Origin of the sequence: Adhaeretor mobilis (genome assembly GCF_007741515.1) — a bacterium.
In the GTDB taxonomy this organism is placed as follows: Bacteria; Planctomycetota; Planctomycetia; order Pirellulales; family Lacipirellulaceae; genus Adhaeretor; species Adhaeretor mobilis.
In genome coordinates, this window is the sequence record NZ_CP036263.1 from 2,624,213 (window position 1) to 2,681,883 (window position 57,671).

The 57,671-nt window shown below is 55.9% G+C and carries 51 protein-coding genes and 1 tRNA gene (2 of these 52 running past the window's edge); 26 read left to right on the forward strand and 26 right to left on the reverse strand.

What is annotated here, in order from left to right:
- On the reverse strand, window positions 1–2,030 hold the 5' portion of the coding sequence (locus tag HG15A2_RS10325) for a beta strand repeat-containing protein (RefSeq protein ID WP_145060151.1). 1,435 nt of this gene lie to the left of the window's left edge; only the first 2,030 of its 3,465 coding nucleotides appear in the window; its start codon is at window positions 2,028–2,030; its stop codon lies beyond the left edge, outside the window.
- A 303-nt stretch (window positions 2,031–2,333) separates the two neighbouring features.
- Between HG15A2_RS10325 and HG15A2_RS10330 the strand changes: the two genes are divergently transcribed.
- Window positions 2,334–3,035, forward strand: coding sequence for an OmpH family outer membrane protein (locus HG15A2_RS10330; RefSeq protein WP_145060152.1), 702 nt, complete (start codon window positions 2,334–2,336; stop codon window positions 3,033–3,035).
- A 7-nt stretch (window positions 3,036–3,042) separates the two neighbouring features.
- On the opposite strand, the gene HG15A2_RS10335 is transcribed toward HG15A2_RS10330, so the two are convergent.
- Both HG15A2_RS10335 and HG15A2_RS10340 read right to left on the reverse strand, forming a co-directional pair.
- Window positions 3,043–3,915, reverse strand: a complete 873-nt coding sequence (locus tag HG15A2_RS10335; protein WP_145060153.1) for a peptidylprolyl isomerase — start codon at window positions 3,913–3,915, stop codon at window positions 3,043–3,045.
- Between the two features lie 379 nt (window positions 3,916–4,294).
- Window positions 4,295–5,122: a hypothetical protein gene (locus HG15A2_RS10340; RefSeq protein WP_145060155.1), complete on the reverse strand. Its 828-nt coding sequence runs from the start codon at window positions 5,120–5,122 to the stop codon at window positions 4,295–4,297.
- Window positions 5,123–5,830: 708 nt separating this feature from the next.
- Here HG15A2_RS10340 and HG15A2_RS10345 point away from each other — a divergent pair.
- Window positions 5,831–7,882 carry a TolC family protein gene (locus HG15A2_RS10345; RefSeq protein ID WP_218932471.1) on the forward strand — a complete coding sequence of 684 codons (2,052 nt, stop codon included), beginning with the start codon at window positions 5,831–5,833 and terminating at the stop codon, window positions 7,880–7,882.
- Window positions 7,883–7,896: 14 nt separating this feature from the next.
- On the opposite strand, the gene HG15A2_RS10350 is transcribed toward HG15A2_RS10345, so the two are convergent.
- The 3 genes from HG15A2_RS10350 to HG15A2_RS23925 all read right to left on the reverse strand — a co-directional run bounded on the left by HG15A2_RS10350 (window position 7,897) and on the right by HG15A2_RS23925 (window position 11,739).
- The gene (locus HG15A2_RS10350) at window positions 7,897–10,389 is read right to left on the reverse strand and encodes an efflux RND transporter periplasmic adaptor subunit (protein WP_145060158.1); all 2,493 of its coding nucleotides are present in this window, start codon (window positions 10,387–10,389) and stop codon (window positions 7,897–7,899) included.
- 17 nt (window positions 10,390–10,406) lie between these two features.
- Entirely contained in the window at window positions 10,407–10,871 is a 465-nt protein-coding gene (locus HG15A2_RS10355) for a hypothetical protein (protein WP_145060159.1), read from the reverse strand.
- A gap of 130 nt (window positions 10,872–11,001) precedes the next feature.
- Window positions 11,002–11,739: a hypothetical protein gene (locus HG15A2_RS23925; protein WP_218932472.1), complete on the reverse strand. Its 738-nt coding sequence runs from the start codon at window positions 11,737–11,739 to the stop codon at window positions 11,002–11,004.
- 433 nt (window positions 11,740–12,172) lie between these two features.
- On the opposite strand from HG15A2_RS23925, the gene HG15A2_RS10365 reads away from it, so the two are divergent.
- Window positions 12,173–12,706: a PEP-CTERM sorting domain-containing protein gene (locus tag HG15A2_RS10365; RefSeq protein ID WP_218932473.1), complete on the forward strand. Its 534-nt coding sequence runs from the start codon at window positions 12,173–12,175 to the stop codon at window positions 12,704–12,706.
- 95 nt (window positions 12,707–12,801) lie between these two features.
- On the opposite strand, the gene HG15A2_RS10370 is transcribed toward HG15A2_RS10365, so the two are convergent.
- Window positions 12,802–12,890, reverse strand: a tRNA-Ser gene (locus tag HG15A2_RS10370).
- A gap of 102 nt (window positions 12,891–12,992) precedes the next feature.
- Here HG15A2_RS10370 and HG15A2_RS10375 point away from each other — a divergent pair.
- A complete protein-coding gene (locus HG15A2_RS10375) occupies window positions 12,993–13,265 on the forward strand; it encodes a DUF6800 family protein (RefSeq protein WP_145060163.1) in 273 nt (90 codons plus the stop codon).
- A 24-nt stretch (window positions 13,266–13,289) separates the two neighbouring features.
- Here the strand turns inward: HG15A2_RS10375 and clpB are convergent, their stop codons facing one another.
- The 5 genes from clpB to dnaK form a co-directional block, all read right to left on the reverse strand.
- Complete coding sequence (gene clpB, locus HG15A2_RS10380) at window positions 13,290–15,932, reverse strand: ATP-dependent chaperone ClpB (protein WP_145060165.1); 2,643 nt, start codon at window positions 15,930–15,932, stop codon at window positions 13,290–13,292.
- A 118-nt stretch (window positions 15,933–16,050) separates the two neighbouring features.
- Entirely contained in the window at window positions 16,051–16,605 is a 555-nt protein-coding gene (locus HG15A2_RS10385) for a hypothetical protein (RefSeq protein ID WP_145060166.1), read from the reverse strand.
- A 19-nt stretch (window positions 16,606–16,624) separates the two neighbouring features.
- Window positions 16,625–16,882, reverse strand: a complete 258-nt coding sequence (locus tag HG15A2_RS10390) for a hypothetical protein (RefSeq protein WP_145060168.1) — start codon at window positions 16,880–16,882, stop codon at window positions 16,625–16,627.
- A complete protein-coding gene (locus HG15A2_RS10395; RefSeq protein WP_145060170.1) occupies window positions 16,879–17,133 on the reverse strand; it encodes a hypothetical protein in 255 nt (84 codons plus the stop codon). The genes HG15A2_RS10390 and HG15A2_RS10395 overlap by 4 nt, the downstream gene beginning before the upstream one ends.
- 71 nt (window positions 17,134–17,204) lie before the next feature.
- Window positions 17,205–19,115, reverse strand: a complete 1,911-nt coding sequence (gene dnaK, locus HG15A2_RS10400; protein ID WP_145060172.1) for a molecular chaperone DnaK — start codon at window positions 19,113–19,115, stop codon at window positions 17,205–17,207.
- A 515-nt stretch (window positions 19,116–19,630) separates the two neighbouring features.
- Between dnaK and pheA the strand changes: the two genes are divergently transcribed.
- The 10 genes from pheA (at window position 19,631) to HG15A2_RS10450 (ending at window position 26,783) form a co-directional block, all read left to right on the forward strand.
- Entirely contained in the window at window positions 19,631–20,716 is a 1,086-nt protein-coding gene (gene pheA, locus HG15A2_RS10405; protein WP_145060173.1) for a prephenate dehydratase, read from the forward strand.
- Between the two features lie 53 nt (window positions 20,717–20,769).
- Complete coding sequence (locus HG15A2_RS10410; RefSeq protein ID WP_145060174.1) at window positions 20,770–21,030, forward strand: hypothetical protein; 261 nt, start codon at window positions 20,770–20,772, stop codon at window positions 21,028–21,030.
- A gap of 48 nt (window positions 21,031–21,078) precedes the next feature.
- A complete protein-coding gene (aroF, locus tag HG15A2_RS10415) occupies window positions 21,079–22,131 on the forward strand; it encodes a 3-deoxy-7-phosphoheptulonate synthase (protein ID WP_145060176.1) in 1,053 nt (350 codons plus the stop codon).
- A gap of 100 nt (window positions 22,132–22,231) precedes the next feature.
- On the forward strand, window positions 22,232–23,002 hold the full coding sequence (gene tpiA, locus HG15A2_RS10420) for a triose-phosphate isomerase (RefSeq protein ID WP_145060177.1): 771 nt from the start codon (window positions 22,232–22,234) through the stop codon (window positions 23,000–23,002).
- A gap of 134 nt (window positions 23,003–23,136) precedes the next feature.
- Window positions 23,137–23,577, forward strand: a complete 441-nt coding sequence (secG, locus tag HG15A2_RS10425) for a preprotein translocase subunit SecG (protein ID WP_246117933.1) — start codon at window positions 23,137–23,139, stop codon at window positions 23,575–23,577.
- 29 nt (window positions 23,578–23,606) lie between these two features.
- Window positions 23,607–24,494, forward strand: a complete 888-nt coding sequence (locus HG15A2_RS10430; protein WP_145060179.1) for a YicC/YloC family endoribonuclease — start codon at window positions 23,607–23,609, stop codon at window positions 24,492–24,494.
- Window positions 24,495–24,584: 90 nt separating this feature from the next.
- Window positions 24,585–25,178, forward strand: a complete 594-nt coding sequence (gene gmk, locus HG15A2_RS10435) for a guanylate kinase (RefSeq protein WP_145060180.1) — start codon at window positions 24,585–24,587, stop codon at window positions 25,176–25,178.
- Between the two features lies 1 nt (window position 25,179).
- Window positions 25,180–25,443 (forward strand): DNA-directed RNA polymerase subunit omega, encoded by a 264-nt coding sequence (locus tag HG15A2_RS10440; protein WP_145060182.1) that lies wholly within the window; start codon window positions 25,180–25,182, stop codon window positions 25,441–25,443.
- A 22-nt stretch (window positions 25,444–25,465) separates the two neighbouring features.
- On the forward strand, window positions 25,466–26,014 hold the full coding sequence (locus HG15A2_RS10445) for a flavoprotein (protein WP_145060183.1): 549 nt from the start codon (window positions 25,466–25,468) through the stop codon (window positions 26,012–26,014).
- A gap of 136 nt (window positions 26,015–26,150) precedes the next feature.
- Complete coding sequence (locus HG15A2_RS10450; protein WP_145060185.1) at window positions 26,151–26,783, forward strand: phosphopantothenoylcysteine decarboxylase domain-containing protein; 633 nt, start codon at window positions 26,151–26,153, stop codon at window positions 26,781–26,783.
- A 41-nt stretch (window positions 26,784–26,824) separates the two neighbouring features.
- Here the strand turns inward: HG15A2_RS10450 and HG15A2_RS10455 are convergent, their stop codons facing one another.
- Window positions 26,825–27,052: a DUF2934 domain-containing protein gene (locus HG15A2_RS10455; protein ID WP_145060186.1), complete on the reverse strand. Its 228-nt coding sequence runs from the start codon at window positions 27,050–27,052 to the stop codon at window positions 26,825–26,827.
- A gap of 294 nt (window positions 27,053–27,346) precedes the next feature.
- Between HG15A2_RS10455 and argC the strand changes: the two genes are divergently transcribed.
- The 3 genes from argC to HG15A2_RS10470 all read left to right on the forward strand — a co-directional run bounded on the left by argC (window position 27,347) and on the right by HG15A2_RS10470 (window position 30,810).
- Window positions 27,347–28,372, forward strand: coding sequence for an N-acetyl-gamma-glutamyl-phosphate reductase (argC, locus tag HG15A2_RS10460; protein WP_145060188.1), 1,026 nt, complete (start codon window positions 27,347–27,349; stop codon window positions 28,370–28,372).
- Between the two features lie 102 nt (window positions 28,373–28,474).
- Window positions 28,475–29,683: a bifunctional glutamate N-acetyltransferase/amino-acid acetyltransferase ArgJ gene (argJ, locus tag HG15A2_RS10465; protein WP_218932474.1), complete on the forward strand. Its 1,209-nt coding sequence runs from the start codon at window positions 28,475–28,477 to the stop codon at window positions 29,681–29,683.
- Window positions 29,684–29,796: 113 nt separating this feature from the next.
- Entirely contained in the window at window positions 29,797–30,810 is a 1,014-nt protein-coding gene (locus HG15A2_RS10470; RefSeq protein ID WP_145060189.1) for a potassium channel family protein, read from the forward strand.
- Window positions 30,811–31,783: 973 nt separating this feature from the next.
- On the opposite strand, the gene cbiE is transcribed toward HG15A2_RS10470, so the two are convergent.
- Window positions 31,784–33,028 (reverse strand): precorrin-6y C5,15-methyltransferase (decarboxylating) subunit CbiE, encoded by a 1,245-nt coding sequence (cbiE, locus tag HG15A2_RS10475; protein ID WP_145060191.1) that lies wholly within the window; start codon window positions 33,026–33,028, stop codon window positions 31,784–31,786.
- Between the two features lie 131 nt (window positions 33,029–33,159).
- Window positions 33,160–35,220: a glycogen debranching protein GlgX gene (gene glgX / locus HG15A2_RS10480; protein WP_145064008.1), complete on the reverse strand. Its 2,061-nt coding sequence runs from the start codon at window positions 35,218–35,220 to the stop codon at window positions 33,160–33,162.
- A 560-nt stretch (window positions 35,221–35,780) separates the two neighbouring features.
- Between glgX and purM the strand changes: the two genes are divergently transcribed.
- A complete protein-coding gene (purM, locus tag HG15A2_RS10485; RefSeq protein ID WP_145060192.1) occupies window positions 35,781–36,845 on the forward strand; it encodes a phosphoribosylformylglycinamidine cyclo-ligase in 1,065 nt (354 codons plus the stop codon).
- 66 nt (window positions 36,846–36,911) lie between these two features.
- Here the strand turns inward: purM and HG15A2_RS10490 are convergent, their stop codons facing one another.
- Window positions 36,912–38,870, reverse strand: a complete 1,959-nt coding sequence (locus HG15A2_RS10490) for a protein-disulfide reductase DsbD family protein (RefSeq protein WP_218932475.1) — start codon at window positions 38,868–38,870, stop codon at window positions 36,912–36,914.
- Between the two features lie 231 nt (window positions 38,871–39,101).
- Entirely contained in the window at window positions 39,102–40,148 is a 1,047-nt protein-coding gene (locus tag HG15A2_RS10495) for a phosphotransferase enzyme family protein (RefSeq protein ID WP_218932476.1), read from the reverse strand.
- Window positions 40,149–40,403: 255 nt separating this feature from the next.
- On the opposite strand from HG15A2_RS10495, the gene HG15A2_RS10500 reads away from it, so the two are divergent.
- Both HG15A2_RS10500 and HG15A2_RS10505 read left to right on the forward strand, forming a co-directional pair.
- Entirely contained in the window at window positions 40,404–40,751 is a 348-nt protein-coding gene (locus tag HG15A2_RS10500; RefSeq protein ID WP_145060196.1) for a P-II family nitrogen regulator, read from the forward strand.
- Window positions 40,752–40,753: 2 nt separating this feature from the next.
- Entirely contained in the window at window positions 40,754–41,125 is a 372-nt protein-coding gene (locus HG15A2_RS10505; RefSeq protein WP_218932477.1) for a response regulator, read from the forward strand.
- 13 nt (window positions 41,126–41,138) lie between these two features.
- Here the strand turns inward: HG15A2_RS10505 and HG15A2_RS10510 are convergent, their stop codons facing one another.
- The 8 genes from HG15A2_RS10510 to groL (HG15A2_RS10545) all read right to left on the reverse strand — a co-directional run bounded on the left by HG15A2_RS10510 (window position 41,139) and on the right by groL (HG15A2_RS10545) (window position 49,131).
- Window positions 41,139–42,236 (reverse strand): hypothetical protein, encoded by a 1,098-nt coding sequence (locus HG15A2_RS10510; protein ID WP_145060197.1) that lies wholly within the window; start codon window positions 42,234–42,236, stop codon window positions 41,139–41,141.
- Window positions 42,233–42,445 carry a DNA gyrase inhibitor YacG gene (locus tag HG15A2_RS10515; RefSeq protein WP_145060198.1) on the reverse strand — a complete coding sequence of 71 codons (213 nt, stop codon included), beginning with the start codon at window positions 42,443–42,445 and terminating at the stop codon, window positions 42,233–42,235. Before HG15A2_RS10515 ends, HG15A2_RS10510 begins: the two co-directional genes overlap by 4 nt.
- 198 nt (window positions 42,446–42,643) lie before the next feature.
- On the reverse strand, window positions 42,644–42,940 hold the full coding sequence (locus HG15A2_RS10520) for an FmdB family zinc ribbon protein (RefSeq protein WP_145060199.1): 297 nt from the start codon (window positions 42,938–42,940) through the stop codon (window positions 42,644–42,646).
- 82 nt (window positions 42,941–43,022) lie between these two features.
- Window positions 43,023–43,583, reverse strand: coding sequence for a nucleotide exchange factor GrpE (gene grpE / locus HG15A2_RS10525; RefSeq protein WP_145060201.1), 561 nt, complete (start codon window positions 43,581–43,583; stop codon window positions 43,023–43,025).
- Window positions 43,584–43,718: 135 nt separating this feature from the next.
- Entirely contained in the window at window positions 43,719–44,873 is a 1,155-nt protein-coding gene (gene dnaJ, locus HG15A2_RS10530) for a molecular chaperone DnaJ (RefSeq protein ID WP_145060202.1), read from the reverse strand.
- Between the two features lie 334 nt (window positions 44,874–45,207).
- Window positions 45,208–46,827, reverse strand: a complete 1,620-nt coding sequence (gene groL / locus HG15A2_RS10535; protein ID WP_145060204.1) for a chaperonin GroEL — start codon at window positions 46,825–46,827, stop codon at window positions 45,208–45,210.
- Window positions 46,828–46,948: 121 nt separating this feature from the next.
- A complete protein-coding gene (gene groES, locus HG15A2_RS10540; protein WP_145060205.1) occupies window positions 46,949–47,248 on the reverse strand; it encodes a co-chaperone GroES in 300 nt (99 codons plus the stop codon).
- Between the two features lie 164 nt (window positions 47,249–47,412).
- Window positions 47,413–49,131 (reverse strand): chaperonin GroEL, encoded by a 1,719-nt coding sequence (groL, locus tag HG15A2_RS10545; protein WP_246117934.1) that lies wholly within the window; start codon window positions 49,129–49,131, stop codon window positions 47,413–47,415.
- 83 nt (window positions 49,132–49,214) lie between these two features.
- Here groL (HG15A2_RS10545) and HG15A2_RS23930 point away from each other — a divergent pair, with 83 nt between their 5' ends.
- From HG15A2_RS23930 to HG15A2_RS10555, 3 genes are all read left to right on the forward strand, one after another.
- Window positions 49,215–49,352, forward strand: a complete 138-nt coding sequence (locus tag HG15A2_RS23930) for a hypothetical protein (protein WP_218932478.1) — start codon at window positions 49,215–49,217, stop codon at window positions 49,350–49,352.
- 317 nt (window positions 49,353–49,669) lie between these two features.
- Window positions 49,670–49,849, forward strand: a complete 180-nt coding sequence (locus tag HG15A2_RS10550) for a hypothetical protein (protein ID WP_145060206.1) — start codon at window positions 49,670–49,672, stop codon at window positions 49,847–49,849.
- 316 nt (window positions 49,850–50,165) lie between these two features.
- Window positions 50,166–51,653, forward strand: coding sequence for an HD-GYP domain-containing protein (locus tag HG15A2_RS10555; RefSeq protein ID WP_218932479.1), 1,488 nt, complete (start codon window positions 50,166–50,168; stop codon window positions 51,651–51,653).
- Window positions 51,654–51,696: 43 nt separating this feature from the next.
- Here HG15A2_RS10555 and HG15A2_RS10560 read toward each other — a convergent pair whose 3' ends face one another.
- A complete protein-coding gene (locus HG15A2_RS10560) occupies window positions 51,697–52,140 on the reverse strand; it encodes a hypothetical protein (protein ID WP_145060209.1) in 444 nt (147 codons plus the stop codon).
- 460 nt (window positions 52,141–52,600) lie between these two features.
- Between HG15A2_RS10560 and HG15A2_RS10565 the strand changes: the two genes are divergently transcribed.
- The 3 genes from HG15A2_RS10565 to HG15A2_RS10575 all read left to right on the forward strand — a co-directional run.
- Window positions 52,601–54,412, forward strand: coding sequence for a hypothetical protein (locus tag HG15A2_RS10565; protein WP_145060210.1), 1,812 nt, complete (start codon window positions 52,601–52,603; stop codon window positions 54,410–54,412).
- A 108-nt stretch (window positions 54,413–54,520) separates the two neighbouring features.
- Entirely contained in the window at window positions 54,521–55,756 is a 1,236-nt protein-coding gene (locus tag HG15A2_RS10570; protein WP_145060211.1) for a metallophosphoesterase family protein, read from the forward strand.
- Between the two features lie 180 nt (window positions 55,757–55,936).
- Window positions 55,937–57,671 carry the 5' end (the start) of an ATP-binding protein gene (locus tag HG15A2_RS10575; protein ID WP_145060213.1) on the forward strand. 1,748 nt of this gene lie beyond the right edge of the window, so only the first 1,735 of its 3,483 coding nucleotides appear in the window; the start codon lies at window positions 55,937–55,939; its stop codon lies off the right edge, out of view.

Below are 57,671 nucleotides of genomic sequence, written 5' to 3' on the forward strand. Positions count from 1 at the left end.
AGCGTGCCTGTATGATTGCCGGAAACGGCTAGCGCCGTGGCGGCATTGCTCTGATTTACTATGCCGGTGTAGCTCAACGAGCCCTCGCCACCGTCGATGTTGATCGCCGTACCGGTGGGGTCGGTGATCGTCGCATTACTGACCGTTAGGGTGCCGTCGGTGCCATTGAGGAAGTCGATTCCTGCATCGCCGCCAGTAAGTTCAACAGCCCCGCTAAGGTTATAGATGCCGTCCGCATTGTCGAACTGCAGTCCAGTACCGTTTTGTGCATCAACAATCAGATCGCCGGCTGCTGCGTCGAAAGGAAGCTGCATATTTACGGTACCGGTGTGCTCGCCATCAACGAAAATGGCAGCTGTGTCCGTCGCGGCTGCTCCTTGCACGATTTGGCCAGCAATATTAACTGTGGAATCGCCGCCGCTTACTTTCAAGCCTGCTTCGCCCGCGGCATCACCAGCATCGGTGATGGTTACGTCAATCAGGGTATGTGTCGCATTCGATCCGACAACTTCCACACCGTGACTACCCGTGTCGGAGATCGCCACGTTCCCAACGTTGAGCGTTCCTGTTCCCGTTGCTGTGGAGCGAATGCCCACGTCGCCACCGGTGATGTCAAAGTTATTGACCTCGATACTTGTGGCATCAGCCAAAGCAGCGGTCCCAATTTGCACGCCGGCGATGGTCGCTCCATCGATGACAGGAACGGAACCCGAGCGGGCACCTACAGCCGTCTCGGGTAGCTCAACCGTATCGAAATCCAGCGACTGGATCGTATGGACGACGTCGCCCCCTTCACCCAGGAAGCGTTGCTCCGTTTGCAACACGGCTGACTCGCCATTAAAGGTGCTGCCCGAGTGGACGAGTACGATGTCGTTCTCGTTGGAATTGGCGAACACATCGTCGAGGCTGGTGAGTGGATTCTCGAAGGTACCATCTCCAGGGGCGGTGGCTGTGCTATCGACGTGAACCACACGAGCTATGTCACCATCCTCGTCAGTAAGAGTAGAGGTGTTTGTTAGGAAGGTTCGTTGTTGTGTGGCGACGTACATCGGACGATAGACTGGCTCGCGCATGCGGTCGTTGATGTTGTGCACGCACTGTGTTGGTCGCGAACTGACGCGGCCTGGTGTCCACACGACTTGGAAGGTAGCCAGTGTTCCAAATTCGTCGTCATCGCTCACGCCGAAGTCGAGCAGCAGATCATCGTAGGCGTAGCCGCGGGCACCCAGTTTGTAGCCGCCGGTGCTCACGTTGTTTCCGTCGAGTGCGTAACCCCCGCCATAGCCCCAAAGGTTCATGTCGGGCACGCGCAGAGCGATTTCGCCGGTTACGTTGGAGAGAGAAACGTCGCCGCGAGTTCGCTCTAGCCTCTGAATGTTGTTGCCGGTGTAAAAGAACTCTCCGACATCAGCCGGGCCACTTACCTTCATGCTCTCGCCAGGGAGGTTCGCGTTGAATCGAAGGTCAACTAGGTCGCCGAGCGATTCTAGGCTGACGCCACCCTGGTTGAAAAAGTTATCGAGCACCGTTTGTTGGCCGTCGTACCAGCCGCTCACGCCGAAGATGCGGGTCGCGTTGGAAAACGGATCTGCGTATCGCCAGCGGTAACCGCCGCCAAGATTTAGGCTAAACTCGCCGCCATTGGATTCACGGAACTGCCCATCGAAGAAGTAGACGCCCAATTCGTTGGGAACGGCATAGCGTCCACCGATGGCGGTTTCGCCATCTTCCTGTCCGTAGGCACGTGTACTGTGCCAGATGCGCAATGGGGTCGTTCCCAGGTTGATTCTTCCTGCCCGACTCGTCGAGTAGGGAACGCCAGACTGAACGTCGCCCCCTTGGCCGCTGGCGTCTTGAACGAAAAATGCTCCGACGCCTACCGCTAGCAGTACGGCAAGGCTCGGTCCACAGAGCGCTCTGCCAATCGCTGTCAGTGTTTGAAATCGATGGGTCGACACTTGGTAGCTCGCTCGTAGGTCGTTGGCCGGTAAGGAGACAGTCGTGCCCTTGTAGGGATCAATAGCTGTCAATTCAGCGGCTGAAAATTCTGCGCAATGGGCAAGGTTTAACAGGCTCCAGCTATCGGTATCGGTAGCTCGATGGCCCTGCCTTGAGAATTCTGCCCGTAAAATCGCTAAAAGCTGCCCAGTTTAACATGCCCTCTCGACTGCACGGCCAATCGACCTTTCGTGCCGCGGACACGGCCCATACACTCCGCTCAGACTGGAGCAAGACTCGATTCCTGTCATTTCGACCGAGCAACTGCGATCGAGAAATCCAGTTTCAATCTGAGTTGAAACCCATGCAGTAGACCACCAAGAGACTATCCACCCATGCCAAGAAGAACCACTGATTTCGACACAGCTCTAGCACTGCTGCTGGGCATTGGGCTCGCAATCACTACCGGCTGTGGTCAGCAGGCAGCCGAAGAGCCGGTCGCTGCGAGCAGCTCTCTCCAGGTTGGCAACGTAGCCGTCATCGACCTGGATCGCGTGGCACAGCTCTTGGGGCAAGATAAGCGAATCACACAGACGTTAACCGCCCAGCAGACGAAGCTGCAAAAGCAACTAAGCGAGCTCGCCTCAACGTATCGCCGGCAGATTACACAACAGCAACAGGTCCAACGCCAACAGGCGACGAGCGCTGAGAACCCCAAGCAGGGAACAATCTCACAAGGGGCAGCCGAACAGGGGGCAATTCAGTTGGCCAGCTTTCAGCAACAAGCAAACGCTCAGCTCAACAAAGCTCGCCAGCAGGTGACTCGTGATTTAGCCACCCAGCGGAGCCAGCTGATCACGGAGTTTCGCAATCAGATCAAGCCTTACGCCAGAGAGGCGGCACGCGAACGTGGGCTCTCGGTAATCCTCACCCACAACGATAGCGTGATCTACGACTATGTCGCTTCGGTCGACATCACTCAGGATGTGGTCGATATGATCCTCCGCCAACAGCAAACTGCTCGGGCAGCGACACCCGCATCGACTCAGCAGGCCACAGTACAGCAGACCACTTACCAACAGACCACGATTCGGTAAACCCAACTCAGTGGTACGCCCGACGCCTGCGCACCCCTGCCAAGCCAGCGCCTGCTAGTAGAGCGAGGCAAAAGGCGGTCGGTTCAGGGATACCCGAGACAGCTGCCGAGCTGCTTGAGGAAGAACTTAATGCCGAAGCGGCGGCGCTGCTCGAAGCCAAGTTCTCAATACCCAACGCTCGTTGGATTGGCCCAACAAACGAGAAGTCTTCGTCTGCTTCCACGATTGTGACGTCTTGGACAACGACGAAGCGAGTTTCATCAACAACGGGGACGTCGATGAATGCAAGGTTTCCAGGACTACCAAGTGCAGTGCTCAAATCAATTTGCTCCAGGTCTGTGATGGCGTCGAGCGAATCGATAGATTGGATTTCAGCAAATGGCAGGAATTCAATAAAGTTTTCTTCGTTGACGAAAAATCTATCCAGAGAATCAGAGTTGTCACTCAAGTTGATAAAGAAACTGCTGGTGCCACTGTTGGTTGAGTTACTCAAGGCGAGGCTAATGGTGCCGATGGTATTGCTAAGTTCTGACGTATCAAAGTCGACAGTACCGTTGTTGTCGGAATCTACGACTACTTGGGGGCCACTCTCAATTGACTGAAAGGGCCGAGACGTTGTATCGGAACTCCCCGGAAATGCTGAGAACCCGCCCATCTGAATCACAAAGTCCTCGGGAGCGCGGTTGATGGCCGAGTAATGGTAACGCCCCAGGCCTACGTAGCCCAGGAAGTTATCAACATGACCCTGCAAGTTAGGGTTGTCCGTCGGGTTCAGTACGATGTTGAAGCTGCCGACGTTGGTATCAAACCGCAACGTCTGCGCAGTGGCAGGAGCAGTGATAAGAGCAAAGGCGAGGGCAAGCAGAGTCGTTTTACGCATCGAGTAATTTTCCTAAACCAATAGCTAGACGAGTTGATCGATCATCAAGGGGACCGTTTCTCCATGATAATTGGAGACCGCCAGATCCGCACGCAAACGGCAGGTTAATTGGCCCCTCAGGCAGGAAATCGCAATGGGGAGGTCCGCTAGCGAGCATTGTAACGACCCGCAACGCGAAGAATCCGCGCCATCGTTACCAGCGGACTGTTGAGAGTGGACGGACCGGGCGGGCACCCACAGTGCAGGGATCTGGAGCAGCATCCTAAGAGAAAAACGCCGAGCCCAGAGAATCAACTAGTACATTTGATTCGGAGAGTAGATAGACAGCTCCCAATCGAACGGGTGCAAGGGTGCGCAAAGCGTTTAGCGCAAGCGGCAGTCAGATTTGATCGCTCGGCAGCGGCGAGACTAGTTCCCCTCCGAGGGTAGCTCGACGCTTGCGAACATGGTTTGCGCCAAGCACTCCGCAGATCAGGCCGCCAAAGAGGAATGCGGAAGGTTCGGGGACAGCGGTGATGTAACTCTCCGGTGACCCAGCAAATGTGAAATCCTCTTGCCCAATATTTGTAGCCCCAAATCCACTCCCATACCCTTCGTTGGAAGCAAAGCCAAGACTGTTCGATTCACCAAAGGGGTTAAGATACGTACCTACGAAGTCAATCTGTGCCCCACTGCTAGGAGTCAAACCAAGGTCGGCGACGTTGAAAGAGAAGGTAAACGACGCATCAGTCGGTGTGGTGGGGTTACCTACACCAGCAATAAATCCGAGGCCATTATTGCCAACGCTGCCAGTTGGAGAAATGGACCACAAGCCTCCAAAGCTCGCATTAATTGCAATGGCATGGGTTGCCTCGAAACTTAGTGGGAACGTCAATGTTTTCCCAGTACTTGACTCCATGTACGTAATAGAGGAGCGATTGGCATCTGCTCGATCATTTACTTGGGTTCCTATTGTGTTGCGCCCCGAAGCCCCGGTATCCAAATACAGCACAAAATTGTCGCTGAAATTGCCAGCACCCTTTGTGAAATCGACCGTAATTGTCGTTCCGTCGTCGGTCCAATTCATCGTTGAACCGCCGACCGCACCGCCGAATCCGCTGGTCCCCGACCCAGTGTACAAGACTGCCTTCGCGTAGTTGGAAGACCAGATACAGAAAACAACAGCAAGAATGCATTTGCTAGTCAATGAAGTACGAATAGATAGCATTGCTCACCTCAACCCAATCTCAAAAAAGTTCAATGACTGAAAGAGATCTTCAATAGCACCCCGATTGCTGACCTGACGGTGCGGTTGTAGATGCCCTACTTACCCATAGTTAGGCGCAAGCAACTAGATATTGGTATCCAAAAACGCGTAGAAACTTACATTCTTCCCGTGAATCTGGCTGGCACTTAGGGCGCACTTGACGTAAGTGCCACGAATTCAATGGCTTATGTCTGCAGGGGACCGTTCAGCGGCTGACTGAGATATCACATCAATATTACGTCTCGCAGGCCCCGGCGGATTTCCGCAAGTCGCTAGTTTTGGGGAAACGTGGGCCCGAGGACACGTGCCGACGGAGGAGCAATGGCCGTCGCACGTTCTAGGCGGCACCACTTGCGAGCGGCCCAAGGGCCATTCTTGACGGGCTTGGAATCGTCCTAGCCGAAGCAGAAATGCCGGGAGGGTCACCTAGAAGGTACGCGCGAGAGCCGTGCTATCACTGCGGTCGTGCCATTTCGGTCGGCGTTACGCTCCGCCTAACCTGACAGGTTCAAACAACCGATAACCTTTCGCATGGGGGGAATAATCTGCAATAACTGTCTTAGGCTATGCCTTGGGTGGAGCGTCGCATGGTGCGTCGTCACGTCCTTGGGCTGCCGCGCGCCCTCAACGATCGCATTCTCTGAACCGGGAATTCGTAGTTCTCAACAAGTGCTACCTAGCTTGCCGCAGGTTGAACTTTGCAGCTATGTGTCAGAGGGGCACTCTCGAGCCTCTGCGAATGAGTCGTCACCCTTCAAGGGACCTGCGCTGGCCAATGGCGATACTCTCTCAATCGACGAAGCTTTGCGATTTGCATTGGAATACTCCGACATCGCCCGTTCGTTAGATGGAGATGAGGTGGTCCTCGAACAGGCCACCGGCTACGACGCTCCCATTTCCAGCGAAACTGTCCGGCAAGCTCTGGCGGCTTTCGACACCAGCCTTGATACGAGTTTTTCGTGGAATCGCTTTGAAGGTCCCCCGAATTCGTTTTTTGGTCCGGGGATCGACCGCGAAGATCGGCGCGATGAAGCAACCTTTGCCACGGGGCTCTCTAAACTCTGGCAGCGCGGCACCCAGACACGCGTTGGGTACAACCCATCACCCGGGTATCTCTTCTTTCCTGGCGGCTCAACGGGGTTCAATCCAACGCATGTTTCAGCCTTTGAAGTTGAGGTTCGCCAGCCTTTGCTCCAAGGGGGAGGGTTGGAAGTCAATCGAGCTCCGATACTCGTTGCGCAGCTTCAAACAGACCAATCTGCGTGGGAGTTTAAGGAAGCACTCCTGGAGATGGTGCAGAGTGTGGAGAAAGCTTACTGGGAATTGTATGCTGCCCGTGTGGCTCGGAGAGTCTTGGAAGAGCAGTCGCCGATGATCGAAGAAGTCGTGCGTGTCGAAGAAGCCAACATGGCAGCTGATCGCTCGGTGAAGGCGGACGTGGCCAAGGCTCGCACACAACTCTATCGACTCCGGCAACGCAAGGTCGGGGCGGATCGAGTCATTCGAGAAAAAGAGATCCAGCTTGGGAGCCTGATCGGGCTCAGCGCTCATCGACGCGTGTCGCTCGAACTAACTACGCAGCCACCGACCGCGCCCATGCTCTTTGATAAATACGCATCGATCGAGCGCGCGATCAATAATCAACCGCTCTTAGTTCAGCGGAGAATTCGGACGCGAATCCGCGAACTAGAGATTAGAGTTGCGAGCAATCAGTACTTACCTAAACTCGATCTGCAAGCACTCTATCGAGCCAACGGTCTGGAAGACGACCTGGGCAACGCCTTAGAAATGATGGTGGAGCAAGATTTTTACGACTGGCAATTTGGGGCGGCCTTCTCTGTGCCGCTGGGACGAAATGGCCCGCGCGCTAGGCTGCGCGAAGCAGAATTGCAGCTTGCGAGAGAGCAGGCCCAACTTCGCGAACAAGTTCGCCTCACGGTTTTTGAGATCACCGAGATCCATACTCGCATCGAAGCTCTGTATGCTGAGTACCGCGTCGCCAAGGAGCGTGAGAATCAAGCGAAGCAATGGCTGGAGGGGGCTCAGATTCGTTACAAGAACCCTCCTCCCGCAGGTAGAACCGTGAACTGGATGGTAATCGCCTTGAACGACTTGCTGCTAGCGCTACAGGGATCTTCCGATGCTGCTGAAGAGGCGGCCGTGTTGCTAGCCGAATACAATACGGAACTCGCACGCCTCCAGCAGGTTGAAGGCAACCTGCTGGGCAAGTACAACGTGTGCCTGCTGGACGAGCCGCTAACTAACCAAGTCAAAGAGCAGTTGCCTGCAATAGCCATCCCCAAGCAGCAGCCGGCGGAAGAGCTGCCCAAGAACGAGAAGGTCGATAACGGAGGTTCGGGCAGAAACGCATTCATGGCCGTGTCGCCAGAAGTTGCGCTAGATGCCAGACTTGGGCCTTGGTGGCTTCCTGCCCAAGTTGAGCCGATCCTGGAACCAGCGCCGGCCGAGCTAGAGCTCTTGCCTCAGCTCAAGCCGCCGCAAGCCAATGCTAGAATCAAGGGCGTCAGTCCCGTCAAGAATGGCGAGCAAGTTGGCTGGACCGTACTTCCGCCACTGGTGAGCGCTTCGCCGGTTGTACCCACACCGAAAGTTCCTAAGGCCGGTGTGGTCGACAATCCGTACGTTACTTCCAGCATCAGCACAGCAGTACTTCCAAGTCAGGGCGGGGAAGCGAGCTCCCCAGAACCGCCGCGGCATTAAGCGTTCGCATTAATTTACCACCACCAAAACTCAGTTCTTAGATAGCGCCTTGCACGATCAAGTGTAATTCCGCCTACCGATCTTTCTTTGCCATAGATGCGCGCGTAGCCGGTCATCCCCGACAATAGTTGCGCATCCTCCTGATTGAGTTTGCAGTACACGACAACTTTGCCTGGTACGACTGCATTGGGCACGGTAGGTGCGCCGGACGCCGTGGGAGCGGTTGATAATTTTGCGGCAGGAGCGGTTCGCAGCACTTCCGTTTTGAAAGTTCGCATGGGCATGCTGCGTGCGCGTAGCTCGACGAGTTGCCCTGGCTCTACTTTCAAGACATCCGACTCAGAAATGGCGATCTCTGTCGCCAGATCAGTAAGATCCTCGACGACACACACAACGGTTCCGGTAGGAACGTGCTTACCGTTGAGCTCGTGCATGTGTGGTGTGGTCACAATGCCGTCGACAGGGCTCCGCAGCACGACCCGGCTTTTCAAATGCTGGAGATACTTTAGTTCCTCATTCAATCTTGCCAGACGGGCACTCTCTGCTTCCGCCTCTTCGGGGCGACCTCCCGCTTCTAGCAAGGTCAGCTTCGATCGCTCGTCAGCAAGCTCTTTTTCACGCCGGGCTAGTTCCGATTCAGCCTCTATCGTACCTTTTGCTTCGCGCGAGCGCAGCTTTGCTTGAGCGAAATCGTGTTTCAATGTCGAGATCCTCAATTTTGTCTTTTCGCTGAGTAGCTGTTCTCCCGAGAGAGCCTCCTGCATGTGGAGCTTTTCTGAATGGGAGAGTGATAGCTCGCCAAACTCCACCTCTGCTTCATGCTGAAGGATCTCGTGTTCGATCTGTATGATCTCTTCTTCATACGCCCTTTGCGCGCTATTGAGATCTTGGTTTCCTAGCTTCACCCAATTCACGACGCGTTCTACACGCGACCTCTGCTCAGCGACTTCTTCTGGGCGGGGCCCGACTTGAAGGCGGCGTAGGTTGGCCTTCGACTCACGAATCTCTGCATGCTTCTTCGTGAGGTTCATTTCGAGATCGGGGATTTCAATGTGTGCGATGACGGCACCCGCTTCCACGCGGCTACCTTCAGAGACAACGATGTTTTTCAAGAACCCCGCTTCCAGGGCATTAATCTCAATTCGCGTTGAGGGCCTAACTGCAAAATTCCCGGATACTCGATCTTGCAGTGGAACTAAGCAGGTAACGGCTGGAATTCCTAAGATCGCGAGCAACCAGACCAGGGCTCTTCCTCTTCGTTTCTTCAACATCTTAGTGAACTCCCCTGCGGAAAAACCGCGCAATAGATTCTTACCAATGACCAATGGCATCAACACAGCAAAAACAATCCCTACCAAACCCAATCCCGCGCTCCCTAGGCTTTGCAGCTGTAGCAACCCGTACACCATGCCCCACAGGATCGTGGCGATAAACAACCAACTTGCCATTCCGTAGTAGAACAAGAATCGTCCCTGCGTCTCCGGCTTCGGGCGTCGTGCGCCCCACAGCAGGTAGCGAACCGTTTGCACAAACCTCTTGCGACCACGGTCGAACAAATTGGGCAAGCGAGTCGCGTCGCTGAGCAGGTAGTACCCATCTAGCTTAATCAACGGATTGAAGTTTAAGAAACAACGTCCTCCACAAATCGTCGCTGCCATCCACGCAAAGTAGTTGAGAGAACTCTCTGGAGCGGAAACACGCCACAACAGGGTGGCTAGAGCCCAAATGACTAGGTCGCAGTACGCGCCCGCTGCCCCTACCCAAAGTCGCTTTCGTCGCTCGCGAAATAGCCAAGCGTCAGACACGTTGCAGTAGAAACAGGGCATAAAAAAGAGTGCCAAGAACCCAATCTCATGGACTTCACCGCCGTAGTGTTTACACGTAAGCCCATGGGCGAACTCGTGGATTAACGTGACCAGGAAAATGAGACCCCACACCAGCGCGATCGTCTTCCAAGTAATTGCCTCCGGAAATGCACTGATCCAATGGGCGCGATTCGCATAGGCGACTGCGGTAGCAAAGACAATAAGCCCTAGTGTCAGGACCACAAAACTGCGAGTCCAGATAAAACGCAGCTTCGGCTCTAGCCAATTTAAGATCTGGTCGGGATCTAAGAAAGGGATTCGCCAGTTCAGCCAGGTTTGTTTTTTAGCCGAATGTTTGCGCTTGTTGGGCTTCGAGCTCGGTTTGCCATTTGGCTTGAGCTCCGGCGACAAGTCGGGGCCGTCTAGCAAGCCGCGCCGCGAAGCAAGATCGACAAAGTCTTGCAAATCTTTTTCGGATAGAGGGGCTTCAAACCGTGCCTCGAATGAGGAGCGGATCTTGATGTGGTCGCTGTGACCGTCTAGTTGCGAGAAGAGATAGTGTTCTTCTTCACCAACGTGAAAGAACTTTCCCGAATCCAAGTCTTTGACGACATAGGTACCCGGCATTGAGTCTTCACGGATGATCAGCCCAGGGCTTAAGCGAGGAAGATCTGGCGGTAGCTCGATTGTCGGCGACGACATGGCGACATCTCACAAGTCTATTCGTCTTCGTTGACCTTCGTGAAGGATTTAACAGGCTTGCGAATGAGAATGTCTTTGCTTTCCTGTTCAGTCAGCACGTAGGCGAAGTAGGGCTTTTCAAGTTGCAGGCAACGCGCGGCGCGGTGATTGCCGTCGATCAGGACATGGGCATGTATATCATCGCCATCGTCAGCCTTTGCAAACACGTGTGCGATGATGCCCGGTTTCGTCGGATCGACGTGCGTAACATGCACATCGTCAATCCAGCTGTTTTTCACGCTAAGACGTACGCTTTCGTCCTCGACCTCTGTCGGCTCGCGCCCATCCTGGACCAGTTCCATCGCCCGCTGGACGTCGAAGATATAGTTCTTGCCCCAGTATTTGTAGGTTGCCCCGCCTCTTTCTTTGCGACGACAACACTTGGGTAGTTTGTCTTTTTTTTTCGTCTTCTTCTTAGAAGTAGATTCTGTCGTCTTCGACATTGCCTGAGCCTCAGTAGGAAAAGTCTTAAATCAAAAACAATCAAAAAACCAGCACAGGGATCACATGGATCCCTGTGCCGGGTGCTGTTAAGCAAACGGTAGCATTGATGGACTTAGACTAAGCCTGAGCTTAGTGTTTGCCACCTCTGCCACCTCTGCCGCCACGCCGACCGCCAGAGCCACCGCTCTTACCGCCGGAGCCGCCACTCTTGCCACCGCTTCCGCCGCTCTTACCGCCGGAGCCACCACTCTTTCCGCCGCTACCGCCGCTCTTACCGCCGGAGCCGCCACTCTTGCCACCGCTACCGCCGCTCTTACCGCCGGAGCCGCCACTCTTGCCACCGCTTCCGCCGCTCTTACCGCCGGAGCCACCACTCTTTCCGCCGCTACCGCCGCTCTTACCGCCGGAGCCGCCACCGCTACCGCCGCTCTTACCGCCGGAGCCGCCACTCTTGCCACCGCTACCGCCGCTCTTACCGCCGGAGCCACCACTCTTGCCACCGCTACCGCCGCTCTTGCCGCCGGAGCCACCACTCTTGCCACCGCTTCCGCCGCTCTTACCGCCGGAGCCGCCACTCTTTCCGCCGCTACCGCCGCTCTTACCGCCGGAGCCGCCACTCTTGCCACCGCTACCGCCGCTCTTGCCGCCGGAGCCACCACTCTTGCCACCGCTACCGCCGCTCTTACCGCCGGAGCCGCTCTTGCCACCGGAGCCGCTCTTGCCACCGGAGCCGCCGCTACCGCTGCCGCCTTTGCCGCCACTACCACTGCCGCCTTTGCCACCACTGCCGCTACCGCCGCCTTGGTGTCCACCCCATTTACTTGGAGCGATTCGCTCTTCCAAGCGAGTGATTTTGAATCTTCCCATTGCAGTTACTCCTGTGTTGAAGGACCCCTGTTTCCACTACATTGCGGAAACCTCCCAGGGTGCCATTCTCCGCACTCCCAAACGCCACAACAAGGAGATTGTGCGGAAATAGTCTATATTACCTACGCTTTGCAAAGCATCCAAAGATTGATTCGATTGACCGATCCTATTTTTCGTGTCGTATGGATTAGTCTTGAGCCCAAGGCTACGAGTGGGCAATCGTTATCTACCTTCCACCAAACGATTTAAGGCGACCTGCGGGTAGTTCACTTTCGATATTCCGCTCTCAGTCCCGCGGCATTCTGCGAGCCACTTGTACGGTAGGAACAAGGCAAGAGGTTTCAGTAACCGAATCGCTCGGAGCTGCCGCTTGCCTACTGTGAAGCTAGATGTGCGGGAAACACTCGGTTGCTGCATTTGGTGGCCTTGCACCTTGAGCACGAGCCAAAACCCTGTTGAGTTTCGGGACGGGGCAATCATCAGCCCTGGCAATTCGCCGGGAGTTCTATCCTTGGGGAGCTCAACAACTCTAGGTAGCGACTCGGTGTACCAATGGGAGATCAACGACGCACTTGGTGCAGCTGGCGAAAGTCTTGGCTGGGATCTATTGCAAGTAGCGGGCGATCTAGTCTTCGAGTCGACCGAGCAAGAGCCGTTTCATTTGAACGTGATTAGTCTGGATGACAATGGAGATGAGGGTGCAATCGAAAACTTCGACCCGACCCAAAATTACGAGTGGCTCATCGCATCGGCAGCTTCGATATCGGGTTTCGATCCCACTGCTACTCGGATAGATACCACAAAATTCTCGGCGGAGAGTTCACTTCCCTATCAAGAGAGGCTATCCCTGCGAGTTGAAGGTGGAGACTTGATTCTGGTCTACCAAGTACCGGAGCCCTCTTCCTGGTTTCTGATCGGCATAGGGCTGAGCGGGTGGATATTTCGCCGCAAATACAACTGCGAATAGCAAGGTTGTATCAACCACAAATTGGGGAAACCCACGTAGTGGCCAGTGATACATTCTGCTTGGCGATCGCCTCACACAGAAAACAGTAGAAAAAGCGGACGGAGAGGGATTTGAACCCCCGGTACTCTTGCGAGCACGCCGGTTTTCAAAACCGGTGCGTTAAACCAGACTCCGCCATCCGTCCGACGAATGTGACCAAGAAGTGTGATCTGATGAACGACTCTACGTTTGTAGGGCGTGAGTGTCAATTGCTTAGCTAATAGTATCTTCCAAGCGAGCTTCTGCGTTGACGTTTGCCGCCGCCGGCGTTAATAATGGCGAATTGCGAAATCATCGCCCACCCTTCACAGAGTCTATGGAGTCCCCGATGCCAGGTAGCGAACGCCAACGAGAATTACGCCGTCGCCGCAAACGCCGCGAGCAGTTGGATAAGATGAAAGCCAAGCTTCCTAAGGCGACCGCCAGTGAGAAGATCGAAATCACTCGCAAGCTCCGCGAAATGACCCCCGGTGCCGATACGCTCATCGAGAGTTGGGAATTGGCTGAAACTGAGCGGTAAGACGCAGGGGCCGCGCAGCGGACCCTACGCGGCTTTGAAGGTGAATTCTGTGCCGTTGTGATCGACTACTACGGTCGCGCCTTCGGGGAATTCGCCTCGTAGGAGTTCCGTGGCCAGTGGGTTCTGGATTGCTTGCTGGATGACGCGTTTCACTGGGCGAGCACCATAGGCGGGGTCGTAACCATCGGCGGCGATCTGGGTTCTTGCTGCATCGGTCACCTCTAGGGCTAAGCCACGAGCGGCGAGCAGTTTTTCCAAGTTGGCGAGTTGCAGGTCCACAATCTTCGCGACTTGTTCGCGCTTCAATGGCTCGAACACAATCGTTTCGTCGATGCGATTGAGGAACTCCGGTAAGAATCGCTCTTTCAGGGATTCTTGCAGCGACTCGCGAAGTTCTTCTTCACTACCACCTTCGGTGGCGATCTGCTGAATCAGCTGGCTGCCCACGTTCGAAGTCATCACGATGATCGTGTTCGTGAAGTTCACCGTGTGCCCGTGGTTGTCGGTCAGACGACCATCGTCAAGCACTTGCAGCAGGATGTTGAACACATCGCGATGGGCCTTCTCGATCTCGTCGAGCAAGATCACCGCGTAAGGCCGACGGCGCACCGCTTCGGTCAGCTTGCCACCTTCCTCGTAGCCCACGTAGCCGGGAGGCGCACCGATCAGGCGGCTTACAGTGTGCTTTTCCATGAACTCGCTCATGTCGATGCGCACCATGGCGTTCTCGTCGTCGAACATGGTCTCCGCGAGTGCCTTGCACAGCTCGGTCTTGCCGACGCCGGTTGGACCACAGAATAGGAACGAGCCAATCGGTCGCTGCGGGTCTTGCAGTCCGCTACGACTGCGGCGCACGGCGTTCGCCACGGCTTCGACGGCTTCATTCTGGCCTACAACCCGCTGATGCAGACGCTCTTCGAGCACTAGCAGTTTCGCGCGCTCAGTCTCGACCATTCGAGAAACCGGCACGCCGGTCCAGGCGCTGACGACCTCCGCAATTTCATCGGGGCCAACTTCCTGGCGAAGCAAGCGCTTCTTGTCCTCGTCTTCTGTGGGATCCTCGGCCTGACGTTCTTCCTGTCCCTCAAGCTGCGTCTGCAGTTGCTTGCGGCGCGAATCGAGATCGTACAGCGATTGGTACAACTCTTCGCCGATCATCTCGCCGAGTGACTGTTTTTCCTTGAGCGTCGCGGCCAGCTGCTCGTATTCATGCTCGACTTGCTGCAACTGCTCGCGCACCTGATGCACGTCGCCCATGCCGAGCTTCTCGCTCTCCCACTGCTCGCGCAGGTCGGCCAATTCGCGTTTCAGCTCCGCCATTTCCTCTTCGATATCGGTGAGCCGCTGTTGTGCATGCTCCTCGGTTTCCTCAGCCAATTGACGAGCGGCTAATTCGAGCTGCATGAGCCGACGTTGGACTTGGTCGATTTCTTCGGGAACGCTTTCGAGTTCCATAGCCAGGCGACTAGTCGCTTCGTCCATCAAGTCGATTGCTTTGTCAGGCAAGAAGCGGTCAGCGATGTAACGGTCTGAAAGCTCAGCTGCTGCGACGAGCGCACTGTCCTTAATCTTCACGCCTTTGTGATGCGCTTCGTAGCGACCTTTGAGCCCCCGCAGAATGGCGATGGTATCTTCGACCGTAGGCTCGCCCACGAAAACGGGTTGGAAGCGCCGCTCGAGGGCTGCGTCCTTTTCAATGTACTTGCGATACTCGTCCAGTGTCGTAGCGCCGATGCAGCGTAGCTCGCCACGCGCAAGGGCCGGCTTTAAGAGATTTGCCGCGTCGTTGCCACCTTCGGCGGCGCCCGCGCCGACTACGGTGTGCAGTTCGTCGATGAACAGGATGACTTGGCCTTGGGAATCCTCGACCTCGCGCAGGACCGCTTTCAAGCGATCTTCGAACTCGCCGCGGAACTTCGCCCCAGCGATCAGTGCACCCATGTCGAGCGTGACGACCCGCTTGTTTTTCAAGCTCTGTGGCACGTCGCTGTGAACAATTCGCAGCGCAAGCCCCTCGGCAATGGCTGTCTTTCCTACGCCCGGGTCGCCGATGAGCACTGGGTTGTTCTTGCGCCTTCGGGAAAGCACCTGAATAACGCGACGGATTTCCTGGTCACGACCAATCACCGGGTCCAGCTTGCCTTGCTCGGCCCGCTCCACGAGATCGATGCCGTACTTTTCGAGCGCCTGGAATTTGTCTTCAGGGTTTTGGTCAGTCACGCGAGCACTACCTCGCACCTTTTGCATCGCGGCGAGCAGGTCAGCCTCGGTAACTGCGTTGAGTTTAAGCGTGTCTTGCGTCTTCGATTTCGTCGTGGTGAGTGCCAGGAGCAGGTGCTCGGTCGAGACGAACTCATCCTGCATCGTCTCAGCAGTCTTCTGAGCCGCTTCGAGCACCTTATTCAAATCGCTGGACAGTCCGGGTGGAGAACCGCCGCTGGCTTTGGGTAAGTGTTTTAGCTCTGCATCGACCATAGAGCGTAGTTGCGACTGGTTGATGCCCGTCGCCTCTAGCAATGGTCGCACAACGCCTTCGCCCTCATCCAACAACCCGGCCAGAAGGTGCAGCGGCTCAATCTGGGGATTCCCCGCCTCAGCGGCGCGTTCTTGCGAGCGTTGCACCGCCTCTTGGGCTTTTTGGGTCAATTTTTCGAATCGGAATGGCATAGTAATTCTGTGGGCAGTAGGCAGGGCGCGGTTGGCAGTGAATTTCCTGAGCCGAGGAGCGTTAGCTCTCGGGTAGAATTGGTAGGAGTTAAGACAGCAGGAGGCAAAGAACTGGCGTTTACCGTGCTAACAGGAGGACTTCTGCACCAATCTTGCTCGCCCAATGCGTCATGATCCGAGCCTTTTTGAATGGCACTTCAATCTCGACAGGGCAGCTCAGTGGTTCTTTCCCCAGGAACTGTACTATGAACTCAGCGCCCTGAGTGTTGTCAGGCAGTGATCCAATTCGCAGTTTCGTATTCGTGAACTCGGAGCTGTCTAGCAGTGTTGCATAGAGTTCGCTTAGATACTCTGGCTTAGCGTTCTCGATCACTTCGTCCGGGATAAATACAGAGACAATATTACAACAAATCAATTCGAACTGGCCTAGTAACGCATCCGCTTCGCTGAGGCCATGCTGCAGTACGAAAGGGCTAGCGTTCCCCAAGTTCTCTTTGGCAATCCAATGTGATCCTTGGCAGATACGCTCCACAGCCCGCTGGGCTCGCTCTGACTCAGCATCGTTGCATTCGAGGACGACTAGCGAAAACTCAGCGATATCTGAGGGGGCTAACTTGTTAGGAGGTTCCTTGCTGAGCAGAGATTTCGTTTCCGTGTCGAGCCAAGAACTCATAGTTTTCCCCTTATCTCAGCTACTCGATCCTCACCACGCTGAGAATTGTCACCATGCGATCCGCGATGCTCGGCTTGTAGAAATATCGTAGCGGAGGCGCTTCGTACATCCACAGGTTGCCACCGAGGTTGGCTGACTGCGTAAACGGATCGTCGGCTAACTGGCTCTCGACGTGATCCGAGGCTGCTGAGACGGCATCACGATCAGTGGCATCCATCCATAGGGATGCCAAGTCATCGGTTGCTTCATCCAGGCTGACCACGGTGAAGTTCTTCATGTACCGTATTTGGCTTTCAATTCCTGAACGACTTCTGAAAACAATCGAGTCGATCCGGTAGAAGCCATCCGACGACGTGCCTCGGCGATGATCTCATCCTCTTCTTTTTCACCATCTGAGGCAGCCTTGGCAAAGCGCGCAAACCTAACCATGATCTTTCCATCGTCATCAGCGATGGCGATCTCTTCGGTTTTTTTCGTCGCCTCAGCAATCAGCTTCATCTGATCGCTGTTCAAGTTAATTTGAACCATAGCAGTCTCTCCATTGGGGAAGCGTATGCCACTATTCTAAGGGCTGAGGCCGATATCTCCAAATATCGCCACTAGCTCTTCACCTCAAACTCCGCATCAATCGCGTCGTCGTCGGACGTGTCGGAGCTAGCCGTTTCGTCGGGTGATGGGGCACCCTCCGCCTCGGCCGTGTCGCCGGTGTTCTTGTACAACGCTTCGCTCATAGCGTGGCTGGCTTGTTCCAGTTCGCTGATGGCCGTTTTGATGGCGGCCGGGTCTTCGCCCTTGGCGGCTTCGCGGACTTTGCCGATCGCCGCTTCCAGGGCGGTCTTGTCGTCGTCCTTGAGGTTGTCACCTTGCTCTTTGATCAGCTTTTCAAGCTGGTAAGCACGGCTTTCGCCTTCGTTGCGGGCTTCGACAAGTTCGCGTTTCTTCTTGTCTTCCTCGGCATGGGCAGCGCCATCCTCTTGCATGGCTTTGATCTCTTCCTCGCTGAGGCCAGAAGATTGCTCGATCTTGACGGTTTGCTCCGTGCCAGTGCCAAGATCCTTGGCCGAGACATTGAGGATACCGTTTGCATCGACATCGAACTTCACCTCGATCTGCGGCACGCCACGTGGTGCTGGTGGGATACCCTCCAGGTTGAACTGGCCGAGGAGCCGGTTGTCCGCGCACATTTCGCGTTCGCCTTGGAACACACGTACTGTGACAGCCGTTTGGTTGTCGTCGGCCGTGCTGAAGACTTGCTTCCGCTCGGTTGGGATCGTGGTGTTCTTCTCGACCAGCTTGGTCATAACACCGCCGAGGGTTTCAATGCCCAGCGACAGCGGGGAAACGTCCAGTAGTAGGATGTCCTGCACTTCGCCCGAAAGTACGCCGCCCTGAATCGCAGCACCGATGGCCACCACTTCGTCCGGATTGACGCCCTTGTGGGGATCTTTGCCGAAGACATCCTTCACTAGCTCCTGCACGGCAGGAATGCGTGTGGAACCACCCACGAGAACGACTTCGTCGATCTCCTTAGGGTCCATCTTCGCGTCTTTGAGGGCCTGGATCACAGGGCCGCGGGTACGCTCAACTAAGTCATCCACCAATTTCTCGAATTGAATGCGAGAAATGTTCATCTGCAAATGCTTCGGCCCACTGGCGTCGGCAGTGATGAACGGTAGGTTCAGGTCAGTCGACTGAGCGGAGCTAAGCTCCTTTTTGGCCTTCTCGCAGGCTTCCTGCAAACGCTGTAGCGCCATCTGGTCGGAACGCAGGTCAATGCCTTGCTCCTTCTTGAACTCGTCGGCCACGTAGTTGATGAGCGCTTCGTCGAAGTCGTCGCCACCGAGGTGCGTATCGCCATTGGTACTGATGACACGGAACACGCCATCAGCAACTTCTAAAATCGACACGTCGAACGTACCGCCACCGAGGTCGAACACGCAGATTTGTTCCTGCGTTTTCTTGTCGAGACCGTAAGCGAGCGAAGCAGCGGTGGGCTCGTTGATGATGCGAGCCACTTCGAGGCCGGCGATCTGGCCAGCGTCTTTGGTGGCTTGGCGCTGAGCGTCGTTAAAGTAGGCGGGCACGGTAATGACCGCCTTGTTCACTTTGTGGCCCAGGTAGGCTTCGGCCGATTCTTTGAGCTTACGCAGCGTCTTTGCGGAAATTTCTGACGGCGTGTATTCCTTGTCATCGACGCCGACCTTCACGTAATCCTCAGGTCCTCCCACGACTTTGTACGGGACCATCTTTTCTTCGGAGGCGACCTCGTTGTGACGGCGGCCCATGAATCGCTTTACGGAGTAAACCGTGCGGGCCGGGTTGGTGACAGCCTGACGGCGGGCCGGTTCGCCTACGAGAACTTCGTCCTTATCGGTGAACGCAACAACGCTCGGGGTGAGGCGATTGCCCTCAGGGTTAGGGATGACCTTCGCTTCTTTGCCTTCCATCACGGCAACCACACTGTTGGTGGTTCCGAGGTCGATACCAATGATTTTTTCGCCAGCGGCCATAATTCTCTCCAAGGTTTGCCCGCCGGGTGGGTTCTAGGTGTGGCGGGGAGTGATGTTTCGTGTATTAAGTGGAAAGCCCATTGTTCCGAGTGCTGATGCTTCACGGTTCGCGGGGCAGGTGTTTTTGGTGTCTTAAGGTAGAAAGCAAAGTGCGTGCCGAGTTCTACCCTTGCAGGTGAAAATTCCTAAGTCATTTGCTTGTAATGACTTAGGGGATTTGGTGGGTGGCGTAATTGAGCGTCGGATTGGCATATCGCTGTCAGATTGGCAGTATGGAGGTCTGTCGTGACTTGTCGCTCAGGAGTCTAGTCCGCCAAATTGACAGTTCGTCGGTGGAGTGCCCATTTCGTCGCGTTAGCTTGCTCCGCGATCAGTCACCAGCGCGGAGCAAGCTCACGCGGCGAAATAGGGGTGACCACGAGGGGGACGTTTATGAGGGTTCACCTCGCGGAAGAAACGCATCGTTTATTCACACATGCCCTTGGTGACATTCCGATTGCGAGCATACTGAGATCATGCCCAAGAAGAAATCATCGTCTATTGAACGCGTCCCAACGCCCAAGCATCTGGCGAAGCTCGATCGCGAGATCCTTGCGCTGCTGAATGAGCGTGTGGAAAAAGCCATCGCGCGGAAGGCTGCGAAGCCCGAAGAAAGCGATACGCTGAAGGATGCCCGCGAAGCCATTGAGACGCTCGTCGCCGAAAGCAAGGGCCCGCTGGGTGGTGAAGCAGTGCAGGCCGTGTTTCGAGAGCTTTATAGCGGGCAGCGAGCGGCAGCGCAGAAAACTCGCGTGGCATTCTTGGGACCTGATTTCACATTTAGCCACTTAGCGGCGATCAAACACTTCGGGCAAAGCGTTGAGTTTGTGCCGGTGAGTTCCATTGCAGCGGTGTTTGAATCCGTCGAAAGGGGAACTGCCGAGTACGGGCTGGTGCCGTTGGAGAATTCGACCGACGGCCGCGTGACCGATGCGCTGGATGGTCTGTCTAAGAGTACCGCAAAGATCTGCGGCGAAGTGCCGTTGCCGATTCGCCATTGCCTATTGGGTATTGGCGCGCGTGGCGACATTCGACGGGTATGCAGCAAGCCGCAGGCGCTCTCGCAGTGCCGGAATTGGCTGAGTAAGCACCTGCCCGAGGCCGAGGTCACTCCTGTGGCCAGCACCGCTGAAGCAGCCAGGATGGCCGGCGCGGATCGCACCATCGCAGCGGTAGCTAGTGCCGAGGCAGCGGCAGTTCACGAGTTGAAAGTGATCGCCCGCAGTATTCAAGATCAAGCGGACAACGTGACCCGCTTCGCAGTGATTGGTGTTTCGCCCGGCGAAAAAACGGGTAACGACAAAACGGCCCTCGTGTTCGAGGCCCCACACGAGCCGGGTGCCCTGGCTGACGTGATGGCGATTTTCAAGAAGCAGCGGCTGAACCTCACCTGGATCGAGTCCTTCCCGATCCCTGGGGCGCGGGGTCGCTACCTGTTCTTCCTGGAGTTCCAAGGCCACCCCAGCGAACTCCGTCCACGTCGTGCGTTGGCATCCCTGGAGAAAAAGTCCCTAAGACTGACCGTACTGGGCTCCTATGCACAGGCGGAGCTGATCGATTAGACTGGTAGATTCGAGTTTATTCGGCAGGATCATCCAGTTAGGGTGGGCTATCCATGAGCATCAAGCAAGCTTTGGCCATGGTCGTTGGTTGCTTTGCTATTGGCGTTACCGCTGGTGGTGGCATTGGCTGGGTTGTCGGTAAACTCTCACCCGAGTTAGCCTTTGCGTTGCTGCCGCTCCTGGATGATACTGCCGACGGTTTGGCTGTTTGCACGAGCCTGGGGCTGATCAACGGGGCATGGGCAGGCATTGCAGTTGGTATCGCAGTAACTGCAGTCGTCGCATGGTTCGAGAGCCGAAAACTGAAACACTGACCGTCGATTCAAACCAAAAACTCACGCATTAGATCACAACCATAAATCATGATTATTATCCTCAATGAATCCGCCAACGACGAGCAAGTCGACCACGTGGTCGCGAAAGTCGCCGAACTGGGCCTCGACACGACGGTCAGCAAGGGAAGCTTTCGAACCGTGATCGGCGTGATCGGCGACGAGTCGTTGATTCAACCAGATCAGCTGGAAGCAATCCCCGGAGTAGCACAAGTGGTCCCCGTCATGCCTGCCTACAAATTGGCGAGTCGTGAAGCGCATCCGAAGGCTTCGACGATTGAAGTTGGTTCAGGGAAGGTTAGCCCGGTGAAAATCGGCGGCGGTTATCTGGCAATGATTGCTGGTCCGTGTGCTGTGGAATCTGCAGAGCGCATGGACGCGATTGCTTCTTCGATTCGCGATTCAGGTGCGAATATTCTCCGCGGAGGTGCTTTCAAGCCGCGTACGAGCCCTTATTCCTTCCAAGGTCTGGCCGAAGAAGGGCTGGAAATCCTTCGAGACACGGGCGATCGCTACGGCATGCCAGTGGTGACTGAAGTGGTCGATCCTCGCCTGGTGGATCTCGTTTGTCAGTACACCGATATGATCCAGCTCGGTGCTCGCAACATGCAGAACTTCGTGCTGCTTACTGAAGTGGGCAAGACGGATAAGCCCGTGCTGCTCAAGCGAGGCATGAGCGCTACGATCAAAGACTTGCTCATGAGTGCCGAGTACATCATGGCCCAGGGCAATTCCAACGTGGTGCTATGCGAACGAGGCATCAAGAGCTTCGATCCAGCGACACGCAATCTGTTCGACATAGCGGCGGTTCCTCAGATTCAAGAGCTTTCGCACCTGCCAATCATCGTCGATCCAAGCCATGCCACAGGCCGCCCAGAGCTGATCCCGCCGTGTGCTCTCGCAGGAGTAGCTGCCGGTGCCGATGGCGTGCACATCGAAGTCCACAACAAACCCGAAGATGCTATGTCCGACGGCCCTCAAGCTTTGCTGCCTGAGCAGTACGCTGAAGTCATGGTGCAAATCAGGAAAGTGGCCGAGGTCATGGGGAAGCAAATCAGTAAACCCGCCGCGGCCACCGTTTAGCCGACCATGGGGAATCAGGAACACGATTGGCGCAAATCGGTGTTCCTGACTCACTTGAAACACATTGAAATAACAGTCTAGGAATTAAGGAACTGAATTCATGCGACGCCCACTGATTGCCGGTAATTGGAAGATGAACACTGACCGATCGAGCGGAACCGACCTCGCGTCGGCGATTGCTGGTCGCGCTGGCGACGCAGGTGATGTAGATCTGCTGGTGTGCCCACCAAGCGTTTATCTGGCGAGCGTCAAAGAGTCGCTCGGCTCGGCGGAGGTAGCCCTTGGCGGGCAGAACATGTACCACGAGGCGAGCGGTGCATTCACCGGCGAGACCTCGGCAGACATGCTCAAGGATGTGGGCTGCAAGTACGTAATTCTCGGCCACAGCGAACGACGCCACGTGATGGGCGAGAGCGATTCCGACGTTAATAAGAAGACTCTCGCCGCCCTCGACGCAGGCTTAATTCCCGTGGTTTGCGTTGGGGAATTGCTTGAAGAACGCGAAGCCGGCAACACAGCCGCTGTGATCAAGGCCCAGTTTGAAGGCTCACTCGCCGGGCTTACCGCTGATCAAATGGCCAAGACGGTCGTCGCCTACGAGCCAGTCTGGGCGATTGGCACCGGCAAAGTGGCTTCCCCTGAACAAGCCGAAGAAGTGCATGCTGACCTTCGCAGTCTGATAGCAGATAGCTACAATGCGGAAACTGCCGAGCAGGTACGTATCCTTTACGGCGGTAGCGTGAAGCCAGGCAATGCGGCCGAACTACTTGGCCAAGATAACATAGACGGCGCCCTAATCGGTGGAGCGAGCCTCAAAGCAGACGACTTCCTAGCCATTGCTGCGGCCGGCGCGGCTACGGTGAACGCCTGACACTACGAGAGATTCGCCTAACCGGCGAGCTACGTCTCACGCGGCGCGCCAGGCGAGGCATTGCTCGCCGACTTTTGTTCCCTAACAAGTCAAACCAGAAACAACTTAATCGCAAACGAGCGACGGAGCCCATTGTGACTACTCTTGCAACATCCTGCCTATTGGCCTTGAGTATGAAGCCCGTGTACGGCTTGCTACTTTCGGTCACAGCAATCTTCATGATCCTACTCGTGCTGGTCCAACGTGGACGCGGTGGCGGACTTGCCGGAGCACTCGGCGGTGCCGGCGGTTCTAGCGCTTTTGGAGCCAAGGCGGGCGACGTGTTTACACGCATCACAATTGGCGCTGCGGCATTCTGGATCGTATTGTGCATTGCAGCTGCTAAGTGGGGCGGCGAAGGCGAAAGCCTCGTCGGGGACTTCGGAGCGAAGAGCGCCGCGGAATCTCCAGCCCAGCCTGGGCTCAGTGCCACGGAAGACGACGAGGAGGCCGAAGCTCCTGCCGAGACCGAAGCCGGTGACGGCGAAGGGGGTTCCGACACGGAGCCTGATACTGACGCATCTGATTCTGAGTAGGCCTCTGCAAGATTCGGCCAAGGCCTCCCATGACGCTACTTAGTATGACCGGTTTTGGCGAAGCTCGCACCGAGCAAGCCGACCACGCAGTGAATATCGAACTGCGCACGATTAACAGTCGGCACTTCAAGCTTAGCCTGCGTTCGACCGACGGCTACGGCTCGCTCGATGCGCGTATCGAAGCAATTCTACGCGAATCAATTCGCCGAGGCACGGTTCATGCGAACCTGAAAATAAGACACCTAAGTTCGCTGGATGATTTCCGCATCAATGCACAGATGCTGGAACGTTATGTCGACGAGCTTCAAAAGATAGCCGCCAAACGCGATCTCTGCGAGGAACTACGACTGGAGCCCCTGGCATCATTGCCCGGAGTCGTCGAGCAACTCTCCACCGAAGCCAGCGAACCCGAAGACGTGTGGCCGGTCGTCAAGGCAGTTGTTACTGAGGCGCTGGAAAAGCTCACCAAGATGCGTGCCGAAGAAGGTGAAGCCCTAGCTGCTGACCTTACTGAACAATGCCAGACGGTGGCCAAGTCGCTGGACATAATTGCCCAGCGTACCGAAGTGGTTGTCGATCATTATCGTCAGCGACTGCTCGAACGCGTCGGTGGCGCCCTCTCGGAACTGCAGGTCACGCTCGAACCGGCCGACCTCACACGAGAGGTTTGTCTGTTCGCGGAGCGCTCGGATATTTCCGAAGAGGTGGTCCGCCTGCGCAGTCACTTGCAACAGTTCGAAAAGACGATGCAGCTACCGGAAAGCTCTGGTCGCAAGCTGGAATTCATCTGCCAAGAAATGGGACGCGAAACAAATACCATTGGTTCCAAAGCAAACGACGCGGAAATCTCGGCCCAGGTCGTGGAGATCAAGACCGCCCTGGAGCGGATTCGTGAGCAGATACAGAACGTCGAGTGAGTTAGCCTGTAGGTAGTGAGGCTTTAGGCTTTAGGGCTCGTTTTCCGACGGCATCCTAGTACCTAACCGAATCCCCCAATCCCGAGCACTATGTCCCCTCCCCGCCACGGAAAACTGGTTGTCCTCTCAGGCCCCTCGGGTGTGGGCAAGTCGACCGTGGTAAAACAGGTGCTGGCGGAGTGTGGCCCAGGGCTCAAGCTCAGCGTCTCGGCCACAACGCGTCCGCCTCGCCCGGGCGAAGTCGATGGCGTTGACTACCACTTCCTCAGCGATCAGGAGTTTGCCCGGCGGCGTGAGGCTGACGAATTCCTCGAAAGCGTCGAAGTTTTCGGCCGGGGGCACTGGTACGGGACCCTTTGGAGCGAGGTCAGGTCTAGTCTGGCAGGCGGTAAATGGGTTATCCTGGAGATCGACGTCGATGGAGCCGAGGACGTGGTTCGGGACTTTCCCGCCGCGATCACCCTTTTCATCCGTCCCGATAGCCTGGAGGAATTGGAAAAGCGGCTCCGCTCTCGCGGTACCGAGAGTGAGGAAGCGATCGGACGGCGGCTAGCCGTGGCGAGGCATGAATTAGCCCTGGCAGATCGCTATCAATACAATGTTGTTAACGACACAGTCGATCAGACAGTCCAAGAAATTTGCGAGATACTCCGCAGCAACGAATTCGAGAAAATAGGCACATAGAATGATTGATGCACTCAAAGAAGAAGAAATCGTGAACAAAGTAGGCGGTCGGTTCAAGCTCTCTACCTTGATTCAAAAACGTCTTGCCGCCATCAACGCTGGCGCGCGTCCTCTGGTGAATTTCCAAACTGACGACAAAATGGAAATCGTCGTGCAGGAAATTCTCCAAGACAAAATCTTCCTCGATACTTCCAACGAAGTGAAAGTGGTTGCCGACGGACCCGAGTCGGGCGGCCCACCAGAGCTCGATCTCTCGGCTCTGTAGCCACAACTTCTAAGGCCTGCCGATGAAGGCTGAAATGGTCGTTGGTGTCTCTGGGGGAATTGCCGCCTACAAGTCTGCTGCGCTCGTGAGTCAACTCGTGCAGGAGGACATCGGCGTCACAGTTGTCATGACCAAAGCCGCCAAGCACTTCGTTGGCGAGGCGACCTTTGCCGCGCTGTCCGGCAGACCCGTTGCCAGCGATTCCTTCGAGCCCTCGGCGTACCCCTTAGGCGCGCACATTGAACTCGCTCGCAAAGCCGACTTGCTGTGCGTTGCCCCGGCTACTGCCAACTACCTAGCCCAAGCCGCCAGCGGCTTAGCTGACGACTTGCTGAGTACGCTAACTCTGTGCTTTACCGGCCCAGTTCTCGTCGCCCCTGCTATGAACAACGAGATGTGGACCAAACCCAGTGTGCAGCGCAACGTGGAACAACTACTAGCGGACGGAGTTCACACGATTGGCCCCGGCGAAGGTTGGCTCAGCTGCCGTGTACAGGGCGCAGGCCGAATGGCCGAGCCTGCGGAAATCGCTCAGGAAATCCACCGGCTGCTCGACGCCATCGACGACTGACGGTTTTTACAGCCGAAACAGAAGATCAACTGCTGGGCATAAACCATGGTGCTTGCTTCTCACGGTTGCCTTCAACTCCGCTGCCAAGATCGGACGCTAACGCGTTGCGGCTGATGTTTGAGGAACACAACGAGCTATGGCCAGAATTCTAATCACCTCCGGACCAACCAGACAATACATCGACCCGGTTCGCTATCTCACCAATGCGTCGAGCGGGCGCATGGGCGCCGCACTCGCAGCGGCTTGCTTGCGACTTGGGCACGAGGCCGTGGTAGTCAGCGGTCCCGTTGAGGTTGAATATCCTTCAGCAGCACGCGTCATCCCCGTGATATCGACAGAAGAAATGTTGGTTGCCGCGCAGGATGCATTTGAGAAGTGCGATGGGCTGATCGGCGCTGCCGCGCCGTGCGACTATAGGCCTCAGCAGGTGAACCCCAGCAAGATCGCTAAAACGGGCGAGCCGCTTTTGTTGGAACTCTACGAGACCGACGATGTCGTAGCGACTTTGGCAGCGAAGAAAGGCAAACGCTGGGTAGTCGGATTCGCTTTGGAAACTGAAGACCACCGTTTGCGCGCATTGGCAAAGCTGGAACGCAAACGCTGTGATCTAATGGTTTCCAACGGGGTCGAGGCAATGCACGCTCTCGACAACCAAGTCGAAATCCTTGACCCGGTGGGCGAGGTCATCCAGCATGCGAGCGGTCCCAAAGAGTCCGTTGCCGAAGAAATCCTTCAGATTATTCAGCAACGGCTCATTAAGGTTAATTAGAATCGACGCCCGCCGGACCGGCCTGAGCTCAACTGGCCCGCTTAGTAGCTGGCGGCACGTCCGCGGAGCTTCTTGAAGAATCGCAGAATCGGGCCACGCGGCGTTTCGTGGGCCTCATCCCGAGAGATTTCTTTGCTGAGTTCCTCGGCGGCGGTTTGCCAGTCGTCTTGGCCATCGCCCTCAGGGCAGCCGCGCGACTCCCAAATCTTGTAGGCCCGCTGGGCGATTTGGTCGTTCGTGACTTGGGTCTTCGGTTTTGCGATACTCATGGCAGAGCTCCTCTATTCCTTGGCTATATGGTCGGTGTCCGTACGCATCAATTCCTGCTGCCGCCACGCTCATTGTATCGCTGATCGCCTCAGGGCTGCAAGATGACGCTCGTAGCGGCTATGTGAGACCAACGAACCAGGTGGCTGGTAATTGCGTCTTGCAAGCTAGCTTCAGCCAGTGGTAAGCCGTCATCACGTACCCTATAATCTTCAACTCTCGGCAGCCTTCTCGACGGCTGCTGAGAGGCATCCCCTTCGCCCGTAATGCACTTCGTTCCGCTAACGGATAAATCTATGATCCGAGTCGCCGTCCTTGGTGCTACCGGCTATGCAGCCAGGGAATTAATCGCGCTGCTTCTGCGCCATCCGGAGGTACAAATCACCGCCCTGACCACTCGTCAGGAGGACCAGCCTCACCTGGGCGATGTGCATCCGACCTTGCGTGGTCGCCTCGATATGCAACTACAGAACCTCACCACGGCAGAAGTCGCCCACAGTGCCGACTGCATATTTTGCTGCCTGCCACACGCTGCCAGCGCCGCCGTCGTGAGCGAACTGCTGGCTGCCGACTGCCGCGTCGTTGACTTCAGTGCCGACTATCGCTTGAACGACGCCGATGTCTATAGCCAGTGGTACGGCGTTACCCATCCCGATGCCGACCGCCTTGGCAAAGTTCCTTATGGCCTGCCAGAGTTGTATCGCGAGCAACTTCAGGGAGCTAGACTCGTAGCGAACCCTGGATGCTATCCTACGGCCGCCATCTTGGCGTTAGCGCCACTGTTGAAGTCGGGCGCGATTTCGCCTGAGGGAATCGTGATCGATGCGAAGAGCGGCGTTAGCGGGGCAGGGCGGTCTGCCAAAGCCCATTTGCATTTCCCGGAAGCCAACGAGAACCTACTCCCCTACGGCGTCGGCACACACCGTCACACTCCGGAGATCGACCAAGTCCTCAGCAACTATGCCGGCGTGACGACCGATGTCGTGTTCACCCCGCACCTCGTTCCGATGGACCGCGGAGAGCTAATCACCGCCTACGCCAATCCGGGAGCTACCAACTCCGGGAATGATGGTCTTCAAACGGAAGAACTGCTAGCCATCCTCAGGCAGCACTACGCTGACGAGCAGTTCATTCGCGTCATCGAAGGCATCCCCGGAACGAAGAGCGTTGCCGGCACTAACTACTGTGATATCACCGTCCGTCGTGTCCGCGGTAAGGTGATCGTCATTAGTGCGATCGATAACCTGATCAAGGGAGCGTCCGGGGCGGCGGTGCAGAATTTCAATTTGATGTATGGATTTGAGGAAAGTGCAGGCCTCTAGTCTCTCGCAAAGGCGCGAAGACGCCAAGAACAAACGTAAGGTATTCACGAATAGAACCGACATTATTTGCGCCTTAGCGCCATTGCGAGAGACCACCAAACTATGCCAGACCGACTCCCACAAGGCTTCACTGCTGCCGGCGTTTACACGGGCGTAAAGCGAAATCCTAATAAGAAGGACCTTTCGCTGCTCGTGTCTGATCGACCCGCGGTGGGTGTCGGGGTTTACACCAAGAACGTCGTATTCGGTGCGCCGGTTCAGCTCAATCGCGAGCGAACCCCCAGCGAATCGATTCGAGCAGTCGTCGTGAACTCTGGCGTCGCCAACGCCTGCACAGGCGAGCAGGGCTACCAAGACGCTCTGATGATGGCTGAGAAAACCGCTGCCGCTTGTGTCGCTGTTGGTCAAGATTTTGCGGGGCCCGACGTACTGGTCATGTCCACCGGCATCATTGGGGAAATGCTCCCCATGGAGAAGATCGCCAAAGGCATCGACGAAGCGTCCAAAATTCTCGCTTCCGACGAACAATCGCTCATCGATGCCGCTCGTGGCATGATGACCACCGACACGACGCACAAGATTCGCAGCCGCAGTTTCGAGATCGACGGCACCACCATCCAAGTTACTGGCATGGCGAAGGGTGCTGCGATGATTGGTCCTAACATGGCAACCATGCTAGGCGTCATCATGACGGACGCGGCGATTAGGGTTGAAGATGCCAACGCAGGTCTCAAGGATGCCGTCAACGAATCGTTCAACTGTATCAGCGTTGAAGGGCACATGAGTACCAGCGACACCGTGCTGTTGTTGGCCAACGGAGCAGCTGGTGGCCCGGTGCTGGAAGGGAAGGCCCTAGCGATGTTCCAGGCGACGCTAGTGGAAGTTTGCGAAGACCTCGCCCAGAGTATCCCCGCCGATGGCGAGGGCGCGTCGCACTTGATTACCGTGGAAGTCCACGGCGCTGCCACGCGAGAAGATGCCGTCAAAATAGCCCGAACCATCGCCGACAGCCCGCTAGTGAAAACAGCCGTCGCCGGTGCGGACCCCAACTGGGGACGAATCGTCTCTGCCGCCGGCTATGCCGGTGTGGAGTTCGATCCCTCGAAGGTGTGCCTGCATGTGAATAGCTCGCTCCTCTACGAACGTGGCGTCCCCGTGGAGTTCAACGCAGAGGAAATCAGCGCTGCGATTCGAGAAAACCGCGATACGCATCTGGTTCTACTTCTCGATGAGGGCCACGCGTCCGCACGCTTCTGGACGTCCGACCTCACTGCTGAATATGTACGCCTCAATGCCGATTACCATACATAAGATCAGTTGCAGCGCGTTAGCGTCCGGTTTATGCAGCAGTGAAAGGCTAGAACCGTGGGCCAACGTCCGGTGGCAGATGTTGCCGCTCGTCTCTCGATCCTAGACTCTCCATAATGACTAACACCTTCAGGCGAATTCAACGCGGCTGCCTGATGATTGCGGTGGTGTTTCTGTGTTCGGTCATGGGGCATCATCAGCTGACCGGCAGGCCGATACTGGAAGGTGCCTACTGGACGGTTATCACCGTAGCGGGCGTTGGCTACTCGCAAAACATCGATCCTGCCACAACGCCCGCGCGCCAACTGCTTTCGATTGCGGTCATCTTAGTAGGCATGGTTTCGGTCGCCTACACGCTGGGCGTTTTGTTGCAGGCGGTGATCGAAGGTCAACTTGAACACGCAATGGGAGCTCGTCGGATGATTCGACAAATTGAAAAACTGAAAGATCATGTCATCATCTGCGGCTTCGGACGCACGGGGCAAAATTTGGGAGCCCGGCTGAAGCGGCAGCAAATGCCGTTCGTGGTGATCGAGTCCAACGAGGAAGCCATCGCCGACGCCATGAACAACGAGTTCATCGTGCTGGAAGGGGACGCCACCGATGAGGAAGTGCTGCGGCAAGCAGGTATCGAACGTGCCAAAACGATCGTGATCGCGCTGCACAACGACGCGGAGAATGTGTTCCTAACGCTTACCGCCCGCAACATGAACGCAGCCCTCCGCATCATCGCCCGCGGGGAGTTGATTGCCACCGAGCGCAAGCTCCGCCAAGCCGGTGCCAACGAAGTGGTGTTGCCAGCGGTGATAGGCGCTCATCGCATGGCCGATATGATCGTGCGTCCCCATGCGGCCGACCTGTTGCAACGCGTCGGCGACCTGAACAGTAGCATGGAGGCGATCATGGCGGAGATATTCATCGCCGAGGGAAGCCCTCTAGCGGGGAAGACCATCCGAGAAGCAGGCAGCGATGTGCAAGATCGGCTACTCATCGTGTCCGTACGCCGTATCAACGGGGAAGAGGTCTTCAACCCACCCGCCGACTACGAATTCAGCGACGGCGACTGCCTAATAGCCATGGGCGAGCCAGAGCATATTAAGAATTTCCGGGAGAAGTTCCAGGTGGGGTGAGGGTGTCGGTTAGTTCGCTACAGCAATTGTTCAGTCGAATCTTCGAGGAATCCATGACTTTCAAACCAAGCAAGAGTACCTGATTACTGAAGATAAGATTGGATTCGTGATGTCCAAAAAGTATGCAGATGACGATGTGACCCGATCACCATATCAACGCAAGAGTGTTTGGTCACTGAGAAAGAAACAAGCTCTGATAGATAGCCTTTTTCGTCGTTGTTGTGCCGATGATCATAGAAATCAGCGCAGCTGGCATTTTGCGAGAATTCTCCTATTACATGGTGCCCAGCAAGCTAGCAACTCGCTGTTCTCAATTAGAATGCGTATCATGCGTATTTTTTTATCGACGATCTACCAGCTAGCTGCTGATCAGGGAAACAAGCCATGTCAACATGCCAGGAATCTGCCTCAAGAGTCGAAGGCACGTTGCTTGTCGTCCCCAACAAGACGGCGTTGCCAGAGCGATGCATTCGAACGAATAAGCATCTCAGGTCCAAACAATGCCGGGTTAGAGACATCCCCTTTTACTCCAGACGCTTCAAACTATTGCTGTGTATTGCCCCTGGGTTGGTTCTATTCGCTCCGTGGCTTTCTCAAAATCACTGCATGATAAAAGTCGGCTACTCCTCGCAAGTCAGTCGAAGGTACATCCTCAGAAAGCTATTGTGCTCGTTCTTGATAGCAAGCTCTTTGCTAGTTCCACCTATTGTTATGACTTATGCCGATCCTGCCAACGCAATAGTTGGCGTCCTCTATTTTCCACTGGCCTTTTATGGTGGGTTTTTTGGGTTGGCGTTCTTTTGCAACCCCCTGAAAGTCGTTGCCTTCAAGAATCAAATGTACTGGATAGCAGGTTGTTCATCAGAGTATTTGGCGAGTCTGCAGGCAATGGAGCCAGCAATGCCTAAGAACTAAGGCCATCGGCTGTAGGCTTGATGTTCCGGGCCCATCAAGTCTGCTCCCTAAACTTTGGTCACTTCTGAGCCGCAATCAAGAACGCCGGCCGCAAGGAATCAAACCGCAAACGCTCCAGCTGTTCGCCTGCTCGGGCGACGTTGACCATGAGCACATCGAAGCGAGAGGCTTTGTCGGCGAGGGCGGCTCGCATTTCTAGCAGGCCGTCGACACTTACCACGTTAGCCACGAGATGGCCGTGGGTCTGTAATCGCTCAAAAGCTAACTCGGAGAGCTTTGCGATTTCGCGACCGCTACCTTCCAGGAACACAGCGGTGGGGTCGGGTAGATCGGCCCAGCAGTCGGGGGCTCGGCCCACGACAGGCGTGACGTTGGAGACGCTGAATCGCTCCGCATTCTCGCGGATCAGGTCGGCATCTTCGGCATCTTGCTCGATTGCATAGACATGGCCACCCACAGCCAGTTGGGCCGCTTCCACACTGACTGAGCCGCAACCTGCTCCCACGTCCCAGAGAATACTTCTTGAGCCGAGGCTCAACTTGGCAAGGGCAATGGCACGTACTTCGGAGGTCGTGAGCAGGCCATGCTTGGGTTTCGACTGGACGAACATGTCGTCCGGGTTACCGAACAGGCTGCGTAGAGCTGATATGCGGGGGCGATCAGGGGTTTCCTCACTGCGTACTAGGATCATGACGTTCAGCGGGCCGAACTCTTGAGCAGCGATTTCGCCCAGCGTGCCGCGGGTGACAAGCTCGTTCTTCGCGCCCAGGTTCTCGCAGACGTAGACGGTGAAGTAATCGATGCGTTTCGCTAGTAAGGCTTCAGCGACTGCTGCAGGACCGCACTCTGGGGTTGTGAACAGGCCCACCTTCTCAGCAGCACCGATTCGATCAACGACGGATGCCAGCTCGTGATTTGCGAGATTCGTGAGGTACGCCTCGTCCCAGCTCTCCTTCACCCGGGCGAACGCCAATTGCATGCTGCTCACATGCGGGAGGATTTCGCAACGATCGCGTCCCAGTCGCTCACACAGGAAGCGGGCTAAACCGTAAAAGAGTGGGTCGCCGGAGACCAACACCGCTACGGGGCCATCTGCCGCGGACTCGATAGACTCGGCCGTCTCCTCGATGTCGGCGCTCATCGTGATTCGGCTGTTCGGCGTTTCGCCCACGAGCGACAGAACGCGCTCGCTTCCCACGAGGGTTTCCGCTTCTTGGACCAAACGGCGTACAGACTCACTTGCCGCGGCGAGGCCATCGTCGCCAATGCCGATGATCGAGATCGTGGATTGATTACTGCTCATAGTGGAATTGTCGTTCCGTATTTAAGATTACTGCCGAGGACTGTCCTCGGCAGTAATTCTAACTGGAAACGTACGAATCCACTACAGCCTTCGCGGCGAGCAGGCTTAACGGTTAACGTAACTGCGCACTTCTACGCCACGTAGCACATTAAGGTGTGATGAACGAGCTTCAAATGCCCTGAGGCTGGCAAGGCAGGGCCAGTGGCGCCTGGGTGAACATCCTCAGGGGCTGCCGCCGAAGTGTCCAACAGCTGCTGCCAGGGGAGCTTGCGGAGGTGCTCAGGAATCGTGAATCGCTGCGAGTCTTGCCCAGAGTGCATCAAGATCATGACGTTCTTGGCTTCTGGGTCGTCGAGGCCATGCGTGCCGTAGACGCAAATGAGGCTGCGCGATTGCGAGTTCCAATCCACGGGCTTGCCGGTTGGGCCGTACCACGTGACATCGGGTAGCACTTCATTTTCGGTAGGCTGACCTGTCAGGAACGTTTGCCGGCGCACCGAGGGCTGATTGATGCGAAACGCAATGATCGCTTGTGTGAAGCGAAGCATCTCCGCATTACGCTCTACAAGCTTCCAATCGAACCAACTGATGGCATTGTCTTGGCAATACGCATTGTTATTGCCGCGTTGCGTTCGCAGGATCTCGTCGCCCGAGACAAGCATCGGCGTGCCCTGGCTGAGCAGTAGGGTTGCCATCATGTTTTTCGCCTGACGACGCCGCAGTTCGACGATGAACTTACGGCGCGTGGGACCCTCCACGCCGTAGTTGGCGCTGTAGTTATTATTGTCCCCATCGCGATTGTCTTCGCCGTTGGCCTGGTTGTGCTTCCGCTCGTAACTTACCAAGTCGTTCAGTGTGTAACCGTCGTGCGAAGTTACAAAATTAATGCTGTGGTACGGCTTTCGAGTACCGTTCTGGTAGAGATCGCTGGAGCCGGAGACTCGCGTTGCGATTGGGCCCAGTCGTCCCGCTTCCCCTCGCCAGTAGCGGCGGATGTCATCACGATAATGACCGTTCCACTCTGCCCAGCGCAGATCGGAAAACGAACCGACTTGGAACGCACCAGCCGCGTCCCACGCTTCGGCGATCACTTTCGTGTCGGCCAGCATGGGATCTTCGGCAATCAGTTCTACCATCGGCGGATTGGGTACCAGCTCGCCATGCCTGTTGCGACTGAGGATCGAAGCGAGATCAAACCGAAACCCGTCGATGTGATAATTGTAAACCCAATGCCGTAGGCAGTGGAAAATCATTTCGCGGCAAATCGGGTGATTGCCGTTCACTGTGTTGCCACAGCCGGAGTAGTTCTTGTAGGTGCCATCATCGTTGAGCATGTAATAGACTTGGTTCTCCAAGCCTTTGAAACTGAACGTGGGGCCCAGGTGGTTGCCCTCGGAAGTGTGATTGAACACCACATCGAGAATTACCTCGATGCCGGCAGCGTGCAGTGCCCGGACCATTTCCTTGAACTGTCGGACTTGGTCTCCCGCTTTTGTGCCATGCTGGTAGCCGCGATGTGGCGAGAAAAACGCCAGCGAATCGTAACCCCAGTAATTACCGCGATCTTGCTTTTCGCCATTGGTGGCATTGATCGGAAATTCGTGGATCGGCATCAGTTCTACTGCCGTAACGCCCAACGACTTCAAGTAGGGAATCTTCTCAATGACGCCGAGATAGGTCCCCGGATGATCGGTCTCACTAGCCGATCCGCGCGTGAAGCCACGCACGTGCATTTCGTAGATGATGGTCTCAGAAAGCGGTCGACGTAGGTGGCGGTCGCCTTGCCAGTCGAAGGTGTCGTCTACGACCACGCACTTAGGTGGTCGGACGATGCCATCATCGGAGGGCTGAAACCGGCCTGCCAAAGCACGAGCGTAGGGGTCGATCAGTCTCGCCTGAGGATTAAAGCGATGGCCTTTCTCTGGTAAATACGGTCCGTCCGCTTGGTAGTGATAGAGCTGGCCCGCCTTGAGATCTGGAACGTAGATACTCCAGATGTCGCCCCAGCGATCGGTCGCCGGGTCGAATTTGATCACCTTGTACGGATCGCGGTCGCTGTGACGCTTGTACAGCAGCACGCTCATCGCTGTGGCACTGCGACTATATACGGCAAACTGCACGCCGTTCTCTTGCAGGATCGCCCCATAGGGAAGCGGATACTGGAACTGCATAAACGGCTGCTTCGAGGCCATGGCCGGAGACTCGGGTTCGATATCAGAGGTGGACGGGGCAGGCAAGGCGAAGTCTGCGGGCTTGAAGTCTGTAACAGAGTTTAGGTTAGTCAGCGCGGAGGGCAACCATTGGGAAAGCATCGGGGCAAATCTCGATCAGGGCAAGGAGAAGGAGCTATCTACACGACGTAACCATCTAACGATGGAGCTGGTGCAGACGTAGACGAACGTCTAGTGTCTTTCGGCCTAACAGAGATCGATTCTTCGGCGATTTCCCCATTGCTAGCAGAGCTTCACCGAAAGGCGCAAACAGGTTAGCCGGATCGCTGAGTACAGTGAATACCAATGCTTTAGTCCCGAGGTCGTGAGCATTAGCCCAGGTTTCGCCAACCGGAACCAGCTGCCCCGGGGACCCAATCCCAGTCTTCTCGATCCCTAGCATTGGCACAATTGGTAGCAAAGGGAAGGGTCGCTGCCTCAAGTGTCTGCTAACCACCGCGTTGACACTATATTCTCGCCACCCGTACAATCTGGCTTCCTAGGCCCTCCTATTGGGCTCTCTCACGCGGTTCGGAAGCTACATGGCCAAACTTACTTATAAGGACTCAGGCGTCGATCTCGACACTTATGAGCAGTCGATGGCTCGCCTTCCGAAGCACCTCAAGCGGACGCACTGCCCACGAGTGCTGCCCTGTGAGGGTGGGTTTGCTGGGCTGTTCCAGCTCGATTTCGCTGGTGGGCTCTTTCGCCGGAATTATGAGGATCCCGTGCTGGTTTCCTGCACCGACGGCGTCGGCACGAAGCTGGCAGTCGCGAAGCTGGCTGATCGGCACGATACGGTGGGCGTAGACCTCGTGGCCATGTGCGTGAACGATGCCCTCTGCTGCGGGGCTGAGCCACTGTTTTTCCTCGACTACATTGCCATGGATCGCGACGATCCCGAGCGTCTGGAACAAATTGTGCGCGGCATCAGCCAAGGGTGTGCCGAGAGCGACGCCGCGCTTGTAGGTGGCGAAACGGCCATCATGCCCGATTTGTATCGCGAAGGCGACTACGATCTGGCCGGCTTCTGCGTAGGCATCGTGGAACGCGCGAGACTAATCGACGGAAAAGCAATCGCACCGGGCGATGTGGCCCTCGGCGTGGCTTCGAGCGGGTTGCATTCCAACGGTTTTAGTTTGGTCCGCAAAATTGTATTTGATCACGCAGGCCTATCGATCGACGATCATGTTGATGAGCTGGGCATGACGGTTGCCGAGGCACTGCTCACGCCAACACAGTTGTATGTACGATCAATGCGCGACGTCATTGAGCACTACAAAGTGAAGAACGTCTTGCACGGCGTGGCCCACATCACCGGCGGCGGACTGCATGAGAATCTCGCCCGCATCCTGCCGGCTGGCGTTGATGTTGAGATCCAGCGCAATAGTTGGGATGTGCCACCGATCTTCTCTTGGCTACAAGGTCTTGGCGATGTAGAAGATGCCGAAATGGCCCGCGTATTCAACATGGGGCTTGGCATGGTACTCATAGTAAGCGAGTATTATGCGGAAAGCGTCCAGAAGCAACTCGCCGAACACAATCTTGCGAGCTGGAATATCGGTAGGGTGCTCGAGGGCAACGGCGAGGTGCGTTGGAGCAGTTAGGAAAGCTCCACGATCTCTACTAGGATCCCAGCTAGCCCGCGAGCTACGCCTCGCGCGGGATAGTTGCTATCGGGTAACAGGATAGCGCTTCGAGACTTGCGCCCCATCGCTGCCGGCTTTCGAAGGTCCGGCCTGATCCAAGGCATCCAGTACGTCCTGTTGCGAGAGTAGGTCAGGCAACACTATCGGCTGAGGATTCTCAGGTGGGTAAACGACTAGGAAGGGGATGCTGTTGCTGTTCAGTTCCTCCAGGGCAGCTTTGATAGTGTCGTTCTTGTCTGTCCAGTCTGCAAGCAGCGTCACGACCTCATTCTCGTTTACTTTGTTCAGAACGTCTTTGCGATTGATCGCCACTTTGGAATTCACCTGGCACGTCGGGCACCAGTTGGCTGTGAAATCAACCAGAACGGTTTTCCCTTGGGCTCGGGCTTCAGCTAAGACTTTTGGCGAGTACGGTTGCCAAGGCAATTCGTACTCGCTAGGTCCAATCAATCTAAACGCGAGGAAGCCTATCAAGGCGGCGGTACTCAATCCGCCGATCCAGGACGTCTGACGCTGACCAGGCGAAGCGGTTAACGGTGTGCGGCCAATCCACCAGCAAGCAAACCAAATCCCCATGCACATCGTGAGTGTGGCGATGAAGTACTTTGCGTTGATCGTAGAGAACATGTACACAACCGTCCCCAGCAGAACGAACCCCATGAGGTTCTTAAAGGTATCCATCCAGGCGCCTGGCTTGGGGATCCAGCTAATCAATGATGGGAACAGACCGATCAATATATATGGAAGCGCCATACCTACGCCTACCGACGCAAAAATCAGAAAGATGGTTGCCGTCGATTGGCTCAAAGTAAAAGTGAAGACCGGTCCTAAGAAGGGACCACTGCAAGGAGTCGCCAAGAGGGTCGTAAAAACGCCCATGCAAAAGGCTCCGCCAGGGCCCTCTTTGGCGGAGAGCTCGGTCGCCTTACTGGAAGTCGCAAACCCAGGGATCGGTAGTTCCCAAATGCCTAGAAAGCTTAGCGCCATGGCAAATACAAAGCCGGTCATTCCGACTTTGAACCAAGTGAGAGTAAATAGTTGGCCCCATTTGAGATTATCTTCGCCAATGCCAAGTTCACCGAAGCCGAGACTCAACAAGACTGTGCCTAGCCCCGTTTGGACGAGTGTCGCCAGGACTGCAAGCAAGAGGAAGACCGATAGTAAACCGGCTGCGTAAGCCAAGTTCAAACCCAGGATGTGACTGCGGTTTTCGCCACCTTGCTTGGCAAAGGACATTAGTTTGAGGCCAATGACCGGGAGCACGCACGGCATTAAGTTCAAGATCAGCCCGCCGAGCAAAGCGTAACCCAGAATTCTCGGCAACGACGTTTCAGATCCTGCAGCAGTCTCAGCGGTAGGCGATTCCCCGAGACCCGTTGTGGGCACAGGTTCGACCTCGCCAATCTGCGCAGTAAAAGTTTCCGTCGTGGGCATCAAGCATTGTTGCTCCTTACAGGCCTGATACTCGACTGTGCCGCGAATCGATACCGTCGCGGGATCGACCCCAGGTGCCCACTCGATGGGCGCATACCAAATGACACGGCCGAAGTGTTCACGCAGCGCGAGGTCGTTCCAAATCTCTTTGTCGTAATGCACTTTCGGTGGGGTGAGTGCCTGCATTGGTTGTGTCAGGCGAAAAGCGTTGCTCGAATCGATTTCAATCTTCGTGCGGTTCGGCCCACCATCCGTTTGGTCGATCGCATAGATGTGGTAGTCGGGGTTGATCGTGGCAATGATCTGCAACATGGCAGGCTGGTCGGCCGTTGCCTGAGAGAACGTTGCCTCGAAAGTAACTGGGTTTGCAGGCTCTGGAGCTGATCCGAAGTCACTGAACCCGAGATCGTCAGAGCCGAAGCTACCGAAATCGGGGGCAGCAGGCTGGGCAAACGCCAGCGGGGCGATTGTACTGCACAGCACTACAGCACATAGGCAGAGAATTGGAGGGCTGAAAGCTTGGGGCAGTCTGGTCGAAATGGCACGCATGGCGAATCCTGGGCGGATTTTTCTTAAGGGCAGGTTCATTTACAATGAATGGCAAAGCTGGTAGCCAGCGAGGGTAGGGTTTCTTAGGCGGGCTCGATTGTAGAGATTTTCAGCGCTCGGGCCAACATCGCTACGGTACTCTCAGGTTGCCTCTTTCCGCTATTATTATTCGGTTTGCCTCCTATTAGGCTCTGTGCGAAAGGATACTGAGCATTGATTCGCACGCGGATTTCACCCCGCTGGCAAGACACCTGCACGTCCTCGCTCGATCATTGCTTCCAAACGAGTGGTCAAAAAACAGAGCCTTTCCTGGACAGCCGAAGGAGCGAGATGGGAAATCTCCTCATCTGAAACCAGCAGCCAGTGGAGCCAGCGATTGGCCGCCACAGCAACTCCGCCAGCATCAAAAGCTGCCATTGTCGCCAGTTCAGATGGTGAAATCCTGCGAATCAGGGTGTATGCCGTAAGCCCAGCAGTCCATTTCTCATGGTCATCCAGGGTGGTGCTGCCCAGCAACCGAGCCACATCCGTCATGGGGCTGTCCACGCGAACTGCTCCAAAGTCGATGAGGCCTGTAACTTCGTTTCCGGTGAACAGCAGGTGCTCTCGGTGCACATCGCCAAGAATCCATCGCAGCGGGAGAGGCATTTGGACCACTTTGGCAACTTCCTCTTGTATTATCGGCAAGCAGCTGCGAAGAGCTGCGAACATGCGTTGGCAACGTTCGGCATACAGCGAGTCCGAGGTAACGATCAACTCGGCCATTCTTGCTTGATAAATGTCTTGCGAGAGTCCCTTGAGCGTGGAGTCGCGAACCTGGATACCTCGAGAACCCCCCGAACTCACTTCCGGACTTGTGCGAAGTGAATCGGCAAGAATGTGAACGGTTGCCAATGTTTCAAGTGCGGTCTTGGTTTGCTCTCCTTGCAAGTCTTTTACGGGAAGTGCCGCGCCAGGCAGCCATGTGAGTAACTCCCAGGCATGTCCATTCTCGAAGATATGTGTCTCTCCCCGTAGGGTCCGCATCACGCGGGGCGTGAACTGGCACTGTTGCGATTGCAAATGGTCGAGGAATCCGTGGATCTCAGCGAGACGTTCAGCAGGAGGTCGATCGGGCAGTTGACGCAGGCAATACGATTGCTCTTGGTAGTCGATTTTCCAGAGGCGCGCGCCACTTAGTCCGCCATGACTACCCAGCTCCTGCACGGATCTTCCCCTGGAGGGAGGCAGCCACTGGGCAATGACTTTTTCGAGATGCAACTCGGGAACGAGAATCATCAGTTCAAGTTTCAAAGCGATGGTAGGTAGCTAGTTTGGCTCTTAGCATTCTACGGGACCGGCAGGCTGGAAGTTCCAACGTAATTGGCCATTTTCGATAGGGATTAAACAGGCGGAAACCGGAGGGAACCGAGCGAAGTGGGGTATTCCCCTAGGTACTCAGTTCTCTCTGTTTCCGCTTGTCCAAGACACTTCACACTGTGTGGCACCAAACTTATCCTGTAAGCTGTGAGCTAATAAATAGGCGATTCCTCCATGAAACTCATCATCGCAATACTTCAGCCACCCAAGCTAGAGGCGGTGCAGCAGGCATTGCAGCAGATTGGGGTGCTGCGTATGACCGTCTCTGACGCGATGGGCTACGCGCGTCAACGGGGCCAGGGTGAGCTCTATCGCGGCTCGGAGTACAAGTCCAACCTGCTTCGTAAAATTGCTTTAGAGATTGCCGTGAACGACGACTTTGTTCAGAGTACTATCGAATGCCTTGAAAAAGTCGCTCGGTCTAGTGGCGAAGGAGCAATCGGCGACGGTAAAGTTTTTGTACTGCCCATGGACGCGGTCTACCAAATTAGCGATGGCCGAGACGGGCCCGGGGCAGTTTAAACATGGAAGACGTTATGCCACTAGTGATTCTCCTGAGCGGCGACCTGATGTCTTCTTCCCGCCTCGAGGGAGCCGTACGCAAGCAGAGTGCCAGGTTGGCCGTTGCATCGTCTCCCGAGCGAGCCTTAGAACTGGCTGCCGACGAGCAGGCACGGCTCGTGCTGATCGATCTTACGCTCGGTGGGCTCGATCTTGCTGTGTGGCTACCCAATTTGCGCGAGCAGTGCGGCGAGCGTGTGGCGGCTCTCGCCTATGGCCCGCATGTTCACGAAGCCAATCTGCAGGCGGCTCGCCAAGCAGGCTGCGATGGGGTGGTGAGTCGCGGGGGGCTGGATCGCAAAGTCGATGAACTGTTGGCGGGATTCTTGGCGTGATCGCTCAAGTTTCTCATTCAGTGCTTACTTTCGCCGGATCATCGAGTGTGACTTGATCCATCTCTGCTGCGTCGATCTCGCGCCGCAGCAGCAAGTAGATCGCTACCGCCGTTGGGAATAGGAAGGCCATTGGGAACGACTTGGCGATGCCCATGAACGATCGTTCCCAGAAAAGTCGCACTTCATTGAACCATGAACCACTTCCAGCTTCCACCAGCAGCCACTGCTCGAGGACCTGCTCACCTCCGCTGAGGCCTAGCAAATGGTAGCAAGATTCTGAACCAAAGTTCAAGATCGCAAAAAGCAACCATTGTGCGAGAATGCCAAGGATGGTCGCGAATGCAATATAAAAAAGCAGGTGCAACGGGCGCTGGAAAACGTACGAGTAAGATCGGCTCACCGCGTCGAACGCATCGCTGCGTTCCACAGCTACTGTGGACCACATGAGTGGCCAGCCCAGTAGCAGACCGATGGCCGCGATCGCGAAGCCGAGACCCATCAGCAGCGGTACAATCATGAGCAGCCCTGTCAGCGCGGCACCGAGTTCCAACCGCGTGATCAGGCCGATCAGCACTAATGGTAACGCCATGACCACGAGGCCAACGAACGTAACTGCCGGCGCACCGAATGTCGAAGTCCAGTGAGATGCCGCAGCTCTTAAGGCTGCGAAAGGCCCAAGAGTTTCTTCGCGCGTAAGATACAAGGCGGCAATCCGGGCAATTGCTCCGCCGAAGAGGCTCCAGGTGACCATCGTCCAGAGGCCTAACACGCTATAGCCGAGAGCCAAATTAAGAGTCGTTGCTTCGCCGAGACGTAGCAGGGGGCGTATCGCCCATTGCCAGCCCTGGATGAGTGGTCCGAGGTTCTTTGTCGAGAGAAAGTCTTCATTTCCTGGCATGGGGGCGTCGCTTAACTCCCCCATGAACCATCCGTTGGTGCCCAAGAAGAGGTATTCAAGCAGTCGCCAGCCTGCTTGGGTCAGGAGCACACCGACCAGTGCCAGCAGTAGCACCCGAACCATCAGCGCCACGCGGGTCGCACGGGCAAGAATCAACCAAGGGCACAGTTCGTTCCAGCGAATGGTGTGCAGCGTGCCGGAAGAGAGGTTCATATCTCGGCATCCTTGGCCGAGGCGATCTGTTCGGGCGTATCCCACGGGGCATCCGGCTTTTCATCTGCCTCGGGGTCGGGGATATGAGGCAGGCCGTAGTCTTCGCCCAACCAACGCCCCAGATCAATTGTCTGGCACCGCGCACTGCAAAACGGCATATGCTTTTCGCTGTGCGGCTCGAACAGTTTTTCGCAGGTGGGGCACTTCATCGAGTCTAGTTTTCAGTGAGCAGTTTTTGAATCGTTACCACGCTCCTGCGTGGGAACGCAAACTTTGGCCGCTCTGCGGCCTTTTATCTTAGAACAGATTTACATTCTTGCTTGCGGTTTCGCCGCGGAGCGGCTAGATCTCCCGTTCCCACGCAGGAGCGTGGGAACGAGGTTCAATGGAGCTGCGGAATCAACTCGCTACTCAGTCTTTTTTGGCTTGCTCTTGGAGTCTTTCTTGTCCGACTTCTTGGCGTCGCCGCTCGCTTTCTCATTGGACTTCTTTTCTTTCTCCGCACCCTTTTTGTAGGACTCGCTACGATAGTCGGTTTCATAGAATCCTGAACCCTTGAAGACCACGGCGGCACCGGTGCCAAACAATCGACGGAGCTTGAGCTTCTTGCACTCGGGGCATTTGCGCTTATGCGCATCGTTGATCGATTGGAATAGCTCGAACTCGTGGCCGCAGGCGTCGCATTCATAATCGTATGTAGGCATGGCGTTATTCTATCCGAGAACAAGCATTCGTTAAGAGCCGCAACGGGGAGTTATTTACAGTGTCGCTGATCCAGAGCTGCGTTTACTGTTCGGGAGGACCCGAGGAGACAATCACCTGTGAGGCTCGCACCACGCGGTCGTGCATGCGATAGCCACACTGGGTGACCATCATGACGTGATTTGCCTCGACATCTTCTGACGGCTGCTGCAGGATCGCCTCGTGGAATTGAGGGTCGAAGGGCTGGCCAAGGGCGTCAATCGGTTCGCACTGATGTTGCGCAAGCACCCCGAGTAGCTGCTGACGTACGAGACGAAAGCCTTCCAGCAGGGGTGTTGCTTCGCCGCTCTTGTCGGCTGCTTCGATGGCCCGGTCCACATTGTCGACGACTGGCAGCAGGTCGCGGGCGAGCGAGAGCGACGCGTACTTTCGCTCTTCAATAAGTTCACGGGCACCGCGGCTGCGGGTGTTTTCCAGCTCAGCTGTGAGACGCAGCATACGATCCTTGAGGTCGGCAACCTCGTCCACGACGGCGTCGGCTTGTTCGACGGCGGCATCGATTTGGCCCGCAATGGCGTCAGAATCAGGCGATTGGTCTGCTTCTCCAACGGGAGCGTCATCTTCAGCAGGTGGTTTCATGGGCATGGTAGTGACCTCAATAAGTAGTTAGCCGCCGAGCTTGCTCGACGCGCGGTTGCAAGAGTTGTCTTCGCGCCGACCAAGGTCGGCGGCTAACGGTGCGTATTTGGATTTGATGAATTTGCGAACGATGTCGAATATTCAAACAGCATCATCGATCGCCGTTTCGTGAATAAAGTACTGTTTCATCTTGTCGAGAAAACTCTTACGTTTTGGAGCCACCTGGGTGTGTTCCAACTCGGCAAGTTCCCGTAGCATGATTTCCTGTTCGTCGGACACTTTGGTCGGCACGTCGATTAATACTTGTACGTGGAGGTCGCCACGGCCAGAAACACGTGGGTCGCGCATGCCTTCGCCGCGCAGGGTGAATACGTCAGCGTGTTGCGTACCAGGCGGAATCGTGACTTCATCGCGGCCATCCAGCGTGGGTACTTCCAACTGGCAGCCGAGCACCGCCTGCGGGTAAGTGATCGGCACGCGGCAAATCAAATGCTGGCCTTCGCGATCAAATAACTCATGTTCTTCGACCGTGACCACGCAGTAGCAATCGCCGGGGGGGCCACCGCTGGCACTCGGTTCGCCTTCGGCGGTGATGCGGATCTGCATATCGGTGTCGATACCGGCCGGGATGTCGACATCCGCTTCCACGTTCTTCAGCAGCGTGGCTTTGCCTTTGCAAACACCACAAGGCTTGGTGATCGTCTTTCCTGCTCCGTGGCACGAGGGGCAAGTGGTTTGCATGCGGACAATGCCCGCCTGTTGAATCACCTGACCATGCCCGCCGCAGTAGGAGCAAGTTTCCACCGCTTTCGGATCAGCCGCGCCGGTGCCTTCGCACTTCTGGCAGGGCTCTTGCCGTTGGAATTCAACGGTCTTGCAAACGCCCTCAGCAGCTTCGTGCAGGGTGAGCGTCACATCGCAGCGAACGTCGCGGCCCTTGCGAACGCGCCGTCGGCTTCCACCACCTCGACCCCCGCCACGCCCCCCAAAGATGTCGCCGAAGACATCGCCAAATGCACTGAATATGTCTTCAACGTCGGAAAAGCCGCTACCTGCATGGCCTTGGCCGTTGACTCCGGCATGGCCGAATTGATCGTAGCGGGAACGCTTGTTCGGGTCGTTGAGCACTTCGAACGCTTCGCTACATTCTTTGAACGCGGCGATCGCTTCTTCGTCACCCGGGTTCTTGTCTGGGTGGTACTTTACAGCGAGTTTTCGATACGAGACCGCAATCTCGCTGCTAGAGGCTGTGCGCGACACGCCGAGCGTTTCGTAGTAGCAGCGTTGGGTTGCCATGATGGTAGTAGCTCAGCCTTCCAGGCTGAGTCGAGTGAGTTGGAGCAGATTCTAATCTTATCAAGCGTTGTACTGGCCTTAACCCGAAGCGTAAGTGAGGAAGAGCTGCCGTAAACAGTTCTCTCTCGCTTACGCTTCGGGTTAAGATTGCTTTACCAATCTGAAAACGTTCTAGTAGTTTCAACCATTACGAGTCGGCTAGGCAAGTTCAAGACACCAAGTGCCAAGAATTCGGGCTGGAAACCCCTTTGATCGTCCTAACAAACGGTATACAAACCGGGCCACTTGTCTCTCAACGAAGTGGCCCGGATATCTAATCTTAAATACTCAAGGACTAGCGAATGCTGCCGACGACGGCTCGCTTGTCTTGGTCATTCGCGTCGAAGTTTGTTACCAAAGCCTCGGTCGTGAGGATCAACCCGGCGATGCTCGCAGCGTTGGTCAGCGCGGTCTTCACGACTTTTGCAGGGTCGATGACGCCTGCCTTGAACATGTCGACGTACTCGCCATTATTCGCGTCGTAACCAATCGAAGCGCCTTTCTGACTGACTTCGTCGGCAACCACGCTGCCATCGAGGCCGCAGTTATCGGCGATTTGTTTCATCGGGGCATCCAGCACTTTCGCTACAATGTCTACGCCGATTTTCTCTTCGCCCTTGGCACCGCTGCGAGCTGCCTGGACGGCTTCCTTGCAACGGAGCAAAGCCACGCCGCCACCAGGGAGAACGCCTTCTTCGACGGCTGCACGAGTGGCGTGCAGGGCGTCTTCAACGCGAGCTTTCTTTTGCTTCATTTCGGCTTCGCTATTCGCACCCACTGAAACGATTGCAACACCGCCAGTAAGCTTAGCCAGACGTTCTTGCAGCTTCTCGCGGTCGTAGTCGCTGGTGGTATTCTCAATGCCGGTGCGAATTTGGTCGATTCGCTTCTTCACATCAGCGTTCGAGCCAGCGCCTTGTACGATCGTCGTGGCATCTTTGCTCACGCTGATCTTCTTGGCTTGGCCCAGGTGCTCGGTGGTAACCTTATCGAGCTTGAGCCCTAAGTCTTCGCTGATGAGCGTGCCACCGGTGAGCGTGGCGATATCGCCCAGCATCGCCTTACGGCGATCGCCAAATCCGGGGGCCTTTACCGCACAAATGTTGAGAACACCGCGGAGCTTGTTCACTACCAAGGCGGCGAGCGCTTCGCCTTCGACATCCTCAGCAATAATTAGCAGCGGCTTGCCGGTGCCGGAGACTTGCTCCAAGAGGGGCAGCAAGTCACGCAGATTACCAACCTTCTTTTCGTGTAGCAGGATGAAGGCATCCTCAAGGACGCACTCCATGCTGGCGGTTTCGTTAATGAAGTACGGCGAGAGGTAACCTTTGTCGAACTGCATACCTTCGACGAATTCGAGGGAAGTGTCGGTCGATTTGCCTTCTTCGACCGTGATGACACCATCCTTGCCGACCTTCTCCATCGCGTCAGCGAGCAGGTCGCCAATCACTCGGTCGTTATTGGCACTGATGGCACCAACCTGGGCGATTTGCTCTTTGCTACTGACCTTCTTGCTCATCTCGTCGAGCTTTTCGACAGCCGCGTCTACTGCACGTCGGATACCGCGCTGCACGGCAGTAGGGTTGCTACCGGCAACAATATTACGAGCACCTTCACGCAGGATCGCACGGGCCAGTACGGTGGCGGTGGTGGTGCCATCGCCAGCAAGACTCGAGGTTTTGTCGGCCACTTCGTGAACGAGCTTGGCGCCCATGTTCTCGAACGGGTCTTCCAATTCGACTTCCTTACTAACGGTCACGCCATCTTTGGTGACGGTCGGGCCGCCGAACGACTTGTTGATGATCACGTTACGGCCGGTGGGGCCCATCGTGACGGCTACTGCGTCGGCTAGTTTATCGACGCCTTTGAGCAGCTTGGTGCGAGCCGCGTCGTCGAACATAAGTTGCTTAGCCACGGGATTCTCCGGGGTAGAGTTTGTTTACGTTGGGATATTGTTATGAGGGTTGAGCGAGGCTCGATTTGGTAGCTGGGCTTTAGGCAATTGGCTTTTTTTGCTGCTAGCCACGGGCCAACAGCTAGCTCACTACTTTTGCCAGGATGTCGCTTTCGCGAAGAATCTTCAGTTCGTCGCCGTCGACTTCGATTTCCGAACCGCCGTACTTGCCGAAGATCACTTCGTCGCCCACAGCAACGGAGAGCTCGCCACGATTACCGCTATCGAGCAGTTTGCCCGCACCCACGGCAACGACTTTGCCACGCTGGGGTTTTTCCTGAGCCGCATCTGGCAGTACGATACCGCCAGCGGTAACTTGCTCAGCATCGAGTGGCTTAACAACGACACGATCGTCCAGCGGACGTAGATTCAATTTTGGCATAGTTGGGGTTCCTTTGTGCTTAACTTGGATCGCTTTGCAAAGCGGATTGGTTGTTTGACTAATTCTGATCTCGGGTAAGGCTATCGACTCTCAGCTTTCGGCCGTTGGCAGTTCTGGATGCTATTAGCCAAGAGCAAAAAGCCCGAAGCCAATAGCCAGCCTTCTTACATCATGCCGGGCATTCCACCCATTCCGCCCATGCCACCCATTCCTGGCATGCCGCCACCCATTCCTCCCATGCCACCCATGCCACCCATGCCGTGGTCATGGTGGTCGTGCCCGCCGCCGTCCTCTTCCTCTTCTTGAGGAATGTCGGTGATCAGCGAGTCAGTGGTTAGCAACAACGCGGCCACGCTGGCGGCGTTTTGTAGGGAAGTTCGAACGACCTTGGCGGGGTCGATGATGCCGGCGGCAACCATGTCACCGTACTCGTCCTTATCCGCGTTATAGCCTTCGGTCTTGCCCTTGAGCTGGCGAACGCGATTTACCACGACGGCACCATCGATGCCAGCATTCTCTGCGATGTATCGCAGAGGGTAATCGAGAACCTTGCGGATGATCTCAACGCCAAAGGCTTCGTCGCCTTCGAGCTTGAGTTTATTAAGGGCCTTTTCTGAGCGAAGCAAAGCAACGCCGCCGCCGGGGACGATCCCCTCAGCTAGCGCTGCTTGCGTTGCTGCACGGGCATCTTCGAGCAGGGCTTTCCGCTCTTTCATTTCTGTTTCGGTCGCGGCACCGCATTTGATTTCAGCTACGCCGCCAGCGAGCTTCGCTAGGCGTTCTTGCAGCTTCTCGCGATCGTAATCCGAGTCGGTCGAATCGATCTCGCGGCGAATCTGATCGGCACGGCCAGCAATGTCTTCCTTCTTGCCACCGCCACCAACCATTGTGGTGTTGTCGCTGGAGATGATCACTTTGCGGCACTTGCCGAGATCGGAAACTTGTACCGCATCCAGTTTGATGCCTAGGTCCTTGAAGATTGCAGTGCCACCGGTCAGCACGGCCAAGTCGCCGAGCATCGCTTTACGGCGATCTCCGTAGCCAGGGGCTTTCACGGCACACACGCTCACGATGCCACGCATCTTGTTCACTACCAGCGTGGCGAGCGCTTCGCCTTCAATGTCTTCGGCGATGATCAGCAGCGGCTTGCTCGCCTTAGAGACGGCTTCAAGGATCGGAACGAGATTCTTCGCACTGGAAATCTTCTCTTCGAATACTAACACCAAGCAGTTGTCGAGTTCGACGGTCTGGTTGGCTTCGTCAGTGACGAAATGTGGCGAGAGATAGCCGCGATCGAACTGCATGCCTTCGACCACTTCCACGGTGGTCTCGTTGCCGCGACCTTCGTCGACGGTAATGACGCCATCTTTGCCGACCTTGGCAAACGCGTCAGCCAGCACGCTACCAATGGTAGGGTCGTTGTTGCCAGCGATCGTGGCGACCTGTTGGAGGCTTTTCTTGTTCTTCACGTCGATTGGATCGGCGAGCTTCTCGATCGCGTCGGAAATGACTTCGACGGCCTTAGCGATTCCACGACCCAGGGCCATGGGGTCGGCCCCAGCGGCGATCATCTTCAAACCTTCGCGGAAAATGCCTTCGGCCAGCACTGTGGCCGTGGTCGTGCCATCGCCTGCGACGTCGTTTGTCTTACTGGCGGCTTCTTTGACGAGTTGGGCACCGAGGTTCTCGTAAGGATCATCGAGCTCGATGTCCTCAGCCACGGTGACGCCGTCTTTAGTCACTTTGGGCGAGCCCCAGCCTTTGTCGAGTACAGCATTGCGGCCGCGCGGGCCGAGTGTACTGCGGACTGCCTTGGCGAGCTTGTGAACGCCGGCGGCCAGGGGCTTGCGGGCGTCGTCTTCAAATACCATCTGTTTAGGCACGGGGAGTCTCCTGCGTGTTCGTTTGTGGCGGGACTTAGCTAATGTCTAATGTTCGTTGCGGTGTTTTATAACAGCCGAATTTCATGGGTATCGCCAAAGGTGGCGAGAGCTTGCTTATCTTGAGATCGCACGGCAGGCGCAAATGGCAGGCCTCGGGCGAAGCAGCATTAGAAAGCAAGCAGCGTGCCAAGCGACTGGAACAGGCATTGCGATGCCACTAACTCCTGTTAAACCTAGGCAGGCAAAGTACTTGTGGCTAGCATTCAACGAAGCCAGGGAGGCAACCATGACGTGCCATTCTGGCAGGGGGAGGTTACTGGAGTGAACGGGCAAGTTGTTCCCCCAAATGATTTGTACTGATCGAGCAAACAGTGGCAGCGAATCGCTTCTCCAAATTCTCTTTGATAAAGATATGTGGATTGGAGCCAGAGGACACACTAGGTTGGAAGTTGCAACGGCCTAGCAACTGTGCCTTGTCGAGCGATTCTTGCGTGGAAGTCTGTTGAACGGACTTTCTTCTCTCAGTCTCGGAGTGGTTTTGGCCAAACGTGCGAAAACCAAGGCCGAAGCCAAAGCTTACCAAATCGAGTACTGGAGAGCGTATTTCGAGGCGTTCGGCAGGCGAGACTTGCTGGAAGGAGATGTTCTTAGCGGCTGGGAGCACGAGAAGCTTGGGACCAAAGTCGGCCAACCCTACACCCCCACAGCGACGCAATAATTTGCTGCCTAATCTGCCGGAGCCGACATATGCGGTCTTGATTGCGAGAGCGCTCGGCAATGGGCTAATGTCTGGCCGACGGTAAGGGTTGCAACGGTCGTACCACGCGTTTCCGCCTGATGGTGGAAATCCCCACTCCACAGGCGGTTCTACGTAATTCTGCGAGCTACATTATTTACTGGAAAGAACCACGCAATTGTATGCGTGAATTAAATGCGGGAATTGGGCCTACGGGCCTAAGTTTGTCTCGATGCCTAACCAGTTGCTTTCCGACTGTGACACGCAACAGCCCCACCTTACCCCCCCCTCTCCTACTATGCGTATTAAACAACGCAAGTTCCTTGTTATTCTGCTGATTGTGAGCCAACTTGGCTGCATGCTCTTCGGTTTGGCCTCTGCCTCCGGTTGGTTGAATCGTGTGGTGACGGAAGTTATCGCTAGCCGCGTTGAGGCGGAAGGGCGCTCTTTGGCACACGAACTGGCCACAAAAGCTGGCGAGTTGGATCTCGAAAGTGTTGAGCCGGGCACCAAAGACTGGCAGAGACTACAAGATTTGTGCGCATCGATAGAGATTCCTCACGACGGGGCCGCTTGCATGCTTAGGCTTGATACGGGAGCGATCATTTGTCACTCGAATCTAGAAGACGATCCTGCGTTGCTAGGGAAATTCCCCGGCAGAGCGCTGCTGTCCACCGGCACCACTGCTGCTCCGATCATCACGATATCTGTAGAAGCAAGCCAACTTGGCCGGCGGCTAATCGCTGGCAAGGTAGAGATTGATGGCAAGCTGCAAGTCTTTACAGGCTACACGATGCCGCAGATCAACGCTTTGCTGGCGATCTATCAGTCAGACGCGAGTATCGACAAAGCCGTCGCCACTTTGGTGTACCCCGTGACTCAAGTCGGCTACGTGCTGACAGCTTTCATTATTGGTGCTTCGAGCCTCTTGACGGTATTTCTGGTGGGTCGCTACGAGAATTCGTTAGCCGAAGCCAATTCTAGTCTGGAGCGCGAGGTCGATGAGCGTACCCAGTCGCTGCTGAAGACTCGTAATGCGGTAATCTTTGGACTGGCGAAGCTGGCAGAGTCGCGAGACAAAGACACAGGTGCCCACCTGGAGAGAATCAGCTCATACGTAACTGTTTTGGCGACGGAACTTGCTAGCAATAATCGCGATATTACTTCTGCCTATGTAGCAAATCTGGCGGTCGCTTCCTCGTTGCATGATATTGGCAAAGTAGGCATCCCTGATGGCGTACTGCTCAAACCGGGACGGCTTACGCCAACCGAACGTCAAGCTATGGAGATGCACACGACTCTCGGCAGTGAATGCCTGGCAGCTATTCAAGAACGACTCGGCGAAGACGACTTCCTCCAACTCGCCCAAGAAATCGCAGCCGCTCATCACGAGCAATGGAATGGTACTGGCTACCCCAATAAATTGCAGGGTAAGTCCATTCCTTTGGCTGCCCGCATTGTTGCCTTGGCCGACGTCTACGACGCACTCACGACTCGCCGCCCTTACAAGCAACCGATCGAGCACAGCGAGGCTCGTGAGTGGATCGCAACCCGCTACGGTACGCACTTCGATCCTGAAGTCGTTGAAGCTTTCGTTGCGAAAGAAGCAGAGTTCGCTCGCATAGCAGCGGACTATTCGCAGTCGCACGCGAACGAAAACCCTAAAGTCAATATCTGCTCGCCGACCACAGACACGTTGCTACGAGCTGAGCAAAATAGGCAGCAAGACCGCATTGCTGAACCGCAAGTCGGCATTGAGTTATCGACAACCGTAGCCCCCGTTTAAGTCACTCAAACAAACGCCGTGCAGGGTTTGCTTACTGCTGGGGTTACTTGTCGTCGAAGTCAGGGTCGTCATTGAAGGTGGACGTCTTCTTGCCGGCTTTCTTCTCTTCTTCTACGTCCGCTGTTTTCTCTTCTTCGGCGCCGCCAAAAGTATCAGGGAACTCATCGTCTTGAGTGAGATCGTCTTCCCAGTCTTCTTCAAAATCATCGTCGAAGTCGTCGTCGAAGTCGTCATCCTCGAAGTCATCGAACGGATCGTCCGCTTCTGCGGCAATCTGCGAAGCGCCGGCTGGGTTCACCTCGGATTCAGATTCTAATTCCCCGAGCGATCGCTTCGGCGAGAGAGGTAGCCCTTCACCAAAGCAGGGAAGCCCCTCTTCAAAGAATTGGCTGCTGCCGATTGGCGAAAAATTGTTCTTCCTCAGCCTATCTTCATCCCCTTCTTGTGGTGGATGAGTAGTCGAGGGGGATTGGGGGGGGGATACCATTGTGGCGAGACGCTCTATGCTAGCTGGAGATTTGGCGACAGCCATTCCGGGCTGGATTCATTGGTAATACTTCTGGGGCTTCGTCGTGCTGCCTGGCGACTAAGCCGTTATCTCGTTTTCCAGCAGTTTTTTAGGCTCACCGCTGCTAGATGTCAATGCTTCAGGTGGGGCGAAAGCCGGCGAACTCAGCCAGCATTTCCAACTAGCAGGCCCACTGCGGTGTCGTAGCCTACCAGACTACTTAATTATGCACCGATGCCAGCAAGGTTCTCTAGGCTGTTTTTCGCAGATTGAGTAAACTGGCCCCAATGGGGCGATCTGCCAAAGCTCGACAAATCGGGCGGAGGGGTCGCCATGAGAGGCAAAACGTTCGTTTGTAGGGATGTTTGAAAGCCCTTTTTAGGGCTTGCCCGCAAGCTGGAGCGTGATGCCTTGTGCGTCGCTTGAAAGGATTCTCCCGATGGACACAGCCGCTTTGCTGATGATGATTTCTAGCGTAGGAGCTACCTGCGGTTGGCAGCCTATGCCTGATGGTTCCGCTGGCTATGAAGTTATCGTGCAGGTCACTGAATCGCAATTGGCCGACGGCACGGGGGCTGTCGATCTCGATTTGCCTGAGGAGATCGCTCCGATTGGCCGCGTCCGTTACGTGACGCAGAGTGGAAAGGCTCAGGGCGACACGCTGCCGCGCATTCGCACGATGACAGCGCTCAAGCCGTTGTTGCCTGCTAAATTGGCGGCCGTCGAAGACGACGACTATCCCAAGCTCTCTCGCGATGGCATCAAGCTCACGCAATACAATGGCCCTGTCGCCGGTACGGCGGCAGGTTCTCGGTACGGAACAACGTCAACTGGAGTCCAGTCGTATCAGCCCCAGGACGCGTCCTTCGATCCGTACGCGAAGCCCCAGGCCATTCCCTCTCGCGTAGCTGAGCCTTCGCAGCGCAACCCCTTCCCGACCCAAGAATCACTATCCCAGCAAGCGCGCAACGCGTCGAGTGGGCTTACGCAGTACACTGACGAACAACTGCGCCAGCTACAGCAGCAAGCGGCAGCGGGCGTCGACAATACGGTGCGCGATGCGCATCAATCCGTGAATGACACGTTTCGCAGTACACAGAACTCACTCCCCAATGTGCAAGCCGCAGACCTGTTCGGAGGAAGCCAGCAGAGTGGGCAACAGAGAGTTGGCGACCGATTGCGAACTGCCGCGGAGAACCTCAGCACAGGCACGCAGCAATTGTTCGATCATCTCGGACGGCCGATTCGTCGTCTCACTGGAAAAGAGCAATCACAGGCGCAATCGTCGAATCAGTTCAGGTCTCTACAGGGCGAGCCTCAATATCCAGCTCGACAGTCCCCAGCGGCCCAGCAGGCCACGCCCCCCGTAGCTCAGCAGTACGATCCGCGCCTTGCTGAGACTTATCGCGACCAAGCTACAGAGGCCGCCCCCCGCACGCTTGCTCAGCGAGATGCCAACGGCTTCCGAGCGGTCCGCAGCGAACGGCATGACCAACCAATCGACCCACAGGATGCAGGGCGACTGGCTCTTCGGGATACCGACCCACGTTACAGCAACACGGATTTTCGCGATCAGCCGCGAACTCAATCGCCACAAACACAAGCATCGCGAACCCAGCCCAACGGTTGGAACAACGTGGCAGACAATCGTTCTTGGCCCAGCGATCGAACCGCGCAGAACCCTAAGAGGACCGATGATCGTGGCAACTTCGACGGGTGGCCGCAGTATGACCTCGCCGACCCAAATGACCTAGCCAATCGTAATTCAGAAACAGACTCCCGCTTCACCGACACCTCAGCACCGCGGAGCACTACCGATCCTTGGGCCAACTCTGGGCAAACCTCTTCTGGGGCAATCGATCCTTGGTCAGAAAAGCCACAGGGCCCTGCCCCCGAGTTGCGCAAGGACATGTATGCCGGCAACAACGGCCAGGCGGAACGTGATCCATTTGCTATCCCAAGCAATGTCGGAGGTCAGGCCCCCCCCGCTTACGACCAATCTGGCAGCCAGCCTGGTGATATCAATAGGAACGTGGGCTACAACGGCCAAGTTGACCCTCGACAGCAGCAGGGCTTCGATCCCGAAGAGAAGAAGGATCTGTTTTCGTTGATCCTTTCATGGGTTTTGCTTAGTGGTTCGATCGCCGGCAACTTGTATCTGTTCTGGAGTTATCTCGACGTTAGAAGCAAGTATAGCAATTTGGTCCACCAATCGGGCCGAGTGCTAGGGAGACACTTCTCGCCCGTTTAAGACTGACAACACCATTCACTATCAGTGCCACTGTTGTCGAGATTTTCGTGTTACCCTTAACTGGTAGTTCAACGTTTATTTGTAAGACCCGTACGCAAGGAGGCGTCGATGTCACAACCGCCGCTCCGTTTTCTGCACGCTAGCGATTTTCATTTAGAACGCCCCCTCGGTGGCGTGTCTGAGTTACCCGCCCACTTGCGCGAGGTGTTCCTCGAAGCGCCTTACGTGGCGGCGGAACAAGTTTTCGAAACCGCATTGGCCGAAGGTGTCGATGCGTTGGTCCTTTCGGGTGACATCGTCGATCTCGACTTTGCTGGACCACGGGCGATTGTTTTCCTGAGCGAACAGTTCGAGCGCTTGGCCGCCCACAACATTGCCGTCTACTGGGCCGGTGGCGACATCGATCCGCCGGACGCTTGGCCACCGAACTCCCCGTTGCCAGAGAATGTACATGTCTTCCCGGTAGGCCGTGTGGAAACTCTCGAACACCAGCGCGACGGTGCCGTCGTCGCCCGTGTGCAAGGGGTTAGTCGAAGTCAAGGCAAAGGAGTCGACGATAGCGGCTTCCATCGCGATGCTCACGGTCAGTTTACGCTTGGCGTGAGCTACGGTACCGCCGCCGCTCCGGGTGAAGAGGGCGATCGTGTTCATTACATGGCCCTTGGCGGACACCACAAGCGGCAGACGGTGGATCAATCGCCAGGCATTGCCCACTATAGCGGCACCATCCAGGGTCGCTCTCCTGAGGAATCGGGTCCTCACGGCTGCACTCTGGTGAATGTGGACGAAGCGGGCCACGTGAAGACGACATTCGTTCACACTGATGCCATTCGTTGGGTTTCAGAAACCATCGAAGTGACTTCCGGTGCGGACGAGTCTGCCATGATGTCACAGATTCGCGAGCGTATCGCCAAGCTGAAAATCAAGCATTCTGGTCACGAGCTACTAGTGACCTGGAGAATCGAGGGTCGTGGCGAACTGGTGAATTTCCTGCGTCGGGGTGGGCTGAGTGACGACTTGCTCATTCGGCTCCGAAAAAGATACGGGGAAGATTCTCCGGTTATCTGGAGCGTGGCCGTCGAGTGCGAAGAGGAAATCGATGTTCCTGGCGAATGGTACGACCAAGAAACCATCATGGGCGACCTGCTACGTCAGTTCCGTCAATTGCGCAGCGAACCCGACACAGACTTGCAGCTGGAAGAGTTCATGCCAGCTGCCCTGCGAGAAGGCGCAGTCGCCACCCTCGCGGAAGTGAAGCCCGAAGATCGCGACACTTTGCTCTTGGCGGCGTCGAAGTTAGGCATCGAAATGCTCACTTACGACGACGAAGAAGACGAAGATTAAGGCCGCTGATTTAGTTCAACAAACCTACATAAGAATCGTTAGCCGCCGACCTTGGTCGACGCTCGGTTTGTCACCAAAGCCCGCGTCGACCAAGGTCGGCGGCTAACGAAACTCTTCTCGAAATCCTGAATCAAATACAGCGACACAGAAAATTATCGCTACACAATTGAGTCACTTGTTATGAAAATTACCGATCTGGAAATTGATGGCTTTGGTGTCTGGCACGACCTGAAGCTCAATAATTTGTCACAACGCGTTACGGCATTCTACGGTGCGAACGAAGCTGGCAAGACCACGGTCATGCACTTTGTGCGATCGGTGCTCTACGGTGTTTCCTCAAAGCGAAGGGCTCGCTATCTGCCGCCGATTGATGGCGGACGGGCCGGTGGTACGCTTGGCATTACGGATACGGATGACGTATTTCGTGCTTCTCGCTATGCAGATCGCGGCGATGAGGACGTCGGACGTGTGATTTGCAAGACGCCTGACGGTACTGAGGGTGGCGATCGTCTGCTGCGTGAGTCGCTCGCCGATATCGACGAGAAAACCTACAACAATGTGTTCGCGATCGGCCTGCGCGAGATTCAAGAACTTGGTACGCTCAGCGACACGCATGCCGCCCAATGGTTGTACCGGCTTACCTCGGGACTGGACCGCGTAAGTCTTTACGACGTTATCCAGGAACTGCGCCAGACCCGTCGCAGCTTGCTTTCGGCTAATAAAAGTAAAAACCCATCGAAGATAATCAAGCTCACCACAAAGCGTGATAAATTGCGTTCGGAGATCGATCGTCTGACTCAACAAAACCGCCAGTGGTCACAAATGGCGGTCAAAGTCTCGGAACTCGATGGCCAAATTGATGCCGCTACCGACAAGGTGAGAGATTGTGAACGTCGCGCTCGCACGATTGAAATTGCGGTAGGTCTCAAGGAAAACTGGCGCCGTCGTGAGAAGTACAACGACCAGCTCGCCGCATTTTCCGGTCGAGTCAACCTCGCAGACGATGCATTGGATCGTCTCGACGCCCTCACCAGCAAGACCGAACAGCACCAACGCCAGGCGGACATTCTACAAGGGCAGCGTCACCAGTTGCGCGACGAGTCCGAACGCCTTGGAATCAATGAAGCGATCGTGCGCAACTGCTGCCGTATCGATGCCTTGGGCGAGCAGCGAGACTGGCTGGAATCGCTCGGTCGACAGATAGACGATTTGGAGAAGCAGGCGGAGCAGTACGAAGGCCGAGTGAAGAATGAGCAGCAACGCCTTAGCGATACTCTTGGCATGTCTCGGGGAAGTTCACTGCGTGAAATCAGTGAAGAGGATCTCGAAAGCCTGCAGCCGCAGATTGAATCGATCCGTGTGATTCAAAAGAAGTACGAAGCGGCCCAGCGTCACATGGAAAACCTCACAGCGAACGAACAATCGCTTAGGACGCAAATTGAGTCGGCCATCGTGGGTGGCGAGCAGCACGGCTTGCCGATGGACTTGCAAGAAGCGAGCGACTTGGTCGCCAAGCTCCGCAAGCGTTTACAAGTCGAGCAACGACTTGAGCAGGCACGTCAGCACGAACAAGAGCTAGAACACCAGGGCCAAGAGTTGCTCGACGATCAGGTCCTGCCGCTTGCCACATTCAACTGGCTATTGGCATCGTTTGTAATTGGTGCCTTGTTCATTAGCATCCGGGTCTTGGTGCCCGAATCACCTTTCGGTAAATTCGGCGGACTATTGGCACTGCTTGGGGTTGCTGGTGGATTTTTCAGCTGGGTTTTCAAATTCTTCACCGAAGAGGCAGCTGCTGACAAGCTCGACCAATGCCAAAGGCAGATGGAAGTCCTCACTCGACAGATTGCCGATACCGAAGCGGAGAAGGAGCAGCTCGATGCCGAGCTACCTCTGACCGACGGCTCGGTGGTCT

Excerpts from the sequence above, each read along its gene's own strand:
- HG15A2_RS10470 (WP_145060189.1), top strand. The coding sequence starts at position 29,797 with ATGACTAACACCTTCAGGCGAATTCAACGCGGCTGCCTGATGATTGCG.
- cbiE (WP_145060191.1), bottom strand. The coding sequence starts at position 33,028 with ATGAGCAGTAATCAATCCACGATCTCGATCATCGGCATTGGCGACGAT.
- HG15A2_RS10555 (WP_218932479.1), top strand. The coding sequence starts at position 50,166 with ATGCGTATTAAACAACGCAAGTTCCTTGTTATTCTGCTGATTGTGAGC.
- HG15A2_RS10395 (WP_145060170.1), bottom strand. The coding sequence starts at position 17,133 with ATGGTTCAAATTAACTTGAACAGCGATCAGATGAAGCTGATTGCTGAG.
- HG15A2_RS10350 (WP_145060158.1), bottom strand. The coding sequence starts at position 10,389 with ATGTCGTCGCCGACAATCGAGCTACCGCCAGATCTTCCTCGCTTAAGC.
- HG15A2_RS10515 (WP_145060198.1), bottom strand. The coding sequence starts at position 42,445 with ATGAAGTGCCCCACCTGCGAAAAACTGTTCGAGCCGCACAGCGAAAAG.
- HG15A2_RS10570 (WP_145060211.1), top strand. The coding sequence starts at position 54,521 with ATGTCACAACCGCCGCTCCGTTTTCTGCACGCTAGCGATTTTCATTTA.
- HG15A2_RS10490 (WP_218932475.1), bottom strand. The coding sequence starts at position 38,870 with ATGCGTGCCATTTCGACCAGACTGCCCCAAGCTTTCAGCCCTCCAATT.
- glgX (WP_145064008.1), bottom strand. The coding sequence starts at position 35,220 with ATGGCCTCGAAGCAGCCGTTTATGCAGTTCCAGTATCCGCTTCCCTAT.
- HG15A2_RS10335 (WP_145060153.1), bottom strand. The coding sequence starts at position 3,915 with ATGCGTAAAACGACTCTGCTTGCCCTCGCCTTTGCTCTTATCACTGCT.
- HG15A2_RS10505 (WP_218932477.1), top strand. The coding sequence starts at position 40,754 with ATGGAAGACGTTATGCCACTAGTGATTCTCCTGAGCGGCGACCTGATG.
- argC (WP_145060188.1), top strand. The coding sequence starts at position 27,347 with ATGATCCGAGTCGCCGTCCTTGGTGCTACCGGCTATGCAGCCAGGGAA.
- HG15A2_RS10495 (WP_218932476.1), bottom strand. The coding sequence starts at position 40,148 with ATGATTCTCGTTCCCGAGTTGCATCTCGAAAAAGTCATTGCCCAGTGG.
- purM (WP_145060192.1), top strand. The coding sequence starts at position 35,781 with ATGGCCAAACTTACTTATAAGGACTCAGGCGTCGATCTCGACACTTAT.
- HG15A2_RS10440 (WP_145060182.1), top strand. The coding sequence starts at position 25,180 with ATGATTGATGCACTCAAAGAAGAAGAAATCGTGAACAAAGTAGGCGGT.
- HG15A2_RS10450 (WP_145060185.1), top strand. The coding sequence starts at position 26,151 with ATGGCCAGAATTCTAATCACCTCCGGACCAACCAGACAATACATCGAC.
- pheA (WP_145060173.1), top strand. The coding sequence starts at position 19,631 with ATGCCCAAGAAGAAATCATCGTCTATTGAACGCGTCCCAACGCCCAAG.
- HG15A2_RS10510 (WP_145060197.1), bottom strand. The coding sequence starts at position 42,236 with ATGAACCTCTCTTCCGGCACGCTGCACACCATTCGCTGGAACGAACTG.
- HG15A2_RS10355 (WP_145060159.1), bottom strand. The coding sequence starts at position 10,871 with ATGTCGAAGACGACAGAATCTACTTCTAAGAAGAAGACGAAAAAAAAA.
- tpiA (WP_145060177.1), top strand. The coding sequence starts at position 22,232 with ATGCGACGCCCACTGATTGCCGGTAATTGGAAGATGAACACTGACCGA.
- dnaK (WP_145060172.1), bottom strand. The coding sequence starts at position 19,115 with ATGGCCGCTGGCGAAAAAATCATTGGTATCGACCTCGGAACCACCAAC.
- HG15A2_RS10520 (WP_145060199.1), bottom strand. The coding sequence starts at position 42,940 with ATGCCTACATACGATTATGAATGCGACGCCTGCGGCCACGAGTTCGAG.
- HG15A2_RS10390 (WP_145060168.1), bottom strand. The coding sequence starts at position 16,882 with ATGAAGAACTTCACCGTGGTCAGCCTGGATGAAGCAACCGATGACTTG.
- groES (WP_145060205.1), bottom strand. The coding sequence starts at position 47,248 with ATGCCAAAATTGAATCTACGTCCGCTGGACGATCGTGTCGTTGTTAAG.
- HG15A2_RS10330 (WP_145060152.1), top strand. The coding sequence starts at position 2,334 with ATGCCAAGAAGAACCACTGATTTCGACACAGCTCTAGCACTGCTGCTG.
- clpB (WP_145060165.1), bottom strand. The coding sequence starts at position 15,932 with ATGCCATTCCGATTCGAAAAATTGACCCAAAAAGCCCAAGAGGCGGTG.
- gmk (WP_145060180.1), top strand. The coding sequence starts at position 24,585 with ATGTCCCCTCCCCGCCACGGAAAACTGGTTGTCCTCTCAGGCCCCTCG.
- HG15A2_RS10445 (WP_145060183.1), top strand. The coding sequence starts at position 25,466 with ATGAAGGCTGAAATGGTCGTTGGTGTCTCTGGGGGAATTGCCGCCTAC.
- HG15A2_RS10560 (WP_145060209.1), bottom strand. The coding sequence starts at position 52,140 with ATGGTATCCCCCCCCCAATCCCCCTCGACTACTCATCCACCACAAGAA.
- aroF (WP_145060176.1), top strand. The coding sequence starts at position 21,079 with ATGATTATTATCCTCAATGAATCCGCCAACGACGAGCAAGTCGACCAC.
- HG15A2_RS10340 (WP_145060155.1), bottom strand. The coding sequence starts at position 5,122 with ATGCTATCTATTCGTACTTCATTGACTAGCAAATGCATTCTTGCTGTT.
- grpE (WP_145060201.1), bottom strand. The coding sequence starts at position 43,583 with ATGCCCATGAAACCACCTGCTGAAGATGACGCTCCCGTTGGAGAAGCA.
- HG15A2_RS23930 (WP_218932478.1), top strand. The coding sequence starts at position 49,215 with ATGGGTATCGCCAAAGGTGGCGAGAGCTTGCTTATCTTGAGATCGCAC.
- HG15A2_RS10430 (WP_145060179.1), top strand. The coding sequence starts at position 23,607 with ATGACGCTACTTAGTATGACCGGTTTTGGCGAAGCTCGCACCGAGCAA.
- HG15A2_RS10385 (WP_145060166.1), bottom strand. The coding sequence starts at position 16,605 with ATGAGTTCTTGGCTCGACACGGAAACGAAATCTCTGCTCAGCAAGGAA.
- HG15A2_RS23925 (WP_218932472.1), bottom strand. The coding sequence starts at position 11,739 with ATGGGAAGATTCAAAATCACTCGCTTGGAAGAGCGAATCGCTCCAAGT.
- argJ (WP_218932474.1), top strand. The coding sequence starts at position 28,475 with ATGCCAGACCGACTCCCACAAGGCTTCACTGCTGCCGGCGTTTACACG.
- HG15A2_RS10500 (WP_145060196.1), top strand. The coding sequence starts at position 40,404 with ATGAAACTCATCATCGCAATACTTCAGCCACCCAAGCTAGAGGCGGTG.
- HG15A2_RS10410 (WP_145060174.1), top strand. The coding sequence starts at position 20,770 with ATGAGCATCAAGCAAGCTTTGGCCATGGTCGTTGGTTGCTTTGCTATT.
- HG15A2_RS10565 (WP_145060210.1), top strand. The coding sequence starts at position 52,601 with ATGGACACAGCCGCTTTGCTGATGATGATTTCTAGCGTAGGAGCTACC.
- HG15A2_RS10455 (WP_145060186.1), bottom strand. The coding sequence starts at position 27,052 with ATGAGTATCGCAAAACCGAAGACCCAAGTCACGAACGACCAAATCGCC.
- dnaJ (WP_145060202.1), bottom strand. The coding sequence starts at position 44,873 with ATGGCAACCCAACGCTGCTACTACGAAACGCTCGGCGTGTCGCGCACA.